We start from the raw sequence: 40,888 nt of genomic DNA, 5'->3' as shown, positions 1-40,888 counted from the left end.
CGCCGCTGGGCACGCCTCGTGGTCCCCGCCCCCGGTCCTGACCAGCGCATTGAATCGGCGGGGCCGGTTTGGCCAGAGGTGCGGGCGGAAAGAGTGCCGGGCATGAAATGGGCCCGTCGAGCCGTACCCGCTGTCGCCGCCGCCGTCGCGGCGCTCGCCGCGCGGGACCTGATCCAGCGCGACCACGCGTTGCTGCGCAACTATCCGGTGCTCGGTCGCGCCCGTTACCTGTTGGAGGCGATCGGCCCGGAGTTGCGGCAGTACATCGTCGCCGGCAACAACGAGGAACGGCCGTTCACCCGCGACCAACGCCGCTGGGTGTACGCGTCGGCGAAGCAGGAGAACAACTACTTCGGCTTCGGCACGGACAATGACATCGAGTACACCCCCGGCTACCCGATCATCAAGCACCGCACGTTCGGGCGGGCCGTGCCGCCGTCGACACCCGCCGCCGGGCACGACGTGCGGTTGCCGTCCGCGAAGGTGCTCGGCGCGGCCCGGGGGCGGGCCCGCGCGTTCCGCCCGGAGTCGGTGGTCAACATCTCCGGCATGAGCTTCGGCTCGCTCTCCGGCAACGCCATCACCGCACTGAACAAGGGGGCCGCACTCGCCGGCTGCCTGCAGAACACCGGCGAGGGTGGCCTGTCGCCGTACCACCGCAACGGCGGTGACCTGGTCTTCCAGCTCGGAACGGCGTACTTCGGTTGCCGCGACGAACACGGCCGGTTCAGCCTCGACCGACTGAAGGACCTGGTGGCCGGCGCACCGGTCAAGGCGTTGGAGATCAAGCTGAGCCAGGGCGCCAAGCCGAGCCTCGGCGGGCTGCTGCCGGGGGCGAAGGTGTCCGCCGAGATCGCCGCCACCCGGGGCATCCCGGCCGGTCAGGACTGCGTGAGCCCGTCCCGGCACGCCGAGTTCTCCGACTGCGACAGCCTGCTCGACTGGGTGGAGCTGCTGGCCGCCGAGACGGGCCTGCCGGTCGGCATCAAGTCGGCGGTCGGTGACCTGGGCTTCTGGCAGGAGCTGGCCACCCTGATGCGCGACACCGGCCGAGGCGTCGACTTCGTGACCATCGACGGTGGCGAGGGTGGGACGGGCGCCGCGCCGCTGATCTTCACCGACTCGGTGTCGCTCCCGTTCCAGCAGGGCTTCTCCCGGGTCTACAAGGTGTTCGCCGAGCACGATCTGCACGAGCAGGTGGTCTTCATCGGCGGCGGCAAACTCGGCCTGCCGGACAACGCCATCGTGGCCTTCGCGCTCGGCTGCGACCTGGTCAACGTCGGCCGGGAGGCGATGCTGTCGATCGGCTGCATCCAGGCACAGAAGTGCCACACCGACACCTGCCCCACCGGTGTCGCGACGCAGAACACGTGGCTCACCCGGGGCCTGGACCCGACTTTGAAGTCGGTCCGGGCGGCCAACTACCTGCAGACGCTGCGCCGCGACCTGACCAAGGTCGCCGAGGCCTGCGGCGTCGAACACCCCGGCCTGATCGGCACCGACGCCGTGGAGATCCTGAACGGCCGCACCTGCTCAACCCCACTGCATGAGGTGTACGGCTACCGGCCCGAATGGGGTATGCCCTCGCCGGCCGACCGGGCGGAGATCATCCGGCTGATGACTCCGGAGGTGCCCCAGGGCGGCAGCGCCCCACCCTCGGCCACCGCCGTGGGCTGAGGTCCCAGGTCCGAGCCCATGGGCCCATGAGCTTGATGACTGTGAGGCATATTTATGCCTCACAGTCATCAGTCGTTTTCGCGTCATGCCCGCCGGGCGTGCCCGCCGGCATGACTCCGAAGCGACGACCGTCGGCACGTCGGCGCAGGTGATAAAGGCGTGGAGCCGGCGACACGGTGGGCCTATGGTGGCGCGGTGCTGATCAGACGCGAGACGGACGCCGACGCCGACGCCATCCGGGCGGTTCACTCCGCCGCGTTCGCCAGGACCGACGGCGCTGGCGTACCGGTCGAGGCGACACTGGTCGACGCGCTGCGCGCCGACGAGGGTTGGCTGCCCGCGTACTCGCTGGTGGCGACCGATTCGGACGGCCAGGTGGTGGGGCACGTGGTGGCCACGCGCGGCCGGGTGGCCGGCGAGCCGGTGGCGCTCGGGCTGGGGCCACTCGGTGTGCTGCCCGACTGGCAGCGCCGTGGGGTGGGCCACGCGTTGATGCACGCGGTGCTCGGCGCAGCCGACGCGCGGGACGAGCCGCTGGTGGTGCTGCTCGGGCACCCTGACTACTACCCGCGCTTCGGGTTCCGGCCCGCCGTCGAGCTGGGCGTCACCCCGCCGCAGCCGTGGGGGCCGCAGTATTTCCAGGCCCGGCCGCTGACCGCGTGGCGGGAGTCGATCCGCGGTGAATTCCGCTACGCCGGCCCGTTCGACGACCTGTGAACCAGCCGCGGATCCGCCGGCGGCGCGCCACCGACCTGGACGGCTGCGTCGCGGGGCTCGCCGAGGTTCACCGGGTCGACAGGTACCCGCTGAACTGGCCCGCCGACCCGCACCGCTGGCTGCGCGAGCCGCACCCGGCGCGCGCCTGGGTGGCGGTCGACGCCGACGGGGCCGTCGTGGGGCATGTCGCGGTGCATCGGATCCCCGACCCGGCGGGCGGGCCGCCGGCCCGGCCGAGAGCCGAGGTGGCTCGCCTCTTCGTGGTGCCGTCCGCCCGAGGGTTGGCGCTGGGCAGCGCGCTGCTGGACCGGGCCCGGCAGTGGGCGAGCAGACGCGGTACGGACCTCGTGCTGGAGCTGGCCGCCGGTGGTGCAGCGGCCGCCGCGCTCTACGAGCGCACCGGCTGGCGGCGCGTCGGGACGAGCACGGCACCATGGACCGCCCCGGACGGCAGCCCGGTGTCGCTGCGGCACTACGCCCTGCGCCACTACCCGCCCGGTTCCGATGGCTCACCCGCCAGCACGGCGAGGCGACGGGCGAGGCGGCCGACGGACTCGCGCAACTCGGGAGGCTCCAGCACCTCCATCTCGTGATCGAGGCGTGCCAGATGCGCGGCGAGCCAGTCCAGGCTCTCGCCGCCGACGACCAGCACGCACCATCCGTCGCGGTCGTCCTCGACCCGCCCGACCTGCGGTGGCACCAACGCCCGCACCCGGTCCGGCTGGGCGTGCACCCGCACACGCGCGAGATACCGGTACGGCGCCTCGGTCACCGACCGCTGCACGTACGCGACGGGATCCGGATGCTCGCGCGCTCGGAAGCGCCAGGTCGTCGCGGTCGCCGCGCCCATCCGGTCGAGCCGGAACGTACGCCAGTCGTCGCGGTCGACGTCCCAGGCCATCAGATACCAGCGGCGACCTGTGGTGACCATCCGGATCGGTTCCACAGTCCGTTCGCGGTCCCCACCGTCGCGGCCGGGGTAGGTGAAGCGGACCCGCACCGCGTCGCGACAGGCCCGCGCCAGGGTCACCAGCAGCTCCGCGTCGATCTCGGCCACCGGGCCCAGGAGCGTCTCCGTGGCGCCGTGCACCGCCCGCACCTCGGCACGCAGCCGCGACGGCATCACCTGGTCGAGCTTCGCGAGCGCCCGCAGGGCCGCCTCGCCCGCTCCGGCGATCGTGCCGCCCGAGGCGAGGCGCAGGGAGACCGCCGTCGCGATGGCCTCCTCGTCGTCGAGGAGCAACGGCGGCAGCCGGGTGCCCGCGCCGAGCTGGTAGCCACCGCCGACGCCCGACACCGCCTGCACGGGATAGCCGAGTGTGCGCAGTCGCTGCACGTCGCGGCGGACGCAGCGGTCGGTGACGCCCAGCTCGGCGGCGAGGTCGGCGGCTGTCCAGGATGGTCGCCGTTGGAGCAGCGCCAGCAACCGCAGCACCCGCTCGGTCGTTGCCTCGACGGTCACACGCCGATCGTCGCACGGATCGCGGAACGACCCTGTCCGCTATTCACGAGAGGCTGGGATCATGACCGACCAGATCACGAGACAGGGAGCTGACATGGCCCGCGACGTCCAGATCACGTTCGACTGCGCCGACCCCGCCGGGTTGGCCGAGTTCTGGGCCGAGGCCCTCGGCTACCAGTTGCAGGGACCGCCCGGAGACTTCGAGTCGTGGGAGCAGGCGCTGGACGCGATGGGGGTCCCGCCGGAGAACCGCAACGACGCCTCAGCGGTGGTCGACCCCGAGGGTGTGCGACCGCGCCTGTTCTTCCAGCGGGTGCCCGAGCCCAAGCGGGTGAAGAATCGCGTACACCTCGATGTGCGGGCCGCTCCCGGGCTCACGGGTGACGAGCGGATGGCGGCGCTGGAGGCGGAGGCGGAACGACTCGCCGCATACGGCGCCACCCGACTCAGTCGCCACGAGCCCGCTCCCCCACTGGGTGCCGGTCACCTCGTCATGGCCGACCCGGAGGGCAACGAGTTCTGCCTCGACTGATCGGGCGTTCGCCCAGCTCATTGCAGAGATGGCCACCTGCCATGCGAACATGTGTACGTGTCGCCCGGCGCCAGCATCCTGCACGCCGACCTGGACGCCTTCTACGCGTCGGTCGAGCAGCGTGACGACCCGCGCCTGCGGGGGCGGCCGGTGATCGTCGGCGGCGGCGTGGTCCTCGCGGCCAGTTACGAGGCGAAGGCGCGAGGCGTACGCAGCGCGATGGGTGGTCAGCAGGCGCGCCGCCTCTGTCCGGACGCGATCGTGGTGCCGCCCCGGATGTCGGCGTACACGGCGGCGAGCCGGGCGGTCTTCGAGATCTTCCGGCAGACCACGCCACTGGTCGAGGGGCTGTCCATCGACGAGGCGTTCCTGGACGTGGGTGGCCTGTGGCGGCTGGTCGGGTCGCCGGCCGAGATCGCCGAGCGGCTGCGCCGGGAGGTTCGTGAACGGGTCCACCTGCCGATCACGGTGGGTGTGGCCCGCACGAAGTTCCTGGCGAAGGTGGCCAGCGGGGTGGCGAAGCCGGACGGTCTGCTGGTGGTCGCACCGGACGCCGAGTTGGCGTTCCTGCACCCACTGCCGGTCGAGCGGTTGTGGGGCGTCGGCCCGGTCACCTCAGCGAAGCTGCGGGAACGCCGGATCCGTACGGTCGGTGAGGTGGCCCGGCTCGGTGAGGCCGCCCTGGTGTCGCTGCTCGGGTCGGGCGCCGGCAGGCACCTGCACGCCTTGGCGCACAACCGCGATCCTCGCTCGGTGCAGGTCGGCCGGCGGCGCGGCTCGATGGGCGCGCAGCATGCGCTGAGCCGCACCCCGCATGCCCCGGCGGAGCTGGATGCCATCCTCGCCGGCCTGGTCGACCGGGTCAGCCGCCGCATGCGGGCGGCGGGGCGGTCCGGTCGCACCGTGGTGTTGCGGCTGCGCTTCGGCGACTACACCCGGGCCACTCGCTCGCACACCATCGGCAAGGCGACCGCCGACACGACGCCGCTGCTCGCCGCCGCGCGCGCGTTGCTGCGAGCCGCGCTGACCGAGATCGATCGTCGTGGTGTCACACTGATCGGTGTCTCAGTGGGCAACCTGGACGACAACCCCGTGCAACCGGAGCTGCCGTTTCACCGCGATCCGGGCGCTGAGTTGGACGCTGCGGTGGACGCGGTCCGCGACCGGTTCGGCTCAGCGGCGCTGACCCGAGCGGTCCTGCTCGGCCGGGAGCCGGGCGTCGAGATGCCGCTGCTGCCGGATTGACCGATCTGCGTGCGGCGTCCCGGCGACCGCTGCGACCGGAGACACATCACAGCAGGTCGGCGGTTTAACCGGCGGCTGACGGGTGACCCTTGTGGGGTACAGCCTGACAAGGGGGGACCCACAATGTCCGACGACGACACCAGCAACCGGCCGAGTCGCACTGCCGAGCGGCCGCACGACGTAACCGACCCGCTGCTCTGGCAACTGGCGATCGACGTGCTGAGCGCCCACGAGCCGGACGACGAGGGTCAGTGCCGCAACCTTCAGTGCGCCGGGCAGTCCTGGCCGTGCGCGGCCCGCGCCGGCGCGGAGCAGTCGATGCGACTGGCCCGCAGCACACCCGCCCCGGTCGAGATGACCACCGACGGCGGCGACAACGAGGAGGGCGGCACGGGCTGGTCCGGGGAGGGCAGCGCACCGGCGCCCCGCTGGGGCTGGAACGCCGGCCCGGTCGCGTCGCACCGAGGGTCGAAGGCATCCGCCTCCGCGGCGTGACGGCTTCCCCCGGGGTACGGGCGCTCGGGCTGATCGCACCACACGTACGAACGCTCGGCCGGTGACCCGGCCGAGCGTTCGTGTGTCATCCGTCAGAGGCTGAGCCGCTGACGCGGGAAGACCGTCAGAGGCTGAGCCGCTGACCCGGGAAGATCAGGCCCGGGTCGGCCCCGATCAGCTGCCGGTTGTGCTCGTAGAGCGCCTGCCAACCGCCGGTCACCCGGTGGCTGTCGGCGATCTCCGACAGGGTGTCGCCCGGCTTGACCAGGTACGTCTGGCCGCCCGTGGTCGGCGCGGTGCGCTCGTGGTTGCGGGTCGCCGGCTGCTCCCGCCGCGAGGGCCGCTCCTGCTGCTCGGTGGGCTTCGCCGTGGACTTCGCGGTGGGCTTCTGCGTGGACTTCGTCGACGGCTTCGTGGCGGAGCCGCCGGACGAGCCGCCCTTCTTGCCGCAGGTCGGCCACGCGCCGATGCCCTGCCCGTCGAGCACCTTCTCGGCGATGGCGATCTGCTCGCCGCGGCTGGCCAGGTCGGCACGGGCGGCGTACTTCTTGCCACCGTAGCCGGCCCAGGTGCTCTGGGAGAACTGCAGGCCACCGTAGTAGCCGTTGCCGGTGTTGATCTTCCAGTTACCGCCGGACTCGCACTTGGCGATCGCGTCCCAGTTGACCGCGGCCTGCGCGGGGGCGGCCGGGCCGAAGAGGGCGACAGCACCGGTGACCGCACCGACGGCCAGGGTGCCGACGGCGAGACGGCGGGTGGTGACCCGTCGGTGACGGGGCGTGTAGACAGACGTCATGTGAACTTCCTCCACGCCGGCGAGGTGAGCTGTCGGGTTCGGGCCGAGGAGCCCGGCCGCACGATGGCGGCTTCACCCCGAGGTGACGTGCACCGAGGAACGTTTGGGTCCCCCGCTCCTGCCCGGGTGACTGGGTTCCACCGACCGGGGGCAGGATTTGGCGTTGCCGGCCGTGGTGTCCGCAGTGGCGAACCCGACCGACGTTAGGCACGGTCGGTGACTATCGCCCAACCCCTGTGAAGTTCTTCACCGGGGTACGCGGGGCGTCACTCGCAGCGGTTGCGGGCGGGTGGTCAGTGTGCAGTGACCACCGTGGACCGTTGCGGATCAGATGCGGTGACGGAGCCAGAGCACGATGCGCCGCAGCAGCTCGACGTGCCCCGGCGACTCGTACGACCGGGCGTCGTGACCGAGTGCGTTGTAGACGATCCGGCTGCTCCCGGCCGTGCGCGCCCAGACGAGCGGGTGGGTGTCGCCGCCCTCGTCGTGGACGTAGAGAGTCTCGACGTCGACGCCGTCGAGCAACTCCAGGTCGGTGTAGCGCTCGTCGTGCACCTCGAAGTCCACGAGACCGGTAGTGATCGGGTGCTCGATGTCGGTGCGTCGGATGAGGCTGGTTCCGATCGGCGGGTGGAAGGTCCGACCGTGGTCCCAGGCGGCGCCGACCGTGGACCGCCAGGTCGCGAGCTGGGGAAACGCGATCGTCGCGCTGTGCGTGGCGAGCAGGCTGCCGCCACGGGCCAGGAAGGCGTCGAGGACGCGGCCGAACTCCTCGTCCTGCGGGATCGGGGCCGTGCGGTCGGCGCTGGCGTTCACCACCAGGAGGCGGGCGCCGTCGAGTGCGGCCGCGAGTTGGTCGACGGTGGTCACGATCGCCACCGGGCCCGCGTCGCCGACGAGCTTGGCGATCGCCGCGCTGGTCTCGGACAACGGGTGCCAGGGATCGGCGTGCGGGCCCTCCCCGCTGAAGATCACTGTGTCGACCGGCATGACCGTGCTCCGCTCATCATTTGGACGATTTTCGAAATCACGAAATCAAAGCTAGCATGGCGTCCATGAGAGCCCTGCATCATCCCGATCTCGCCTCGGTCGACCTCGCCACCGTGCTCGGCGCCCTCGCCGACCCGGTGCGCCTGAGTGTCGTACGACAGTTGGCGCAGGCCGGTGGGGTCGTCTGCGGGAAGTTCGACGCGTTGTCCGAGGTGAGCATGTCCACGCTGTCGCATCACCTGAAGGTGCTGCGGGCAGCCGGCGTCCTCCGCGTCACGCCCAACGGCAGCTTCCGCAGACACGAACTGCGCGCGGACGACATCAATGACCGCTTTCCCGGGCTCCTTCCCGCGGTCATCGCCAACCTCGACCTGACCGAACGAGTGGGAGTTCCCGCATGAGCGACACCAGACCGGCCGGGCAGAGCGGGCCGCGCACACTGGGCCTGTCCGCCGACGAGGTCCTGAGCACGACCCGCGCCGTCCGCAAGCGTCTCGACCTGGGACGCCCGGTCCCCCGCGACGTGATCGAGGACTGCCTGCGCATCGCGCTTCAGGCCCCCAGCGGCCGCAACAGGCAACGCTGGGACTTCATCTTCGTCGAGGATCCGCAGACCCGGGCCGCCGTCGCCCGACTGTGGCGACTCGGGCTGATGGCACCGCCACCCGCGTCGGGCGGCACCGGGCCGGCCTTCAGCCGGATGGACTTCGCCTCCGAGCAGTGGGGCCGGATCGCCGGCAGCCTGCAACACCTGGCGGATCACCTGCACGAGGTGCCGCTGCTGCTCATCCCCTGCCTGCGGGTCGAGTCCCGCGCCGAGCTGGCCAGCGTGCGCGGGCAGGCCGGGGCCTGGGGTTCGGTCATCCCGGCGCTCTGGAGCTTCATGCTGGCCGCCCGGGAACGCGGGCTCGGCACCGCGTGGACCACGAGCCATCTCAGCTACGAAAGGGAGATGGCAGACCTGCTCGGCATCCCCTACGACACCGTCGTGCAGGTGGCGCTCACGCCGGTGGCGTACACCCTGGGCACCGATTTCAAGCCCGGTCCGCGGGCCGACGCGGACGGGTTCGCCCACTGGAACCGCTGGTAGCCGGCCACCGCTGGCGGCGGGCCACCCGGTGACCCGGGAAGCCCGCCGCTTGACGGGGTACGCCAGCTACAGGGTGCGCGCCAGCCGGTCGGCGAGCGTCCGGGTGAAGCGGGCCGGGTCGGTCAGCTCACCGCCCTCGGCGAGCACCGCCAGGCCGTAGAGCAGCTCGGCGGTCTCGGTCAGGGCGGCCTGGTCGCTGCCCTGCTCGTGGGCCTTGCGCAGCCCGGACACCAGCGGGTGACCGGGGTTGATCTCCAGGATCCGCTTGGTCGGGGGAATCTCGTGCCCCATCGCCCGGTACATCTTCTCCAGGGTCGGCGTGAGGTCGTGGGCGTCGCCGACGACGCAGGCCGGCGAGGTGGTCAGCCGCGACGACAGACGCACCTCCCGGACGCTGTCGGTCAGGGTGGTGCCCAGCCAGTCGAGCAGGGCGGCGAACTCCTGCCGCTGCTGCTCGCGCTCGGCCTCGGCCTGCTGCTTCTCCTCGTCGGTGTCCAGGTCGATCTCGCCCTTGGCGATGGACCGCAGCGGCCGACCGTCGTACGCGCCGACCCGCTCGACCCACACCTCGTCGACCTGGTCGGTGAGCAGCAGCACCTCGTGGCCCTTGGCCCGGAACGCCTCCAGGTGCGGCGAGTTCTCGATGGCGGCCCGGGACTCGCCGGTGGCGTACCAGATGTCGCTCTGGCCGTCCTTCATCCGTGAGACGTAGCCGGCCAGGTCGGTGGGCTCGGCGGGGTCGTGGGTGGAGGCGACCGACAGGAGGTCCAGCAGGGTGTCGCGGTTGTCGGTGTCGTCGATCAGCCCTTCCTTGACCACCGCGCCGAACTCGGTCCAGAAGGTGCGGTACCTCTCGGCGTGGTTGGCCTTGAGGTCCTTGACCGTGGCGAGGATCTTCTTCACCAGGCGACGGCGGACGATCTGGATCTGCCGGTCCTGCTGGAGGATCTCGCGGGAGATGTTCAGCGACAGGTCGTGCGCGTCGACCACGCCCTTGACGAAGCGCAGGTAGGTCGGGACCAGCGCCTCGCAGTCGTCCATGATGAAGACGCGCTTGACGTAGAGCTGGACACCGCGGCGGCCCTGCGGGGAGAACAGGTCGAGCGGGGCGTGGCTGGGCAGGAACAGCAGCGCCTCGTACTCGAAGGTGCCCTCGCCCTTCATGTGCACGACCTCGAGCGGGTCGGCCCAGTCGTGGCTGACGTGCTTGTAGAACTCGTTGTACTCGGCGGCGTCGACCTCGTCGCGGGGTCGAGCCCAGAGTGCCTTCATCGAGTTGAGGGTCTGCACCTCGCTGGTGGCGGCCTCGCCGTCGGCGCCGGGCCGCTCGACGCTCATCCGGATCGGCCAGGCGATGAAGTCGGAGTATCGCTTGACGATCTCCCGGACGGTCCACTCGGCGGTGTAGTCGTGCAGGTTGTCCTCGGTGTCGACCGGCTTGAGGTGCAGGGTCACCGTGGTGCCCTGCGGCGCCTCGTCGACCGACTCGATCGAGTAGGTGCCCTCGCCGGTGGACTCCCAGCGGGTGCCGCCGGTCTCGCCGGCCTTGCGGGTCAGCAGGGTGACCCGGTCGGCCACCATGAACGCGGCGTAGAAGCCGACGCCGAACTGGCCGATGAGGTCCTGCGAGGCGTGGGCGTCGGCGGATTCGCGCAGCTTGCGCAGCAGCTCGGCGGTGCCCGACTTGGCGATCGTGCCGATCAGCTGGACGACCTCGTCGCGGGTCATCCCGATGCCGTTGTCCCGCACGGCGAGGGTGCGGGCGTCCCGGTCGACCTCGAGGGCGACGTGCAGGTCGTCGGTGTCGGCGACGAGGTCCTTGTCGACAAGCGTGGCCAGTCGCAGCTTGTCCAGGGCGTCGGACGCGTTCGAGATGAGTTCCCGCAGGAAGACGTCCTTGTTCGAATAGATCGAGTGGACCACCAACTGGAGGAGCTGACGCGCCTCGGCCTGGAATTCCAACGTTTCGGCCTGGTTGCTCACACCGTCTCCCATCTCGGCTCGTGCGGAGGTTCGCGGAAAGGATACGAGCCGTCACCGGCAGGGTTGTGGCCGCCTCGGGGTCGCATTCCCGATTCAGGGGGGTCACCGTCGTGACGTAGCTGACTTTGGTGAACGTAAGTCAGGTCGGATAGCGTGACGGCCATGAAGATCGCTGGAAGCACCGCTCTCGTCACCGGCGCCAACCGTGGCCTCGGCCGACACCTGGCCGCCGAACTCCTCGCCCGGGGCGCCACCGTCTACGCCGGCGCCCGCAACCCCGACAGCGTCGACCTGCCCGGCGTGACGCCGGTCCGCCTCGACATCACCGACCCCGCCTCGGTGGCCGCAGCCGCCGAGCTGGCCGGGAACGTGAACCTGCTGATCAACAACGCCGGCATCGACACCCGGACCGATCTGCTCGACGGCGACCTGGACCTCGTCCGGCTGGAGCTGGAGACCCACTACATCGGCACCCTCTCGACTGTCCGGGCGTTCGCGCCGGTCATCGCCGGCAACGGCGGCGGAACGATCCTCAACGTGCTCTCCGTGCTGTCCTGGTTCGGCTTGCCGATCCACGGGGCCTACAGCGCCGCCAAGTCCGCCGAGTGGTCGATGACCAACGTCCTTCGCGTCCAGCTCGCCGAGCGGGGCATCCGGGTCGCCGGCCTGCACGTCGGCTACCTGGACACCGACATGGCCGCCGACGTCACCGGCCCGAAACTGGACCCGGCGACGATCGCCCGGATCGGGGTGGACGGCATCGAGGCCGACGCGTACGAGATCCTCGCCGACGACCTCAGCCGCCAGGTGCAGGCCGGGCTGGCCGGCGGCGTCGCCGCGCTCTACCCGCAGCTCCCCTGACCCACGACGCGACGAGCCGCCGCCGGGAAGCCCCGGCGGCGGCTCGCTTCTGCGGGTACGCGGTCAGCTCGCCTGCAACGTCACGTCGTCGATCACGAAGCTGGTCTGCAACGACGAGTCCTCGGTGCCGGTGAACGTGAGCGTCACCGTCTGCCCGGCGTACGCGGCAACGTTGAGCGTGCGCTGGACGTAGCTGGTGGAGGCGTTGAGGTTCGAGTACGTCGCCAGCGTGGTCGAGCCCATCCGCACGGTCAGCTTGTCGTACGCCGTGGACGTGGTCGTCTCGGCGGTGTCGATGCGAGTCCAGAACGACAGCGTGTAGCTGGCGCAGCCGGCCGGCACTGTCACCGACTGGGACAGGGTCTCGGTGCGGGTGCTGCCGTACCCGTTGAGCCACGCCTTGTATGACCCGGTCCGGGCCGGCTTGCTGCTGGAGTTGGTGATAACGCCGGAGGACGCCGTCCACACTGTGGCGCCGCTCTCGAAGCCGCCGTTGCCGATCACCTGGGTGGCCGCGCAGCCGCCGGTGCCGGTGACCGTGAGAGTGAGGGTGGCGCTGCGGGTGACCGAGCCGGTGCCGGTGACCGTCACTGTGAAGGTGCCGGTCGCGGCGCTTGACGACGCGGTGAGGGTCATCGTCGACGAGCCGCCGGAGGTCACCGAGGACGGGCTGAACGAGACGCTCACCCCGCTGGGCGCGCCGGAGGCGGAAAGGCTGACCGACTGCGCCGAGCCGGCCGTGGTGGCGGTGGAGACCGTGGCGGTGGTGCTGGCGCCCCGCGCGACGGTGCGCGTCGTGGGGCTCACCGCGACGGAGAAGTCGTTGGTGGGGGTGCCGCCGCCCACGGCGAGCTGCCACAGCGCGTACGCGACACCGTCGGCCGCCCTGTTCAGCACCGTCGCGCTGACGTTGGCGGTGGTGTCACAGGCACGGTGGTAGCAGGGGTCGTACGCCGAGTTGGCGGTGCCGCCCCACTTGGCGGCCTGGGAGCTGGTCTTGCGGGCGCTGGCCCCGGCGGCGTAGCCCGAGGTGGGGATGCCGGCCTGCTGGAAGTAGTAGTCGTCGGAGCGGCCCTGGCCCTCGACGTTCTCCTCCGGCGCAAGGCCCAACGAGTCCCAGTACGCCTTCAGCGGCGCCGCCGTGGTCGAGGTGACCCGGTTGATGAAGTAGCCGCCGTTGACCGAGCCGACCATGTCGAAGTTGTAGTAGCCCTTGATGTAGCCGCGCTGGGTGGTGTTGAGCGAGTTGACGTAGAACCGGGAGCCGTTGAGCCCCTGCTCCTCGTCGGTCCACCAGGCGAACCGGACCTTCTTCGTCATGGTCGGGTTCTGCGCGGCCAGGACCAGGGCGTTCTCCAGCAGGGTGGACGAGCCGGTGGCGTTGTCGTTGATGCCGGGGCCGGCCGAGACGCCGTCGAGGTGGGCGCCGAACATGACCACCTGGTCGGTCGGGCCGCCGGGCCACTCGGCGATCAGGTTGTTCGAGGGGTACGTGCAGCTGGAGCAGTACTGCTCGCTGACGGTGTAGCCGGCCGACTGGAGCCTGGTCTTGACGTAGGTGAGCGAGGCGGTGTAGCCGGCCGAGCCGGCCCTGCGGTTACCGCCGTTGCTGGTGGCGATGCTGTTGAACTGGGTGAGGTGGGCCTGGACGTTGCTGACGGAGATGTCCGGTGCTGCCAACGCGGCGGCGGTCGCGGCGATCGGCCGGGCCTCCGTCATCGTGGTCATGGGCGACGCGGCTACCGGCTGGGCAGCCAGCGTCACCGTCATTCCGGCGAACACGGCAAGCGCGATTCCCGCGCTCAGCGTTCTGCCTCTCATGGGGGCTCCTCGGGGGTTGGAGAGATACCCGAGACACTTACAGATGTCGATCAATTGGGCATCGGTCGTTCGTCCCGAACCGCCGCCGCTTCGACGGTGGGTACCGGCGGCGGCACAGGTGAGTAGAGGTGCCAGGATGGGTAGGTAACGCCAGCAGGGGTCGTCGGGCCCGGAACGGGGGCTAGCGATGGGGCCGGGTCGAGCGTGACACGACCCAGCATCGACCTGTTCAGCGGCGGCGGTGACACCGGTCGGCTGATGGCGGAGCTGGACTGGGCCCGTACGCCACTGGGTCCGGTCAGCGGATGGCCACAGAGCCTGCGCGCCGCGGTCCGGCTCGTGCTCTCCTCCCGCTACCCCATGCTGCTGCTCTGGGGCGACGACTTCTCCCAGCTCTACAACGACGCGTACTCCACGCTGATCGGCGACAAGCACCCCGCCGCGCTCGGCAACGACGTGCGGGTGACCCTGGCCGAGGGCTGGGACGTGCTCGCCCCGCTGATCGAGCAGGCCATGGCGACCGGGGTGGCCAGCTGGGTCCCCGCGCTGCAACTGCTGCTGGAGCGGGCCGGCTACCGCGAGGAGGCGTACTTCAGCGTCTCGCACGCGCCGGCCCGCGACGACGAGGGCCGCACCGTCGGGGTGTTCACCGTGTGCAGCGAGGTCACCGAGCAGGTGGTCGGCGAGCGCCGTCTGCGCCTGCTGCGCGACCTGTCCGTTCTCGGCGACGGGCGCACCGTCGACGTGGACGCCACCGGTGCCCGGCTGATCGACACGATCGACAGCCACCCGCTGGACGTGCCGTTCGCCGCCATCTACCTGCGCGACGGCACGGTGCTGCGGCGGCTCGCCTGCACGGGCGGCGACCAGGGACACGAGGGGGCACTCCCGGACACCGTGGAGCTGGCCGACCCCGGCCCGGTCGCGTACGCCTGGGGGCTGCCGGACGCCGCCGAGGGCCGCCCGACTCAGGTGACCGACGTCGCCGAACGGCTGCCACTGCCCGCCGGCCCGTGGGGCGACCTGGTCCGCACCGCGCTGGCGCTGCCACTGCCCTCCGGCGACGAGGACCAGCCGCTCGGTGTCCTGCTGGCGGGGGTCAGCCCCAGCCGAGGGCTCGACGAGGCGTACCGGTCCTTCAACCAGCTGCTGGCGCAGCAGATCTCCGTGGCGCTGCGCAACGCCCAGGAGTACGAGGAGGAGCGGCGCCGGGTCGAGGCGTTGGCCGAACTGGACCGGGTCAAGACCGACTTCTTCGCCAACGTCAGCCACGAGTTCCGTACCCCGTTGACCCTCATGCTCGGCCCACTGGCCGACGCCCTCACCGACGCCACAGCGCCCCTGGCCCCCGTGCAGCGGGAGCGGGTGGAGACCGCGTGGCGCAACGCCACCCGACTGTTGACGCTGGTCAACAGCCTTCTCACCTTCAGCAGCCTGGAGGCCGGGCGGACCCGCAGCGACGCCCGCGCGGTCGACCTGTCCGCGCTCACCACCGAGCTGGCCGGCGTGTTCCGGGCCGCCGTCGAGCGGGCCGGGCTGACCCTGGAGGTGGCCTGCCCACCGCTGCCACGGCCGGTCACCATCGACCCGGTCAACTGGGAACGCATCGTCACCAACCTGCTCTCCAACGCTCTGAAATACACGTTCATCGGCCGGATCCGGGTCACCCTGGACACCGACGACGAGGAGGTACGCCTCACCGTCGCCGACACCGGCATCGGCATCGGCGACCAGGACCTGCCGAAACTCTTCGAACGCTTCCACCGGGTGCGGGGCGCCCGCTCACGCAGCCACGAGGGCACCGGCATCGGCCTGGCCCTGGTGCACGAGTTGGCCCGGCTGGAGGGCGGCGAGGTCCGGGTGGCCAGCCGGGTGGGCGTCGGCAGCACCTTCACCGTGGCGCTTCCCTGGTCGGCGGCGCGCCGAACGGCGTTGACCGGCCCGCCGGTGGACGGGCGGGGCGACGCCGCCCGCGCCGCTGTCGAGGAGGCGATGGGTTGGCTCGCCGAACCGGACGGCAGTGTGACGGAGCCCGACCGTACGATCGGCCCGGCGGTGGACGAGCTGGCCGGTTCCCGGATCCTGGTCGCCGACGACAACAGCGACATGCGGGCGTACCTCACCCGGCTGCTCACCGGGCAGGGCTGGCGGGTACGGGCCGTCACCGACGGCCGGCAGGCCCTCGACGAGATCCACCGAGAGCGGCCAGACCTGGTCCTGACCGACGTGATGATGCCGGTGATGGACGGCTTCGACCTGCTGCGCAGGCTGCGCGCGGACCCGGCGACCCGGGCACTGCCGGTGCTGGTGCTCTCCGCCCGTGCCGGGGGTGACGCCAGCGTGGAGGGCCTGAGCCTGGGGGCCGACGACTACCTGGTCAAGCCGTTCGCCGCGACCGAGCTGATCGCGCGGATCCGCGCGGCCATCCGGCGGGCCCGCGACCGCATCGCCGCCAACCCAGCGACGGTCGACGCCGCATCGGCGACGACGCGACCAGCCGAGGTCGCCGCCACCGCACCGGCTTCGGCGGTCGAACCCGTCGGCGACACGTCAGTGGTGCCGGCGGCTCCGGCCGACCGGAACGGGCTGGGCGACGGGCTCGGCGACGTCCTGGACGTCAGGTGGGCGTACCCGTCCGCACCCACCTCGGCCGCGATGATGCGTCGGGACGTCCGGCGGACGCTGGGCGACCTCGACGTCGACCCGGACGTGCTGGAGGATCTGCTGCTCGCCGCGTCCGAGGCGATGAACAACGCCGTCGAGCACGCGCAGCGGCCCAGCCGTCCGGAGGTGCGGGTGCGGGTCCAGGTCGGTGTCGGCCTGGTCCGGATCTCGGTGCGGGACTTCGGCACCTGGCGGGACCGGCGACCGGCGATGGACCGGGGACGCGGCGCGCTGCTGATGAACGCGTACGGCGACGTGCGGCTGGTCTCCACCCTCGAGGGGACGACGGTGACCATCGAGCGCCGGTTGGCCGAACCGGCCTGAGCGACCAGCCGGCGGCGTGTCAGAGCCGGCGGCACCGACCGCCACCACGACGACAACGGTGGCCACGCCCGCCACGAGCGTCGCAGCCCCGGCGCCGGCAACCCGCCGACCGATCCGCGACCGCCGCCCCTCGCGCATCACCGCGGCCAGCTCGAGCGATGTCGTGGGGCGTGAGGCCGGCGGGCGCCTCAGGTCGGGCGACCGCGCTCCTGGGCGAGCCGCTCGTCCAGCCGGCCCAGCTCGTAGATCGCGTTGAGGCTGGTCGGCAACCGGCTGACATTGTCCGGCACGGGTCCAGGATCCGGCGCGGGTGCCGGATCGGGCGCGGGTGCGAGATCGGGCGCGGGTGCGGCTGCGGGGGCCGACGGACGGCGGCGCAGGAGCCACACGGCCAACACGACCATGGCAGCCAGGACCAGCACGTAGGACACCGGCGGCCACCCGTCGCGGGCGGGGCTGGCGAGCGTCGGCGGGGTGACCGGAGCGGGAGGGGCACCGTCACGGCGGGGCACGGTTGCCTCCCGGGTGCCGGTGACCTCGCCACCGGCGGGTCGAGCCGGTGCGACCGGGGCGGCCGGGACCTGGACGGCGGCCGACGACCCCGCGGGCGTGGGGGCCGCGGTTGGCCGCACCGGGCTGGGCTGGTCAGTGACCGCCGTCGGGCTCGGCGTGGGGGGCGCGGTTGGCGCCGTGCTCGGCGGGTCGCCGCCATCGAGGAGGTCGTCGACGATCCGGCCGACGCCACCGAGGAGGTCAGCGACCGGACCTGAGGTGGCCGACGGGGACGGCGTGGGCGCGAGAGCGAGGGTCAGCGCGAGTGCGACGAGGGCAGGCATGGGTCCACCTCGGATGTGTCGAGATGCCACGCACCGTATCCCATGGGCGACAGCGTGGGGTGACCCCAACACGCCGCGAGCGGGGACGCGTCGTGCGCGCGTCCCCGCTGCACTGTCCTTGATGGTCAGACGGGCAGACCCCCGACCTGGGTGGAGATCCAGGACCGGATGGACGGCAGGTCGACGTAGATGGACGGGCCGGTGGCGCAGGTGGAGTTGTTGTTGCCGGCCCGGCTGGTGGCGCCGATCAGGTTCCACACTCCGTTGACGCGGCGCACCTGCGGCCCACCCGAGTCGCCGTAGCAGGCGCCGGAATTGCCGTTGGTGTTGTTGGTGCAGATCTCGTACGGGCCGTTGATGCCGGAGCACCGACTGTCCGCCACGATGGACGTGTCCAGCTCGTTGGCGACCGCCGGTGCCGATCCGCAGCCCCGGGGCGCGCAGGTCTGACCCCAGCCGATGATCCGGGTGGCGGTGCCGACCGCACCGGAGGTGCTCGGGATCGGTGCGGGGGCGTACGTGACCGAGCTGGCCAGTTGCAGCAGCTTGACGTCGACGCTCGGGTGGTTGACCGCACGGGTCACCCGCACCACAGTCCCACCGCTGGAGCGGTTGACGCTGCCCACCCGCACCGAGGACGGCGTCGAGCAGTGCTTGGCGGTGACCGCCCAGTTGCCCTTGATCAGCGTGCCGGTGCAGCCGGAGACGTAGACCATGAACGGGTAGTTCTCCGACGCCGGTCGGCCGCCGACCACCAACGGCTCGATGTCGGAGTCGCCGCTCCAGGTGTACGTCGTACTGGCCGGAGCGGCCAGGCTGCCGGCGAACAGCGAGTTCACCCGGCTCGCCTCGGTCGAGCTGGGGTTGGCGTTGCGGCAGGACACCGGGGCGCTGCTGCCGGACATCAGGTCGGTGCACAATCCGGTACGCCGGTCCGGCAGGCCCAGGATGTGCCCGATCTCGTGGGCGGCGATGCGGTTACGGTCGTAGCCCTGGTTGACGGCCGTGCGGCCCATCCAGATCCGTCCCGAGCCGAGGCCGGTCGGCTGCGCCCGGGGCCAGCCGTCGTCGACGTAGATGGTGATGCTGGCCGGGGTGCCGGCCAGCAGCCGGACGTTGCTGACCCGGCTGTTCCAGATCTGCGCCGCCTGGTCGAAGTTGGTGCGGAACTCACCGGTCCGGCTCGCGTCGTAGTAGACGGTCCGTACGGCGGCGGCCGGAGCGCCCGTGGCGAGCTGCACCCCGGCTGCCGCCAGCACGGCCACCAGCATGGCCATCGCCGTACGTCTCAGTTGTCGTCGGAACATCACGCACTCCCCTACGGTCGCCCGGCGGCCACCGGCCACCGATCATCGATGTACGTGAATGCTAGAGCCCGGGCGACCGATGTCCGACATAGCGGAAGCGTCATACCGCCGAGGAAATCCACTGTTACGCGGCGGTTACGCCGTGGCGAAGTGCCCGTGCCGAGAAGGGACGACGGTGGCGGCAGAGGGCCACCGGCAGCGCCGCCGCCACGTGGCCCCGAATCTCGAACGGAGAACCACGATGAGGATCAGAAGCGCACTGACGGCGATGGTGGTCGTCCTCGCCGGACTGCTCGTCGGCGCGGGCAGCAGCACCGCGGCGGGCACCACGACCGGGCCGGCGTACTGCGGCATCACCTGGGGCAGCGCGGAGAAGTCGGCCGGCGCGCTCAGCGACGCCCCGCTGGTCGACGTCCGCACCGGTCGGCACGACTGCTACGACCGGGTGGTGTTCGAGTTCGCCGGCCCGGTCGACGGTTACGCGGTCGGCTACGGCGAGACGTGGACCGAGGGCGAGGGGCTGGCGTTGTCGCCGTACACCGCGGGAGGGGCGCTGCTGCGGGTCTCGCTGCGCGCACCGGCGTACGACGACGCACACCAGGGCACGGTGCCGTACGCGGTCGGTGAGCACGTCGCGAACCTGCTGCGCTACCCGACACTGCGTGACGTCGTCTTCGGCGGCAGCTTCGAGGGCTACAGCACCTTCGCGGTCGGCGTACGGGCGCGGTTGCCGTTCCGCACGTTCGTCCTCGCAGGTCCCGGCGGACACAGTCGGATCGTGCTCGACGTGGCCCACCAGTGGTGATCATTACCGGACACCGAGCCGCCCCGGCAGACGCGTCCGTCGCCGGGGCGGTGGGTGTCGGGACGGTTCAGACGTGCAGGGTGGGGCGGTAGACGAGTTCCTGGGAGCTGTTCATGATGTTGTCCGTTCACTGGTGACTCAGTGCGGTACGACGGGTCCGCAGGTAGGCCCGCTCGGTCTCGTTGGTGGCCAGTGCCACGGCCTGGTCGTAGGCGGCTCGTGCCTCGTCGTCGCGTCCGAGCCGGGCGAGCAACTCGGCCCGGGTGGCGGGCAGCCGGTGGTAGCCCGGGAGGTCGACACCCTCCAACGCGGCGAGGGCCACCGCCGGCCCGTGCACCTCGGCGACGGCGACGGCACGGTTGAGCGCGACGACCGGCGTCGGCGTGATCACGAGGAGCTGGTCGTACAGTGCGAGGACCTGTGGCCAGTCGGTGGCGGCGCCGTCGGTGTGCACCGCGCTGATCGCGGCCTGGATCTGGTACGGGCCGGGCCGGTTGCGCCGCAGGCAGCGGCGGACCAGGTCGTGGCCCTCGGCGATGAGGGCCCGGTTCCACAGTGACCGGTCCTGGTCGGCCAGCAGCACGAGCTCGCCGGTCGCGTCGAGCCGGGCCGGGCGGCGGGCCTCGGTCAGCAGCAACAGGGCGAGCAGGCCCAGGACTTCGGGCTCGTCGGGCATCAACGCGGCGAGTTCGCGGGTGAGCCGGATCGCCTCGGTGCACAGGTCCGTTCTGATCAACGGCCCGGCGGTGGACGCGTACCCCTCGTTGAACATCAGGTAGAGCACGGTGAGCACCGGCGGCAGCCGGTCCGGCAGCTCATGTTCGGCGGGCACCCGGTACGGGATGTTGGCGTCCCGGATCTTCTTCTTGGCGCGCACGATCCGCTGGGCGACGGTGGCCTCCTGGACCAGGTAGGCCCGGGCGATCTCCGATACGTCGAGGCCACCGAGCAGGCGCAGCGTGAGGGCGGTCCGCGCGTCGGGAGCGAGCGCCGGGTGGCAGCAGGTGAAGATGAGTCGCAGCTGGTCGTCCTTCACCGGTCCCACCTCTCGCGGCTCGTCCTGGTGGTGCAGCAGCAGTGCCTGGGCGTGCCGGGCCTCGCGGGTCGACTCCCGGCGGAGCCGGTCGACGGCCCGGTTGCGGGCGGTGGTCACGATCCAGGCACCCGGGTTGGGCGGCGGGGTCTGCCACTTCTGCAACGCCGTGGTGAAGGCGTCCTGGACCGCCTCCTCGGCGAGGTTGATGTCACCGAGGACGCGGGCCAGGGTCGCGACGCAGCGGCCGTACTCCGCGCGGTAGATGCTCGCCAGGTCCATGTCGGGTGACCGACCCCTGTTCAGGCCTGGGACAGGTCGTCGAAGGGGCGCACCTCGACCGGGCCGCAGGCCGCCGCGCACTTCTCGGCCCAGGCGAGCGCCTGGTCCAGGTCCTCGCACCTGATGACCCAGAACCCGGCGATGTGCTCCTTCGTCTCGGCGAACGGCCCATCGCTCATGGTGGTGGCGCCGTTCTCGGCCCGGACGACGGTGGCGCTGTCCGGCGAGAGGAGCCCTCCGCCGAAGACCCAGGCGCCCGCGGCCAGCATCTCGTCGTTGATCCGGCCGGTTTCCGCGAACACGGTCTGCATCTCCTCGTCGGACGGGGCCGGCGCGCCCTCGACGCTGTGCACGGACAGCAGGTACTGCTTCATGACGTTCCTCCGGTAGGTCGACGGGTGAGTGGCGGCAGGTCAGACGGCCAGGCGGCGCGCGACGGCGGGGATCACGATCGCGGCCGCGACCAGGTGGGTGAGCATCAGCAGCGCCTTGGTGCCCACCCCGGCGTCCGCGATCACGTCCGGCACCAGCGACAGGACGGTCAGCACCACCGTCGTGCGGACGAACGTGCGCCGCGGACGCCGGGCGAAACGGGACAGCAACGCGGCGAGGAGCACCCCGACCAGCGAGAATACGGCGGTCAGCACGCCGAACCCGGTCACCGGGATCGGCGCGTCGGCCACGTCGAGGCTGATGCCCGCCGCGTGGCCGACGGCGGCGACGGCCATGGTGGCGGCGCTCGCGGCGACCGTGGCGATGAGACCGGTACGAATCAGCGCGCCGAAGGTCGACGTGGTGGTGGTAGTGGTGGTCGCTGTGCTGGTCATCGTGCCCTCCAGTGGGTGCGTGGCCCGCTGTTGTGCCGGGCTCTCACCAGGGCTACGAAGAGGATCAACCCCAATCGACAGGACCGCCAGAATCTTTTCGAAGACTCGGTCGACTCGACTGTGGTGAAGTCGGGGCGTCCGGACACCGCGGATGCCCCGACTGTCACGAACGCGAGTGGATCATGCGCCGGCCACGGTCATGGGAGGACCGTGAGCCTCAGAGCGTGCGCTGGTATTCCTCCCAGGTCCGCTTGGGGCTGACTGCTGGCCCGTCATCGGCGCCCCGGTTGGCCAGCCCGTTACGACCGAGGTAATAGTCGCCGGCCTGGTTCTGCGCACCTGTCGACTGGTCGGTGTCGGACAGCGCGATGGCGTGGATGTGATAACCCCAGTCCCCCTGGGCCGGGGTCCGCAGCCACGCGGCGAAGCCCACAGTCCGCAGACGACGCAGCACATCCGTCCGCACGGCTGAGGAGAGCCCGCTGACCGAGAGATCGAGCGCACCGCCGCCGTCGTGCGTGCCGGCGGATGCGCCCACACCGCTGCTGTACGAGCCCTGCGTGATGCCGAGCTGACGGCCGAGCAGGCGTTCGGCCTCGAACAGCATCGACCTGGTGCGCGTGTTGACCTGCACACCGCGCAGGGTCACCACGCTGCCCGGTGAGATCGCCCTGACCACCGCGTAACGCCCCTCGCCGAGCGACCGCAGCGACGACGGGCCGGGCAGGCCGGTCGCGTCGAGACCGGTGTAGCCGAGGGACCGCTGGTACGCCGCGTACGCGGCGATCGTGCTGGTGCCGAAATGCCCGTCGACGTACGTCGACGACAGCAGACCTCTCGCCTGGAGGGCGCGCTCCACCAGAAGGACGCTGTCCTTGGCCCCGTCGGTGAGAGCGGTGTCCGGCCGACGCGGGTCAATCTGCGCCGCCTTGATCAGCGCTTCCATGTCCAGCTGCGGCAACGCGGCGGTGGCCGAGTTGGCCAGCGGTACGGCGCCGACCACCGCCGCACCGGCAGCGACGAGCAGGCTTCTTCTGGTGAGCACGCTTCCTCCGTAAGATATTGACCGATCTACACCAACGAATGAAGCTAGTCTTCAATGCGGGAGCGGAGTTGTCACTCCGCCGGGGCGTACGAAAGTTCCGCGGCACTGCCTCCCGCCGGTCGACAGGAACGGGCGGAGCCGCCGGCCCCGCCCGTTCCTTTGGGGCCCCATCCGACCGGCGTCCGTCGCCGGTGGGTGGGCCGCCGTCGTGTCAGCTAGCTGCCGGAGCCCTGCCCGGCCGGGTCGGGTGCCTGCTCGACGGCCTCGTCGGCCAGGTGCCAGACCTCCCGCATCGGCGCCCACCAGTCCCCCGAGCCGGGCTCGGCGAGCGACTCCTGACACGGGTCGGTCAGCTTCCACCACTCCTGCGTCTGCGGGTCCGCAGCGATGAGCCGCAGGTCGGCGTCGTAGTCGTCGCCGACGTACTCGTAGTAGCCGAAGAGCAGGTCGTCGTGGAGGAAGATGGTGTAGTTGCGGAAGTTCGCCTCGCGCAGCGTCTGCTCGACGCTCGGCCAGACGGTGGCGTGCAGCCGAAGATAGGTTTCCCGCTGCTCCGGTCGGAGTCGGATCACGCAGCCGTGACGTTGCACGTCGTGCCCCTTCGTGTGAGCTGGTCGGATCGAGGCGGCCCGGTGGCCACCGGCAACGGCACGCGCCGTCCGCCGCCGATGGGCGTGGCGGTCGGTACGCGCTGACCGCCGGATCAGGCGGTGTGCTGATCCGAGCGATCGATGATCTCAGTAGCCCACGTCGAGATCAACGCTCGGCCCGGTGCGAGGTGGGGTTGTCGGTGCCGCTCAACGGTCCGGCCGGTCCGTGGAACCCGACCGTTTCGCCAGGCTGCGCACCGTGGCGGCGGGTCTACTCTCGGGTGATGGAGGGCCGCGTGCTGGTGGTCGAGGACGACGCCTCCATCCGGGAGGTCACCGCCCTCGGACTGCGCCGCGCCGGCTTCCGGGTCGACACCGCCGTCGACGGGCGGCAGGCCCTCGCGGCGTGGCGGGCTCACCCGGTCGACCTGATCGTGCTCGACGTCATGCTGCCCGGTCTGGACGGCCTGGACGTCTGCCGGGAGATCAGGCGTACCAGTCAGGTGCCGATCCTGATGCTGACCGCGCGCACCGACACCATCGACGTGGTGGTCGGGTTGGAGTGCGGCGCCGACGACTATCTGCGCAAGCCCTTCGACCTGCCCGAGTTGGTGGCCCGGGTCCGCTCGGTGCTGCGCAGAATGAGCGCTACCGCCCCGTCCACCATCATCGAGGTCGGCAGCCTGGAGATCGACCCGGGCAGCTTCGTGGTCCGTCGGCACGGCCGGGAGGTGGCGCTGACCGCCACCGAGTTCCGCCTGTTGCTGGAGCTGGCCCGCCGACCCGGCCAGGTCTTCACCCGCGAGTTGCTGCTGGACCTGGTCTGGCACCACGACTTCCTCGGCGACTCCCGGCTGGTCGACGTGGCGGTGCAACGGCTGCGCTCCAAGATCGAGGAGGACCCGGCGCAGCCACGGTTGGTCCGTACCGTGCGTGGCGCCGGCTACAAGCTGTCAGTGAGCTGACGGGAGGGTCGGCGATGGCCGGACGCGCGGTGATCCCGGGCCGCCTGCGGCGTCGGCTGACCATCGCGTTCGTCCTGGTCGCGGGTGTCTCGGCCGGCCTGCTCGCCGGTGGGACCGGGCTGCTGCTGCGGCAGTCCTGGTGGGACGCGTCGCTGCAGGAGGCAGCCGCCGACGCCCGCTATCAACTCGTGCTCGCCGGACAGTTCCTCCCGCTGACCGAGCAACGCAGCACCGACCTGCTCACCAGCTTCGAGGCCAGCGGCCGGCACGTGGTGCTCGTCGACGGCCCGAGCCGCCCCTCGCACCCGGCGTACGCCCCGACGCTGGGCACCGGGTTGCGGGCCACAGTCGCGGGTGGACAGCTCGGTTACCAGCGCTCCGCACCGGCGCAACGTCCTCGGCTGCTGGTGGTCGGCGGGCGCATTCCCGGCTCGACCGCCGAGTTGTACGTCCTCACCGTGGAGGATGACGTCGCCACCGACCTGGGTCAGCTGCGCTCCGCACTGGTGGCGGGCTGGGTGCTCGTGGTGCTGCTCGCCGCCGGGGTGGGTCACGCGCTGGCCCGACGCACGTTGGAGCCGGTGGGCCGGGCCAGCCGGGCCGCCCGGGCGCTCACCGAGGGCCTGCTCGACACCCGCCTGCCGGTGCGCGGGCGCGACGAGTTCAGCGTCTGGGCGGCGACGTTCAACGAGATGGCCGAGGCACTGGAGTCGAAGATCGCGGCACTGTCGGCCGCGCAGGCCCGTGAGCGGCGGTTCACCGCCGATGTGGCGCACGAGCTGCGTACCCCGGTGACCGCCCTGGTGGCCGCGGCGTCGCTGCTGGGTGAGCACCTCGACCAGTTGCCCGGCGATGCGCGACCGGCCGCGCGGTTGCTGGTCGGCGACGTGGTCCGGCTGCGCCGGCTGGTCGAGGACCTGATGGAGATCTCCCGGTTGGATTCCGGCCGGGAGCAGCCGGCCGTCGGGTCCGTCGACGCGTCGGCGCTGCTGCACGGGATCGTCGCGACACGCGGTTGGTCGGAGCGGGTTCTGGTCAGCGGCGACGCGATCACGCTGCGCACCGACCCGCGCCGGCTGGAGCGCGTGCTGGCCAACCTGGTCGCCAACGCGGTCGAACACGGCGGCGGGGAGATCCGGGCCACCGTGACCGGGGCGGGCCCGGTGGTCGTCTTCGAGGTCACCGACCAGGGGCCGGGCATCCCGGTGGAGCACCTGCCCCACGTCTTCGACCGGTTCCACAAGGTCGACCCGTCCCGGTCCGCGCCCGGCAGCGGGCTCGGGCTGGCCATCGCCCGGGAACACGCCACAGTGCTCGGCGGTGTGCTGAGCGTCCGCAGCGAATCCGGCGCCGGCACCTGCTTCCGGCTGGAGCTGCCGGCGCACGGTCTCCCCGCGCCGGCGAGCGACGACGGCGAGCGGGCCGCCACGGCGGCGGGTGACAGCGCATGAGCCGGCACTGTGTGATCGCGTCGGTGCTCGTCGCCGGCCTGCTGGTGAGCGGGTGCGGCACCCCGCGCTCCGGGGCCCTCGGCCCGGCACCCGCGGCGGCGCCGTCCAGCACGACGCCGTCCAGCGCGGCACCGCCGAGCACGGCCCCGCCGAGCGCCGCAGCGACCGACCGTCCGGATCCGATCCCCTCGGCGGGGCCTCCACGATCACCCACGACGCCCTCGCCCGGGCCGGCCGGCACGCGCGACACCGTGACCATCGAGCTGTGGCTCGTCCGCGCCGGGCAGCTCGTGCCGACCAGGCGGGCCCGGCCGGCCACCCTGTCGACGTCCCGGCTGGCGGTGACCGAGCTGGCCGCCGGACCCACGCCGGCCGAGGCCGCCGCCGGGTTGACCACCCTCGTCCCGGCCGGCATCGAGGTCACCCGAATCACCGACGGTACGGCGACGCTGCGGGTCCCGTCCGTCGGCGACCCGGCGGAGCGGCGACTACGCGAGGCGCAGGTGGTGTGGACGCTCACCCAGTTCCCCACCGTGCGTCAGGTCAGCCTGGGCGGCGCGGGCCCGGTCGGTCGGCCGGACTACGCGGACCTGCTGCCGCCGATAGTGGTGACCAGCCCGGTCGCCGGTGAGCGGGTGGCCGCCCCGCTCGTCGTCACGGGCACCGCCACGGTGTTCGAGGCCACGGTGAGCGTGCGGGTGCTGGACGCCGCCGGCCGGGAGGTGGCCACCGGCTTCGGCACCGCCAGTTGCGGCAGCGGCTGCCGGGGCGGCTACCGCGTGGTGGTCGGCTGGCGGGCGGCTCGGGAGCAGCAGGGCACTGTCGAGGTGTACGAGGTGTCCGCCCTCGACGGTTCACGGATCAACACGACGGCGGTGCCGGTGATCCTCGCACCCGGTGTCTGACCAGCACGTTCACCCACCGGACTCCGCTCGGAAACGTAATCGTTTCGTTGACGTCCTGCGACGCAACTCACGAAAGCCTGCATGTTTCCAGCCTGGAGAACTAGTGTCAGTACGACATCGTTTCATGGGGGTGCGGGGATGCTGGGTGGTCAGCAGGTGGGAGCGGGTGCCGGAGTGCCGGCGGCCCGGGGCCCACGCTGCACCGACGGCGACCTGTTCGCCGTCGTCACCGACCTGCTGCGTGAGGTCGGCTACGACCGGATGACGATCGACGCCGTCGCCGCTCGCGCCCACGTCAGCAAGGCCACCATCTACCGGCGTTGGGACGGCAAGGCCGAGCTGGTCGTCGCCGCCCTGGGCGGCCGGCAGGTGGGGGTGCACAACCCGCCCGACACCGGTTCCCTGCGCGGTGACCTGATCGAGTTGCTGCGCGCCACGGCGGCGATCTGCGTGGCCGACTGTGACCTCATGCAGGCGTTGACGTTCGCCATGCGGACCAACCCCGAGCTGGAACGCCTGGTACGCCGCCAGGTGCTCCCGGCCGGGCGGGTGGCGAGCACCGCCATCCTGGTCCGTGCCGCCGCCCGGGGGGAGATCCCGCCGGAGGCCGGCGAGCGCGAGTTGTTCCACGATCTGGCGCCCGCGCTCACCATGTCCCGCATCGTCGCGCACGGCCTACCCGCCGATGACGCGTTCCTCACCCAGGTCGTCGACCAGGTGCTGATCCCGGTTCTCCGCTACCAGCACGACCGCCCGTCTCAGGCCTGATCTCTTTCTCGACATTCGCAACACGGAAGGCTTCACCATGCCCGGAACCACCTCGACCGCCCCCGGCGCGCCCGGCGCCGGGACGTCGACAGGAGCGCCGCACCCGCGGCGCTGGATCGCGCTGGCGGTCATCGCGGTCTCGCAGCTGATGGTCGTGCTCGACGCCACGATCGTGAACATCGCGCTGCCGCAGGCCCAGGCCGACCTGGGCATCACCGACGCGAACCGACAGTGGGTGGTCACCGCCTACACGCTGGCGTTCGGCGGGTTGCTGCTGCTCGGCGGCCGGATCGCCGACTACTGGGGGCGCAAGCGCACCTTCCTGGTCGGCATGACGGGCTTCGCGCTCGCCTCCGCACTGGGCGGCCTCGCCACCACCGGCGGCATGCTCTTCGCCGCCCGTGCGCTTCAGGGCGCCTTCGGCGCGTTGCTCGCCCCGGCGGCGCTGGCGCTGCTCACCGTCCTGTTCACCGAGGCCACCGAGCGGGCCAAGGCCTTCGCGGTGTACGGCGCGATCGCCGGCGGTGGCTCGGCGGTCGGTCTGCTGCTCGGTGGGGTGCTCACCGAGTACGCCGACTGGCGCTGGTGCCTGCTGGTCAACATCCCGGTGGCGGCCATCGCCATCGCCCTGGCCCTCCCGCTGGTGCCGGAGAGCCGGGCGCACGGCAACACCCGCTACGACGTGCCCGGCGCGATCGTGGTGACCGCCGGCCTGGTCTCCCTGGTCTACGGCTTCACCAAGGCCGCCGAGGACGGCTGGGACGCCACCCAGACGCTCGGCTTCATCGCCGCCGGTGTGGCGCTGCTCGCCATCTTCGTGGTGATCGAGCTGCGCTCCAACCACCCGCTGCTGCCGCTGCGGATCATCCTGGACCGCAACCGGGGCGGGGCGTACCTCGCCTCGACGCTGATCGGTGCCGGCCTGTTCGGGGCGTTCCTGTTCCTGACCTTCTACTTCCAGGTGGTGTTGCAGTACAAGCCCCTCGAGGCCGGGCTCGCGTCGCTTCCGGTCACCGTCGGCGTGCTGATCGCCGCTGGTGGCGCCAGCCAGCTGATGCCACGGGTGGGTGCCAAGCCGCTGATGGTCGGCGGCGCCGTGCTCGCCGCCGTGGCCATGCTGGCGCTGACCCAGATCGACGTGGACACCTCGTTCCTCACCCTCCTGCTGCCCGCCCAGGTCATCCTCGGCATGGGCCTGGGCTTCACGTTCGTGCCGCTGTCCAGCCTCGCCCTGGTGGGGGTGCCGGAGCACGACGCCGGCGCGGCCAGCGCGACGCTGAACGCCACCCAGCAGATCGGCGGCTCGCTCGGCACTGCCCTGCTGAACACCATGTACACCAGCGCGGTCGCCGCGTACCTGGTCGGTCGGGTGCCGAACCCGGTCAACCAGATCGAGGCTCTGGTGCACGGCTACCGCGTGGCGTTCGCCTGGGGTGCGGCCCTGATCGTGCTCGCCGGGCTGGCCACTCTGATCCTGGTGAAGGTGCGCAAGGAGGACATCCCGACCGGCAACACCGTGCACATGGGCTGAGCCGACCGACGCGGCTGCCGGCCGGACCGCCCCGACGTGGGGCGAGCCCGGCCAGCGGCCGCTTCCGGTAACGTCCCGACCATCGTCGAAAGTCCGTTTGAGGAGATCCATGTCGACCCCTGCTGACCAGATCATCACGGCTCTGCGCGCGGGCCACGAGGAGCTCGCCGCGCTCGTACGGGACCTGAAGGAAGACGACCTGCTCCGCCCCTCGGGAGCCAGCGAGTGGCAGGTGTCCCAGGTGCTGAGCCACCTGGGCAGCGGCGCCGAGATCAACCTGGCGACGCTGGACGCCGCCCGCACCGGCGCGCCCGGCCCGGACGGGGACTTCAACCGCGGCGTCTGGGCACGGTGGGACGCGATGTCCCCGACCGAGCACGCCGCTGGGTTCCTCGCCACCAACGAGCGGCTGGTCGAGGCGTACGAGGCGCTGGACGGCGAGACCCGGGCCTCCATGCGGATCGACCTCGGCTTCCTGCCGGAGCCGGTCGACGTGGCCACCGCGGCCCGGTTCCGCCTCAGCGAGTTCGCCCTGCACCAGTGGGACGTCGAGGTGGGGTTCAACTCGTTCGCGGCGGTGACGCCGGCGGCGGTGGGGCTGCTGCTCGACCAGATCGGCGGCATGCTGGCCTGGACCAGCCGCCCGCAGGAGCTGGGCGGTCGGGAGGCCACCCTGCTGGTCCGGCTGCAGGCGCCCGAGCGGACCTTCGGGCTGCGGCTGGGCGAGAAGGTTGACGTCGTCGACGCGCCGGAGCAGCCCGACGGGGAGCTGACCGCCCCCGCCGAGGCGTGGCTGCGGCTGGCCACCGGACGGCTCGGTCCCCAGCACACCCCGGAGGGGGTCCGGGTGACCGGGCCGGTGACCCTGGACGACCTGCGTCGGGTCTTCGTCGGCTTCTGAGCCGGTGCCGTGCGGGCCGGTCACCCCGGCCCGCACGGCCTCTCAACCCTTCACGCAGACCACCTGCTTGAGGTGCGCCACCACCTCGACCAGGTCCTCCTGCTGGGCCATCACCTCGGTGATGTCCTTGTACGCGCCGGGGATCTCGTCGACCACCCCGGCGTCCTTGCGGCACTCCACCCCGGCGGTCTGCGCGGCCAGGTCCTCCGTGCTGAACGTCCGCTTCGCCTGTGCCCGCGACATCCGCCGCCCAGCCCCGTGCGACGCCGAGCAGTACGCGTCCGGATTGCCCCGACCCCGCACGATGTACGACCCGGTGCCCATCGACCCGGGGATGATGCCCAGGTCCCCCCGGCCGGCCCGGATCGCGCCCTTGCGGGTGACCAGCACGTCCACCCCGTCGTAGCTCTCCTCCGAGACGTAGTTGTGGTGGCACGAGATGGGCTCGTCGTAGGAGACCTGCGGGAACTGCTCGCGCACCACGCCGCAGAGCAGGGCCAGCATGACGGCCCGGTTGCGGCGCGCGTACTCCTGCGCCCACCACAGGTCCCGCCGGTATGCGTCCATCTCCGGCGTGCCGGCGAGGAACACCGCCAGGTCCCGGTCCGGCAGGTCGGCGTTGTGCGGCAGGCCCCGGGCCACCCCGATGTGCCGCTCGGCCAGCTCCTTGCCGATGTTGCGGGACCCGGAGTGCAGCATCAGCCAGACCCGTCCCTCGTCGGCGCCGCCCTGCTCCAGGCAGACCTCGATGAAGTGGTTGCCCCCGCCGAGGGTGCCGATCTGCCGACGCGCCCGCGTCTCCAGCTGCGCCACCCGCCGGTCCAGGCCGGCGAACCGGCCCCAGAAGTCGTCCCAGCCCGACTGCTCCAGACCACGGATCCGACGGGTGTCGACCATGTCCTGCCGCTGGGCGAAGCCGACCGGGATGGTGGCCTCGATGGCCGAACGCAGCGCGGCCAGGCCGTCCGGGAGATCAGCGGCGGTCAGCGAGGTGCGGACCGCCGACATCCCGCAGCCGATGTCGACGCCGACCGCGGCCGGTGAGACGGCCTGTCGCATCGCGATCACCGAACCGACAGTGGCGCCCTTGCCGAAGTGCACGTCGGGCATGACGGCGACGCCCTGCACCCAGGGCAGCGCTCCGATGTTGCGCAGCTGCCGGGCGGCCTGCGGCTCGATGGCGTACGGGTCGGTCCAGACCCGGACCGGCGCCCGGGTGCCGGCGAGAGGGGTGAATCCCATAGTGGTCTCCTTCTGTGGTGCGGTGACCGTTAATGATCATGCGCTAACTGGCCGGTTTCCGGCGGCGGTACGCGGATACGAAAGGGCCGCCCGATCCCGGTGGGATGGGCGGCCGACGGACGCGTCAGCGTCGACGTCAGTCGCGCCACCCCAGCTCGTTGCGCCGCAATGGGCGGCAGGCACAGGTTTTGGCGGTGGTGAGCACAGCGGCGCCGACGGGGAGCAGGTGCGAGGCGGCATCGGTGCGGGTGCGTCGCGGCACGGCGTACTCCCCTCGGGGTGTGATCGGTTGACCTTGCATCGACGAGACTAGGAGGGCCACGGTGCGTCCGCAATGGATATCACCCTTACCGGCCGCCGACCCGGCGCGCGACCGCCAGCAGATACTCCTTGCGATCCAGCGGATTGTTGTCCCAGCGGGTCCGGACGGGGGCGGGACCACGCACCGGCCGGTAGCAGTCGAACTCGGTCTCCAGCACGCCCTCCCCCCGGGTCAGCGCAGGCAGGCGACGCTCCAGCGCGTGCACCAGACCGGCCGGGATCTCACCCTGCACCAGGTAGGACCCGCCCTGCCCGGTGGTGTCGGTCGGCACCGCGTCCAGCCGGGTGAGCGCGGGCAGCAGCGTGCCGAGGATGTCACCCGGCACCTCCAGCCGGAAGCGGTGTACCGGCTCGTGGACCCGGGTGCCGGCGCGGGCGAGTGCGGCCATCAGCACCAACGGGGTGAGATTGCGGAAGTCACCCGCCGTGCTGGACATGCTCTTGTCGAAGGTGCCGTGGGAATGGCTCTGCCGCGCCCAGTAACCGGCGTGGGTCATCGTCACCTCGCAGTCGGGGACCTCCCACCCGTGAAGGCCCTGGCGCAGGGTCCGACGCACGGTCTCCTCCACGGCGGTGAAGAAGGCCGGTGGCATCGAACCCAGCTCGACGCCGAGCCGAAAAGTCACGCCGGCACCGGTCGGCGCCGGCGCGACCCGCAGCCCGACGGTGGCCAGGAACGGATTGGGCGCCACCGCGATCACCTCGACCGCCTCGCCAACGCCGCACACCCTCTCCACGTGCACCGTGCTGGTCTCCCGGAACGTCACCCCCACGCCGAAGTCGTCGGCAAGGGTGGCCTGGATGACCTCCTTCTGCACCTCGCCGTAGAGCGACACGGTGATCTCGTGCCGCCGGTCGTCCTGCCGCAGGTTGATCAGCGGGTCCTGCTCAGCGAGCTGGACCAGCGCGGCGTGCAGCGCGACCCGGTCTCCGGGGCGCGTCGGCACCACCACGGTCTCCAGGGTGGGCGGCGCGAAGTGGCGGTCCGCGCCGCCACGTTCGGGTGGTACGCCCACCGGGTCGCCAATCCGAGCGTGCTTGAGGCCCCACAACCGGGCGATGTGGCCGGCTTCGACCGCCGACGCCTCCACGTCTGCCCCATGGGCGACGACTCGTACGGCAGTGACCAGTTCAGCGTCGACAGCCCCGACGCGGACCCGGTCGCGAATCCGGATGGTGCCGGCGAAGAGCCGGACCAGGGCGATCTTCTCTCCGGCTGGGCCCCGTTCGATGGCGAACACGGTGCCGGAGACCGGGGCGTCGGCGTCGCCCTCGACGGTGGGCAACAGTTCGGTGATCCCGGCGATCAGCGCGTCCACCCCGGCACCGGTGATCGCCGAGCCGGCGTACACGGGCTGCACCAGCGCACGGCCGGTCCGCGTCGCCAACGCGGCGCGCAGCCGCGGGTACGGCAGCGAGGACGTGTCCGCCAGCCAGTCGGCGAGCAGCACGTCATCCTGCCCGGTGAGCAGGTCGAGCAGCCGGTCGGTGAAGGCGAGGTCGGTGGGGCCGTACGGCGTGCAGTAGGCGCCGCGGGTCCCCGGCACCGCCACCGAGCCCATCGCCACGACGGCCGGCGTGAGCTTCTCCGCGACCGCCCGGAAAACCCGCTCGGGGTCCGCGCCGGCCCGGTCGACCTTGTTGATGAAGATCAGCGTCGGGATGCGCAGCCTGCGCAGGGTCCGCATCAGCACCCGGGTCTGCGGCTGCACCCCCTCCACCGCGGAGATCACCAGCACCGCGCCGTCGAGTACACCAAGCACCCGTTCGACCTCGGCGATGAAGTCCGGGTGACCGGGCGTGTCGATCAGGTTGACTGTCACGTCGTCCAGGACGAAGGAGACGACAGCCGAGCGGATGGTGATGCCGCGTTGCCGTTCCAGTGCCAGGGTGTCGGTCTGGGTGCTGCCCGCGTCGACCCGGCCGAGCTGGTCGGTCACACCGACGTCGTGCAACAGCCGCTCGGTCAGGCTGGTCTTACCGGCATCGACGTGAGCCAGGATGCCGAGGTTCAGGGTTTTCACGCAGCGTCAGGTCCTTCAGGTAGGCGACAGATCGCTTCTGGTCGGACATCGACGCAGCGCGCATTGGTGCTCCCTGGAGGTTGGTGGCGGTTTCGGGTAGTTCAGCAGGCCGTCGTCGTGTCGGGCAACCGAATAACCGGCGCTCCCATGAGTGTCGGCGACCGCTGGCAGACTTGCCGCCATGGTGGAGACCTCCGTGCGGCTGCTACGGCTGCTGACCCTTCTCCAGGTCCGCCGGGAGTGGTCCGGCGCGGAGTTGGCCGAACGACTTGCGGTCACCACCCGCACGGTACGCACCGACGTGGAGCGGCTGCGGGTGCTGGGTTACCGGATCGAGTCGCACCCCGGGGTCGGCGGCGGCTACCAGCTCGGTGCCGGGTCCGCGCTGCCGCCGCTGCTGCTCGACGACGACGAGGCGGTGGCGGTGGCCGTCGGGCTGCGGGCCGCGGCGGGCGGGTCGGTGACGGGTATCGAGGAGACGTCGCTGCGGGCGCTGGCGAAGCTGGAACAGTCGCTGCCGTCGCGGCTGCGGCACCGGGTCGACGCCCTGCGCACGGCGACGGTCTCCGCCGCGGGCGGCGGCCCGACCGTGGACGCCGAAACGCTCACCGCTGTCTCCACGGCGGTGCATCACCGGGAGCGGCTGCGGTTCGACTACGCCGGGCACGACGGCACGACGACCGTGCGCGATGTCGAGCCGTACCGGCTTGTCTACCACCGGGCGGCGGTGGTACCTGCTGGGTTGGGACACCGACCGGGCCGACTGGCGCACCTTCCGCGCCGACCGGATCCGGCCCCGGGTGCCGACCGGCCCACGCTTCACGCCCCGGGAGCCGCCAGGTGGCGACGCGGTCGCGCACGTGCTGCGCGGCGTCGGCTCCACAGCCTGGCCACACCCGGCACGGGTACGCCTGCACGCGTCGGCCGAGCAGATGGCGCAACGGATCCCGACCACGGCTGGCCTGCTGGAGGCGATCGACGGGCAAACCTGCCTGCTGCACACCGGCGGCGAGTCGCTGGGCAACCTGGCCGCCTTCCTCAGCACCCTCGCTGTCGACTTGGACGTGCTCGACCCTCCGGAGCTGCGCGCCGTCATCCGCGACGTCGCCGCCCGATTCGGTCGGGCCGCCGGTCCCGCGCCGAGGCGAATCGCGGTTCACCCCGGCGCGGACGCGGCAGTGGAGCTATGACTGCGGCACCAGCCGGAAGGACTGCGCCGCGGTGCCGTTGCAGGTGTACTGGACGAGCTGGACGCTGTCCGCCGTGGACGCCGCCGGCACGTCGAGGCACTTGCCACTGAGTCGGTTGACCAGGCGGTAGTAGCCGCCGCCCTCGGATTCGGCCCGCCACTGCTGGTTGTTGCCGCCGCTGTAGGACCAGAGCTGGATCGGCGCGGAGTCTGCGGTCGACACGTTGGTCACGTCGAGCACCTGCGCGCTGTTGTTGCGGTTGTTGATCCGCAGGTAGCCGCCGCTGGTCGGCGCGAACTGGTACTGCTGGGCGGCGCTGCCGTTGCAGGCGTACTGCTGGATGGCGGTGCCGTTCACGCTGGCGGCGGCCCGGGCGTCGACGCACTTGCCGCTGCCCCGGTTGACCACCGTGTGCCAGGCGGTGGGCGAGATCGGGCCGCCGGTCGGCGGGGGCGTCGTCGGGTGGACGGTGCCGGCGCCGGCGCCGGCGAGCCAGTGCAGCCCGTCGATCAGCAGTTGGTTCTGCTGAGCGCTGTCGAAGGTGGACGACAGCCCGGTGTTGGTGTTGTAGTTCATCGCGTTGTGCCCGAAGTTGGCGTAGAGCATCTTGTACTGCCGGTTGCTCCAGACCAGCGGGTAGTAGCCGCCGTACCAGGACTGGTTGGGGTCCGTGCCGACCGGGAAGCTGGACGGGTCGACCGAGGCGAGGATGTCGATGTTGGGGTTCTGCCGCAGGTCGTTGCTCCAGGAATACCACTCGCTGATCGACGACGGGAAGGTCGCCGGGAGGTTCCGGGTGGCGGCGTGGGTGCGGTTGTCGGCGCGCATCGTGACCCGGGTGGGTCCCCAGGTGTTCGTCTGGAACGCGCCGGTGCCGAGGAAGGTGTTGTAGTACCAGCTCCAGCTCGACGGGTTGTCGGTCCACGCGCTGACGTGGAAGCCCAGCCACGCCCCGCCGTTCTGCATGTACTGCTGGAACGCGGCACGCTGCGCGGTGGGCGGCGCGTCGTCCAGGAACATGACGACCTTGTACTGGGCCAGGTTCGCGGTGTTCAGCAGGCCCCAGTTGTTGGTGGCCTCCCATGAGAAGCCGTACTGGGCGGCGGCCTGCGGGAACCAGGCCCGGGCGTCCTTGACGAAGTCGATGTGCGCGGCGTCCCAGGTGCCGTTGTAGAAGGCCAGGACCTTGAACGTCGGCGCGGCCTGCGCGGCACGCGAGGCGTTGACCGCGAGGCCGGCGCTCAGCGCGACCAGCAGTGCGACGAACAGCGACACGATCCGTCTGGTACGGGAGGAGAGTTCTGCGATCACCTGATCGTCCCTTCGGTGGGGACGCGCGCCGCCGCGTCGACCTGCTTCTGTTCACAAGCCTTACAGATAGACGAAAGATTATGTCGCCTCTCCGGTGTCGTCAATCGCGACCCGACCGATCCGGGTGGGATTCCTGCGGCAACGGGTACCCCAGCCGGATGACCAGCCCGGACGCGGTCGACGTCGACCAACCGCTCGCCGTGGACCTGCCCGCCGCTCCGCACGACGCCAGCGGTGAGCGGGTGCCGATTCACGACCTGGCCGGCCTCGCCCCGGCGGCCCGGCCGGCGCGCCGCTGGACCCCGAGCCGGGTGGTGGCCACCCCGGCCGCCCTCGACCACCCGCACGGCCAACGGATCGTCGAGCGGGTGCAGGCGCAGGGCATCGAGGTGGAACGCCTGCGGGCCAACCGGCTCACCGGGGTACGCGGGCAGACCGACCGGGAGACGTACGCCCGAGCGAAGGCGACCATGGCGATCGTGGTGAGTCCACCGTCGCGGCGCGACCTGCAACCCATCGCGCCCAGCGCCGACTGGCGGGTCGACCTCGCCGAGGGCTGCCCGGCGCACTGCCAGTACTGCTACCTCGCCGGATCACTGTCCGGCCCGCCGGTCACCCGGGTGTACGCGGACCTCGACGACATCCTGGCCGGGCTCGCCGCGTACGCCGGTCGGGGGACGGTGACCAGTCGCAACGCGCGACGCGCCGACGAGGGCACCACCTTCGAGGCGTCCTGCTACACCGACCCGCTCGCCCTGGAGCACCTGACCGGGAGCTGGCGGCGGGCGGTGCAGCACTTCGCCGACTGGGACGCGCCCGTGCAACTGCGCTGGACCACCAAGTACGCCGACGTGGGCACCTTCGTCGGGCTGCCGCACTCCGGCCGGACCAGGGTCCGGTTCAGCGTCAACTGCGCCCCGGTGAGCGTTCGGTTCGAGGGCGGCACCGCCCGGGTGCCGGACCGCCTGGCGGCGCTGCGCCGGCTCGCGCTCGACGGCTACCCGGTCGGGCTGACCATCGCGCCGGTCATCGCGCTGCCCGACTGGCGGGAACGCTACGGAGAGTTGCTCGACCAGGTCCGCGCGGCGGTCGACGGGGTCCCCGAGCTGGACCTGACCGCCGAGCTGATCACCCACCGGTTCACCCCGGGCAGCAAGGAGGTGCTGCTCGGCTGGTACCCACGGACCCGGCTGGAGATGGACGAGGAGTCCCGCACCCGCAAACACGGCAAGTTCGGCGCGATCAAGTACGTCTACCCCCGGGACACGATGGCCGAGCTGCGCGAGTGGTTCACCGCCGAGCTGGCCGCCCGCGTACCGGCCTGCCGCATCCTCTACTGGACCTGACCAGCCCTCTGGCGGGCTAGACGCCGACGGTGCCGTCGACGCCCTCGCGGAGGAGGTCGGCGTGACCGTTGTGGCGGGCGTACTCGTGGATCAGGTGCAGCATCACCAGCCGCAGCGACACGGTCTCGCCGGAACGGACGTTGTGGCCGGTCACGTCGAGCGACGCGGCCGCCCGCTCGATCCGTTGGGCGTGCTCGACCTCGCGCTCCCAGGCGTTGAATGCTTCGGCGCGGGTGGCGGAGCTGGCGTCGTACGCCTGCTGGAAGTCGCCGGTTTCCGACCAGACCAGCGGGACGTCCTCGCGGTCGATGATCCGCCGGAACCAGGCGCGTTCCACCTCGGCCATGTGCCGCACCAGACCCAGCAGAGAGAGCGTGGAGGGCGGCATCGACTGCCGGCGCAACTCCTCGTCGGAGAGGCCGTCGCACTTGAGTGCCAGCGTCGCGCGGTGGAAGTCGAGGAAGGCGCGCAGCGTCTCCCGCTCGTCGCCGGTGAGCGGGGGGCCGATCCGTTCGGTGGTCATTCCAGTGATCATGCCCGCTGGGCACCGGGGGCGATGGAGCCGGGTCCTCCCGTCAGCCGACCGACGATCGGGCGACGGGCGCGGCGAAGAAGGTGTCCGGGTACGGCTCGTCGCGCAGGCTGTAGTGCCACCACTCGCGGTCGTAGTTGACGAACCCGGCGTCGGTCATCAGCCGCTGCAACAACCGGCGGTTGTCGCGCGCTGTCCCGGTGATCCGGGGGTCGGCGGTGTGCGCGCGGGAGTCGAAGCAGTCGAAGCCCGTACCCATGTCGATGCTGTTGTCGGCGAAGCGCTGCCCCCGGGGCGCGGTGCAGGCGACCAGCGGTTGCCCGACCCGGTACGGGGGTTGGCTGGCGGCCGGTTCGTCGACCAGGGTCAGGTCCAGGGTGCTGCCTCGACTGTGTGCGGTGGGCGCCCCGATGTACCCCTCGGCGAAGAGCCGGTTCTTGGCCACGTCCGGGTAGAACTCGGCCTTGGTCTGCTGCTCGTCGGGGCGCTTCGACCAGGCGACGAAGTCGTCCACGGCCGGCTGCGGGCGATAGCAGTCGTACACCTTGAGGCTGTGCCCACCGGCCAGCGCGGCGTCCTGCACGCGGCGCAACGCCTCGGCCGCCTCCCGGGTGAGCAGGCACAGCGGCTCGGGGTAACCGGCGATCGGGCGGCCGACGAAGTTGTGCGGTGTCGCGTAGCGGATGTCGGCGTGGATGCGCGGGTCGAGGTCGGTCAGGACCACGAACCCCGGCAGCCGCTCGCCGGTGGTCGGCGTCGGCGGGCTCACCGATGCCGGGGTCGGCGAGGGGCTCACCGAGGTCGGCTGCGACGCGACCGGCGCGGGGCGGGGCTCCGGCCGCGAACAGCCCCCGAGCAGCGCGGCGAGCGCGAGCACGACCCCGATGCGGTTAGCCACCGACCCTGTCTATCAGCCACGCTCGGGCCGCCGTGGCAACAGGACATGATCCACTGGCTTTTCCGGAAGATTTCCGCAACTTCGGTGATCATCAGCACTCACCTGGAATGTCGTGAACCCCCTCCCGTGAGGCAAGATGACGCGTGGAACGGGCACGCCGTTTCGGGACACACGGTGGACGACGTCTTGTGGTCGTTCCTCCGGCTCGGTGAAGGAGACGCGGGTGGGCGCGGACGACGGACGCAGGGTGACCATCACCGCGATCGCACGGGAGGCCGGGGTGTCGGTGCCGACCGTGTCACGGGTGCTCAACGGTCGCTCCGATGTGGCCCCCGGCACCCGGGAGCGGGTCGAGGAGTTGCTGCGCCACCACGGCTACCGGCGGCGCACCAGCCGCAGCGTGCGCCGCGCCGGCCTCGTCGACCTGGTCTTCAACGACCTGGACAGCCCCTGGGCTGTGGAAATCATCCGGGGTGTGGAGGATGTCGGGCACGGCGCGGGCCTCGGCACCGTGGTCTCCGCGATCCACCGGCAGCCCACCGCGGCCCGGCAGTGGCTGCAGAATCTGCGCACCCGGGCCACCGACGGCGTCATCTTCGTGACCTCCCACCTGAGCCCGCCGCTGCACGCGCAACTGCGTCGCCTCAATGTGCCGGTGGTGGTCGTCGACCCGGCCGGCGTGCCGGCCATGGACGTGCCGACCATCGGGGCGACCAACTGGGCCGGTGGTCTCGCCGCGACCGAACACCTGCTGTCGATCGGGCACCGCCGCATCGGCTTCGTGGCCGGGCCGACGCATCTGCTGTGCAGCCGCGCCCGGCTCGACGGTTACCGGGCCGGGTTGGAGGCCGCCGGTGTGCCGGTGGACGACAAGCTGATCTACCCGGGCGATTTCTACCACGCCTCCGGGTTCTCCGGCGGCACCGCGCTGCTCGACCTCGCCGACCCGCCGACCGGCATCTTCGCCTCCAGCGACCAGATGGCCTTCGGCGTCTACGAGGCCATCCGGCGTCGAGGGCTGCGAGTCCCGGACGACGTGAGCGTCGTCGGCTTCGACGATCTGCCGGAGGCCCGCTGGGCGTCCCCACCGCTGACCACCGTGCGCCAACCGTTGGTCGAGATGGGACGGTTGGCGGCACGGACCGTCCTGCGCCTGTCCCAGGGTGAGGGCATCGACTCGCCCCGGGTGGAGCTGGCCACCGAACTGGTCGTCCGCGACAGCACCGCCGCCCCGCCGACCGGGTCGCCCGACCCGTCGTGACGGCCGGAACTGCGTCGGAATCCGGTTGGACCACTTCCGATCCACTTCCGGGAATTCCGGCGCTGCGCGGCTGACGCCAGTCGACCGTACGGCGCGGTGAGCGACCGAGGGTCACCCACCGCGCCGACGCCGTCAGTGGTGGTGGTGCGTGCGGACGGCCTTGCGGATGGTCACCGGCAGCGCGGGCGCGCCGTCGACGGGTGCCGGGTCCTCGGCGGTCGGCGCCACTCCCCCGGCCGCGATCCGGTCCAGCGTGGCCAGGCCGGCCGCGTCGACCTCGCCGAAGATCGTGTAGTTGGGGCGCAGCGCCGAGTTGGCGTAGACCAGGAAGAACTGGCTGCCGTTGGTGTCCGGCCCGGCGTTGGCCATGGCCAGCACGCCCCGGGCGTACACCCGACGTTCCCCGGTCGGGTCGGTGGGCGCCGGCGGCAGGTCGGTCGGCAGCTCGTCGCGGTACCGGTAGCCCGGGCCCCCCTCGCCGGTGCCCGACGGGTCACCGCACTGCAGCACGCTCAACGTCGGGTACGCGGTGAGCCGGTGGCACGGGGTGCGGTCGTAGAAGCGCTTGCCCACCAGGTGCAGGAAACTCTGCACGGTGCACGGCGCGGCGGCCCGGTCGAGGGTCAGCCCGATCGGCCCGTGGTTGGTCGCCAGGGTCACCCGGACGGTGCCCCGGGCCGGCGTGCGTCGCGGGTCGGGCGGCAGCGGCACCGGCCGGGCTGCGGGCTCGTCCGGCGTCTCGGTGTACGCGCAGGGGCCGTGGGTGGTGCGCGGCGGTCGGGTGGCGGTGTCGGCAGCGGTGGGCGCGGCGGACGCGGCGCCCGACGGGCCCGGCGCGGCGACCGCGGCGGCGGACGCGC

At 71.7% G+C, this 40,888-nt stretch carries 38 protein-coding genes, 1 pseudogene and 1 riboswitch; of the genes and pseudogenes, 20 read left to right on the top strand and 19 right to left on the bottom strand.

Going from position 1 to position 40,888, the window contains the following annotated elements; genetic code table 11:
* Positions 1–102: 102 nt before the first annotated feature.
* The 3 genes from KBX34_RS27530 (at position 103) to KBX34_RS27520 (ending at position 2,987) form a co-directional block, all read left to right on the top strand.
* A complete protein-coding gene (locus KBX34_RS27530; RefSeq protein WP_088947899.1) occupies positions 103–1,677 on the top strand; it encodes an FMN-binding glutamate synthase family protein in 1,575 nt (524 codons plus the stop codon).
* A 195-nt stretch (positions 1,678–1,872) separates the two neighbouring features.
* A complete protein-coding gene (locus tag KBX34_RS27525) occupies positions 1,873–2,394 on the top strand; it encodes a GNAT family N-acetyltransferase (protein WP_088951705.1) in 522 nt (173 codons plus the stop codon).
* On the top strand, positions 2,391–2,987 hold the full coding sequence (locus KBX34_RS27520; protein ID WP_210927803.1) for a GNAT family N-acetyltransferase: 597 nt from the start codon (positions 2,391–2,393) through the stop codon (positions 2,985–2,987). The genes KBX34_RS27525 and KBX34_RS27520 overlap by 4 nt, the downstream gene beginning before the upstream one ends.
* Here KBX34_RS27520 and KBX34_RS27515 read toward each other — a convergent pair.
* Complete coding sequence (locus KBX34_RS27515; protein ID WP_210927801.1) at positions 2,882–3,856, bottom strand: YafY family protein; 975 nt, start codon at positions 3,854–3,856, stop codon at positions 2,882–2,884. The genes KBX34_RS27520 and KBX34_RS27515 overlap by 106 nt on opposite strands.
* A gap of 94 nt (positions 3,857–3,950) precedes the next feature.
* Here KBX34_RS27515 and KBX34_RS27510 point away from each other — a divergent pair, with 94 nt between their 5' ends.
* The 3 genes from KBX34_RS27510 (at position 3,951) to KBX34_RS27500 (ending at position 6,128) form a co-directional block, all read left to right on the top strand.
* Positions 3,951–4,388, top strand: a complete 438-nt coding sequence (locus KBX34_RS27510) for a VOC family protein (protein ID WP_210792914.1) — start codon at positions 3,951–3,953, stop codon at positions 4,386–4,388.
* Positions 4,389–4,445: 57 nt separating this feature from the next.
* Complete coding sequence (dinB, locus tag KBX34_RS27505; protein WP_210927799.1) at positions 4,446–5,633, top strand: DNA polymerase IV; 1,188 nt, start codon at positions 4,446–4,448, stop codon at positions 5,631–5,633.
* 123 nt (positions 5,634–5,756) lie between these two features.
* Positions 5,757–6,128, top strand: a complete 372-nt coding sequence (locus KBX34_RS27500; protein ID WP_099852862.1) for a hypothetical protein — start codon at positions 5,757–5,759, stop codon at positions 6,126–6,128.
* A gap of 124 nt (positions 6,129–6,252) precedes the next feature.
* Here the strand turns inward: KBX34_RS27500 and KBX34_RS27495 are convergent, their stop codons facing one another.
* Positions 6,253–6,924: a transglycosylase family protein gene (locus tag KBX34_RS27495; RefSeq protein WP_210927790.1), complete on the bottom strand. Its 672-nt coding sequence runs from the start codon at positions 6,922–6,924 to the stop codon at positions 6,253–6,255.
* A riboswitch (cyclic di-AMP (ydaO/yuaA leader) is annotated at positions 6,925–7,097 on the bottom strand.
* A 154-nt stretch (positions 7,098–7,251) separates the two neighbouring features.
* Positions 7,252–7,914: a ThuA domain-containing protein gene (locus tag KBX34_RS27490; RefSeq protein ID WP_210927788.1), complete on the bottom strand. Its 663-nt coding sequence runs from the start codon at positions 7,912–7,914 to the stop codon at positions 7,252–7,254.
* A 65-nt stretch (positions 7,915–7,979) separates the two neighbouring features.
* On the opposite strand from KBX34_RS27490, the gene KBX34_RS27485 reads away from it, so the two are divergent.
* Positions 7,980–8,315, top strand: a complete 336-nt coding sequence (locus KBX34_RS27485; RefSeq protein WP_088951703.1) for a helix-turn-helix transcriptional regulator — start codon at positions 7,980–7,982, stop codon at positions 8,313–8,315.
* Entirely contained in the window at positions 8,312–9,004 is a 693-nt protein-coding gene (locus KBX34_RS27480; protein WP_210927786.1) for a nitroreductase family protein, read from the top strand. Before KBX34_RS27485 ends, KBX34_RS27480 begins: the two co-directional genes overlap by 4 nt.
* Before the next feature lie 66 nt (positions 9,005–9,070).
* Here the strand turns inward: KBX34_RS27480 and htpG are convergent, their stop codons facing one another.
* Positions 9,071–10,999 carry a molecular chaperone HtpG gene (gene htpG / locus KBX34_RS27475; RefSeq protein ID WP_210927784.1) on the bottom strand — a complete coding sequence of 643 codons (1,929 nt, stop codon included), beginning with the start codon at positions 10,997–10,999 and terminating at the stop codon, positions 9,071–9,073.
* 150 nt (positions 11,000–11,149) lie between these two features.
* Here htpG and KBX34_RS27470 point away from each other — a divergent pair, with 150 nt between their 5' ends.
* The gene (locus KBX34_RS27470; RefSeq protein WP_099852851.1) at positions 11,150–11,848 is read left to right on the top strand and encodes an SDR family oxidoreductase; all 699 of its coding nucleotides are present in this window, start codon (positions 11,150–11,152) and stop codon (positions 11,846–11,848) included.
* Positions 11,849–11,911: 63 nt separating this feature from the next.
* On the opposite strand, the gene KBX34_RS27465 is transcribed toward KBX34_RS27470, so the two are convergent.
* Entirely contained in the window at positions 11,912–13,669 is a 1,758-nt protein-coding gene (locus KBX34_RS27465) for a M28 family peptidase (protein ID WP_210927782.1), read from the bottom strand.
* A 204-nt stretch (positions 13,670–13,873) separates the two neighbouring features.
* Here KBX34_RS27465 and KBX34_RS27460 point away from each other — a divergent pair, with 204 nt between their 5' ends.
* Entirely contained in the window at positions 13,874–16,657 is a 2,784-nt protein-coding gene (locus KBX34_RS27460) for an ATP-binding protein (protein WP_210927780.1), read from the top strand.
* Between the two features lie 188 nt (positions 16,658–16,845).
* Here the strand turns inward: KBX34_RS27460 and KBX34_RS27455 are convergent, their stop codons facing one another.
* Positions 16,846–17,493: a hypothetical protein gene (locus KBX34_RS27455; RefSeq protein ID WP_210927778.1), complete on the bottom strand. Its 648-nt coding sequence runs from the start codon at positions 17,491–17,493 to the stop codon at positions 16,846–16,848.
* Between the two features lie 125 nt (positions 17,494–17,618).
* The gene (locus tag KBX34_RS27450; RefSeq protein ID WP_374223725.1) at positions 17,619–18,764 is read right to left on the bottom strand and encodes a snapalysin family zinc-dependent metalloprotease; all 1,146 of its coding nucleotides are present in this window, start codon (positions 18,762–18,764) and stop codon (positions 17,619–17,621) included.
* A 277-nt stretch (positions 18,765–19,041) separates the two neighbouring features.
* Here KBX34_RS27450 and KBX34_RS27445 point away from each other — a divergent pair, with 277 nt between their 5' ends.
* Positions 19,042–19,605: a hypothetical protein gene (locus KBX34_RS27445; protein ID WP_210927774.1), complete on the top strand. Its 564-nt coding sequence runs from the start codon at positions 19,042–19,044 to the stop codon at positions 19,603–19,605.
* A gap of 127 nt (positions 19,606–19,732) precedes the next feature.
* Here KBX34_RS27445 and KBX34_RS27440 read toward each other — a convergent pair whose 3' ends face one another.
* The 5 genes from KBX34_RS27440 to KBX34_RS34130 all read right to left on the bottom strand — a co-directional run bounded on the left by KBX34_RS27440 (position 19,733) and on the right by KBX34_RS34130 (position 23,364).
* The gene (locus tag KBX34_RS27440) at positions 19,733–20,920 is read right to left on the bottom strand and encodes an RNA polymerase sigma factor (RefSeq protein WP_210927772.1); all 1,188 of its coding nucleotides are present in this window, start codon (positions 20,918–20,920) and stop codon (positions 19,733–19,735) included.
* A gap of 20 nt (positions 20,921–20,940) precedes the next feature.
* Entirely contained in the window at positions 20,941–21,294 is a 354-nt protein-coding gene (locus tag KBX34_RS27435; protein ID WP_210927770.1) for a YciI family protein, read from the bottom strand.
* Positions 21,295–21,333: 39 nt separating this feature from the next.
* Positions 21,334–21,747 (bottom strand): DUF6069 family protein, encoded by a 414-nt coding sequence (locus tag KBX34_RS27430; protein WP_210927768.1) that lies wholly within the window; start codon positions 21,745–21,747, stop codon positions 21,334–21,336.
* Positions 21,748–21,964: 217 nt separating this feature from the next.
* Complete coding sequence (locus tag KBX34_RS27425; protein WP_210927767.1) at positions 21,965–22,792, bottom strand: peptidoglycan-binding protein; 828 nt, start codon at positions 22,790–22,792, stop codon at positions 21,965–21,967.
* Positions 22,793–23,007: 215 nt separating this feature from the next.
* Positions 23,008–23,364 (bottom strand): L-rhamnose mutarotase, encoded by a 357-nt coding sequence (locus KBX34_RS34130; RefSeq protein ID WP_307871512.1) that lies wholly within the window; start codon positions 23,362–23,364, stop codon positions 23,008–23,010.
* Between the two features lie 302 nt (positions 23,365–23,666).
* On the opposite strand from KBX34_RS34130, the gene KBX34_RS27415 reads away from it, so the two are divergent.
* From KBX34_RS27415 to KBX34_RS27390, 6 genes are all read left to right on the top strand, one after another.
* Positions 23,667–24,347 carry a response regulator transcription factor gene (locus tag KBX34_RS27415; RefSeq protein WP_210792899.1) on the top strand — a complete coding sequence of 227 codons (681 nt, stop codon included), beginning with the start codon at positions 23,667–23,669 and terminating at the stop codon, positions 24,345–24,347.
* A gap of 14 nt (positions 24,348–24,361) precedes the next feature.
* Positions 24,362–25,798, top strand: coding sequence for a HAMP domain-containing sensor histidine kinase (locus KBX34_RS27410; RefSeq protein WP_210792898.1), 1,437 nt, complete (start codon positions 24,362–24,364; stop codon positions 25,796–25,798).
* Positions 25,795–26,703 carry a Gmad2 immunoglobulin-like domain-containing protein gene (locus tag KBX34_RS27405; RefSeq protein WP_210927765.1) on the top strand — a complete coding sequence of 303 codons (909 nt, stop codon included), beginning with the start codon at positions 25,795–25,797 and terminating at the stop codon, positions 26,701–26,703. The genes KBX34_RS27410 and KBX34_RS27405 overlap by 4 nt, the downstream gene beginning before the upstream one ends.
* A gap of 138 nt (positions 26,704–26,841) precedes the next feature.
* A complete protein-coding gene (locus tag KBX34_RS27400; RefSeq protein ID WP_157743969.1) occupies positions 26,842–27,471 on the top strand; it encodes a TetR/AcrR family transcriptional regulator in 630 nt (209 codons plus the stop codon).
* A 37-nt stretch (positions 27,472–27,508) separates the two neighbouring features.
* Positions 27,509–29,002, top strand: a complete 1,494-nt coding sequence (locus KBX34_RS27395) for an MFS transporter (protein WP_210792896.1) — start codon at positions 27,509–27,511, stop codon at positions 29,000–29,002.
* A gap of 109 nt (positions 29,003–29,111) precedes the next feature.
* On the top strand, positions 29,112–29,903 hold the full coding sequence (locus KBX34_RS27390; protein ID WP_210792895.1) for a maleylpyruvate isomerase family mycothiol-dependent enzyme: 792 nt from the start codon (positions 29,112–29,114) through the stop codon (positions 29,901–29,903).
* A 42-nt stretch (positions 29,904–29,945) separates the two neighbouring features.
* Here the strand turns inward: KBX34_RS27390 and KBX34_RS27385 are convergent, their stop codons facing one another.
* The 3 genes from KBX34_RS27385 to KBX34_RS27380 form a co-directional block, all read right to left on the bottom strand.
* Complete coding sequence (locus tag KBX34_RS27385; RefSeq protein ID WP_210927763.1) at positions 29,946–31,145, bottom strand: RtcB family protein; 1,200 nt, start codon at positions 31,143–31,145, stop codon at positions 29,946–29,948.
* Between the two features lie 136 nt (positions 31,146–31,281).
* Positions 31,282–31,407 (bottom strand): hypothetical protein, encoded by a 126-nt coding sequence (locus KBX34_RS34125; protein ID WP_282102692.1) that lies wholly within the window; start codon positions 31,405–31,407, stop codon positions 31,282–31,284.
* A gap of 85 nt (positions 31,408–31,492) precedes the next feature.
* Positions 31,493–33,490 (bottom strand): translation factor GTPase family protein, encoded by a 1,998-nt coding sequence (locus KBX34_RS27380; protein WP_210927761.1) that lies wholly within the window; start codon positions 33,488–33,490, stop codon positions 31,493–31,495.
* Positions 33,491–33,671: 181 nt separating this feature from the next.
* On the opposite strand from KBX34_RS27380, the pseudogene KBX34_RS27375 reads away from it, so the two are divergent.
* Positions 33,672–34,680, top strand: a pseudogene (locus tag KBX34_RS27375) (helix-turn-helix transcriptional regulator).
* Here the strand turns inward: KBX34_RS27375 and KBX34_RS27370 are convergent.
* Positions 34,675–35,991 carry an RICIN domain-containing protein gene (locus tag KBX34_RS27370; protein WP_307871511.1) on the bottom strand — a complete coding sequence of 439 codons (1,317 nt, stop codon included), beginning with the start codon at positions 35,989–35,991 and terminating at the stop codon, positions 34,675–34,677. The pseudogene KBX34_RS27375 and the gene KBX34_RS27370 overlap by 6 nt on opposite strands.
* Positions 35,992–36,149: 158 nt before the next feature.
* Here KBX34_RS27370 and KBX34_RS27365 point away from each other — a divergent pair, with 158 nt between their 5' ends.
* A complete protein-coding gene (locus KBX34_RS27365) occupies positions 36,150–37,337 on the top strand; it encodes a spore photoproduct lyase family protein (protein WP_210927759.1) in 1,188 nt (395 codons plus the stop codon).
* Between the two features lie 16 nt (positions 37,338–37,353).
* Here KBX34_RS27365 and KBX34_RS27360 read toward each other — a convergent pair whose 3' ends face one another.
* Both KBX34_RS27360 and KBX34_RS27355 read right to left on the bottom strand, forming a co-directional pair.
* Complete coding sequence (locus KBX34_RS27360) at positions 37,354–37,860, bottom strand: DinB family protein (RefSeq protein ID WP_210792890.1); 507 nt, start codon at positions 37,858–37,860, stop codon at positions 37,354–37,356.
* A 52-nt stretch (positions 37,861–37,912) separates the two neighbouring features.
* Entirely contained in the window at positions 37,913–38,767 is an 855-nt protein-coding gene (locus KBX34_RS27355; RefSeq protein ID WP_307871510.1) for a M15 family metallopeptidase, read from the bottom strand.
* Between the two features lie 223 nt (positions 38,768–38,990).
* On the opposite strand from KBX34_RS27355, the gene KBX34_RS27350 reads away from it, so the two are divergent.
* Positions 38,991–40,028, top strand: coding sequence for a LacI family DNA-binding transcriptional regulator (locus KBX34_RS27350; protein WP_088951695.1), 1,038 nt, complete (start codon positions 38,991–38,993; stop codon positions 40,026–40,028).
* Positions 40,029–40,160: 132 nt separating this feature from the next.
* Here KBX34_RS27350 and KBX34_RS27345 read toward each other — a convergent pair.
* Positions 40,161–40,888: peptidylprolyl isomerase (locus KBX34_RS27345; RefSeq protein WP_210927758.1), on the bottom strand; the 728-nt coding region annotated here is incomplete at its 5' end.

Origin of the sequence: Micromonospora sp. M61, from assembly GCF_018070245.1 — a bacterium.
GTDB classification, from domain to species: domain Bacteria; phylum Actinomycetota; class Actinomycetes; order Mycobacteriales; family Micromonosporaceae; genus Micromonospora; species Micromonospora zamorensis.
The sequence above is the reverse complement of the archived record's forward strand: the minus strand, read 5'-3'. Positions and strand labels throughout refer to the sequence as shown.

Bases quoted from the DNA above. Each gene is read 5' to 3' on its own strand.
- KBX34_RS27450 (WP_374223725.1), bottom strand. From the start codon at position 18,764: ATGCTGGTGGCCGTGCTGGCGGCAGCCGGGGTGCAGCTCGCCACGGGC.
- KBX34_RS27465 (WP_210927782.1), bottom strand. From the start codon at position 13,669: ATGAGAGGCAGAACGCTGAGCGCGGGAATCGCGCTTGCCGTGTTCGCC.
- KBX34_RS27510 (WP_210792914.1), top strand. From the start codon at position 3,951: ATGGCCCGCGACGTCCAGATCACGTTCGACTGCGCCGACCCCGCCGGG.
- KBX34_RS27440 (WP_210927772.1), bottom strand. From the start codon at position 20,920: ATGGACCTGGCGAGCATCTACCGCGCGGAGTACGGCCGCTGCGTCGCG.
- KBX34_RS27480 (WP_210927786.1), top strand. From the start codon at position 8,312: ATGAGCGACACCAGACCGGCCGGGCAGAGCGGGCCGCGCACACTGGGC.
- KBX34_RS27410 (WP_210792898.1), top strand. From the start codon at position 24,362: ATGGCCGGACGCGCGGTGATCCCGGGCCGCCTGCGGCGTCGGCTGACC.
- KBX34_RS27360 (WP_210792890.1), bottom strand. From the start codon at position 37,860: ATGACCACCGAACGGATCGGCCCCCCGCTCACCGGCGACGAGCGGGAG.
- KBX34_RS27400 (WP_157743969.1), top strand. From the start codon at position 26,842: ATGCTGGGTGGTCAGCAGGTGGGAGCGGGTGCCGGAGTGCCGGCGGCC.
- KBX34_RS27495 (WP_210927790.1), bottom strand. From the start codon at position 6,924: ATGACGTCTGTCTACACGCCCCGTCACCGACGGGTCACCACCCGCCGT.
- KBX34_RS27415 (WP_210792899.1), top strand. From the start codon at position 23,667: ATGGAGGGCCGCGTGCTGGTGGTCGAGGACGACGCCTCCATCCGGGAG.
- KBX34_RS27455 (WP_210927778.1), bottom strand. From the start codon at position 17,493: ATGCCTGCCCTCGTCGCACTCGCGCTGACCCTCGCTCTCGCGCCCACG.
- KBX34_RS27435 (WP_210927770.1), bottom strand. From the start codon at position 21,294: ATGAAGCAGTACCTGCTGTCCGTGCACAGCGTCGAGGGCGCGCCGGCC.
- KBX34_RS27485 (WP_088951703.1), top strand. From the start codon at position 7,980: ATGAGAGCCCTGCATCATCCCGATCTCGCCTCGGTCGACCTCGCCACC.
- KBX34_RS27385 (WP_210927763.1), bottom strand. From the start codon at position 31,145: ATGGGATTCACCCCTCTCGCCGGCACCCGGGCGCCGGTCCGGGTCTGG.
- KBX34_RS27470 (WP_099852851.1), top strand. From the start codon at position 11,150: ATGAAGATCGCTGGAAGCACCGCTCTCGTCACCGGCGCCAACCGTGGC.
- KBX34_RS27390 (WP_210792895.1), top strand. From the start codon at position 29,112: ATGTCGACCCCTGCTGACCAGATCATCACGGCTCTGCGCGCGGGCCAC.
- htpG (WP_210927784.1), bottom strand. From the start codon at position 10,999: ATGGGAGACGGTGTGAGCAACCAGGCCGAAACGTTGGAATTCCAGGCC.
- KBX34_RS27395 (WP_210792896.1), top strand. From the start codon at position 27,509: ATGCCCGGAACCACCTCGACCGCCCCCGGCGCGCCCGGCGCCGGGACG.
- KBX34_RS27490 (WP_210927788.1), bottom strand. From the start codon at position 7,914: ATGCCGGTCGACACAGTGATCTTCAGCGGGGAGGGCCCGCACGCCGAT.
- KBX34_RS27365 (WP_210927759.1), top strand. From the start codon at position 36,150: ATGACCAGCCCGGACGCGGTCGACGTCGACCAACCGCTCGCCGTGGAC.
- KBX34_RS27430 (WP_210927768.1), bottom strand. From the start codon at position 21,747: ATGACCAGCACAGCGACCACCACTACCACCACCACGTCGACCTTCGGC.
- KBX34_RS27500 (WP_099852862.1), top strand. From the start codon at position 5,757: ATGTCCGACGACGACACCAGCAACCGGCCGAGTCGCACTGCCGAGCGG.
- KBX34_RS27405 (WP_210927765.1), top strand. From the start codon at position 25,795: ATGAGCCGGCACTGTGTGATCGCGTCGGTGCTCGTCGCCGGCCTGCTG.
- KBX34_RS27530 (WP_088947899.1), top strand. From the start codon at position 103: ATGAAATGGGCCCGTCGAGCCGTACCCGCTGTCGCCGCCGCCGTCGCG.
- KBX34_RS27445 (WP_210927774.1), top strand. From the start codon at position 19,042: ATGAGGATCAGAAGCGCACTGACGGCGATGGTGGTCGTCCTCGCCGGA.